Origin of the sequence: Pantoea sp. UBA4549 (assembly GCF_002387285.1) — a bacterium.
Lineage (GTDB): Bacteria > Pseudomonadota > Gammaproteobacteria > Enterobacterales > Enterobacteriaceae > Pantoea > Pantoea borealis.
Genome location: NZ_DGLH01000009.1, coordinates 113,986 through 171,656 on the forward strand (window position 1 = coordinate 113,986; position 57,671 = coordinate 171,656).

Consider the following 57,671-nt stretch of genomic DNA (forward strand, 5'->3'; position numbering starts at 1 on the left):
GGACGCATTCATGCGTCCCTGACGTATTTATGCGCCTGCGCTGGTTTCCGGGCGCCATGAATGGCGCCCCTACAGGGATAACAATGCAATCTGTAGGGGACGCATTCATGCGTCCCTGGCGTATTTATGCGCCGATGGTGATGTTCGGGCGCCATTAATGGCGCCCCTACGGAATAACAATGCAATCTGTAGGGGACGCATTCATGCGTCCCTGGCGTATTTATGCGCCGATGGTGATGTTCGGGCGCCATTAATGGCGCCCCTATGGGATAACAATGCAATCTGTAGGGGACGCATTAATGCGTCCCTGGGGTATTTATGCATCCCTGACAAACCCGCAATAAAAAAGGGCCCGCGGGGGGCCCTTTACTGTCATAACCTGACGTTTAACCGATGGTCATCAGGCTGGCGTTGCCGCCTGCCGCCGCGGTGTTGACGCTCAGCGATCGTTCAATCAGCAACCGCTCCAGCAGCAGATTGGTTTCCCCGCGGGCGAAGCCCTGGACGGAAACAATGGCGCCTTCGCGCGCAGCGATATCGGCACACAGCGTACGCAGCTGATCGGCATCACCGTGATAGATCACCGCATCGAACTCACCGGACAGGGCATCTTTTGCCAGCCGGATGCGCTGCTGTACGGCCGACGGCAGCGATTTCAGCAGGCCACGATGCAGCTCATCATCCTGCCACAGCGCCTGACTGCCCACGCTGGTAACCGCAGCCAGCTGGATCAGTGCATCCTGCTCATTATCGGCCAGACAGAGCACGCGTTCACGTGGCAGCAGGCTGAAGGTGTTGCGTTCGCCCGTCGGACCCGGCAGCAGACGCACCGTACCTGCCTGCGACAGCTCATCGTAACGCTGGCACAGCGCCTGCAGCGCTGGCTTATCCTGCGCCCAGCTTTGCAGCGCCTGGTGCGCGCCCATCAGCGTTGTGCGCACGCTGCTGTCGACCGGCTGCTCAGCATCCTGACGATCGAAGGTCAGGCGCAGCGCGCCATCCGGACGATTTGCCAGCAGGCGATAGAGATAGAGCGGACCACCCGCTTTCGGCCCGGTACCGGAGAGACCTTCGCCGCCAAACGGCTGCACGCCTACCACGGCGCCGACCATATTACGGTTCACATAGAGGTTGCCAACGTGCGCGTTCGCGGTGACCTGCGCGATGGTTTCATCAATACGCGTGTGTACGCCCAGCGTCAGACCGTAGCCGGTGGCGTTGATTTGCTCAATCAGCTGCGGCAGGCTGCTGCGTGAGAAGCGCACCACGTGAAGCACCGGTCCGAAGATCTCTTTATCGAGATCGCTGACCTGATCCAGCTCAATCAGCGTGGGCTTGATAAAGGTGCCGCTCTCCCACTCTTTACGATCCTGCGCATTTTCCTGCACCGCCTGATAAACGGTAAAGCCTTTGTTGCGCATCGCCTGGATATGGCGCTCGATACCTTCTTTCGCTTCCTGGTCAATAACCGGACCGATATCGGTTGAGAGACGCTCCGGGTTGCCCATGCGGCACTCCGCCATCGCACCGCGCAGCATTTTGATGGTGTGATCGGCGGCGTCTTCCTGGATACAGAGCAGACGCAGCGCCGAGCAGCGCTGACCCGCGCTGTCAAACGCCGAGGCAACGATATCCACCACTACCTGTTCGGTGAGGGCAGATGAGTCAACGATCATGGCATTCATGCCGCCGGTTTCGGCGATCAGCGGTGTCGGGCGCCCCTGCGGATCGAGACGACCAGCAAGATTACGCTGCAGCAGGGTTGCCACGGCGGTGGAACCGGTGAACATCACGCCGCGCACGCGCTCATCGCCGGTAAGCTGTGCGCCCACGGTTTCACCCTGGCCAGGCAGCAGCTGCAGCACGCCGGCGGGCACGCCTGCATCCAGCAGGATCTGCACCGCCTGCGCCGCGATAAGTGGCGTCTGCTCGGCCGGTTTTGCCAGCACGCTGTTGCCGGCGGCGAGCGCGGCGGCAATCTGACCGGTAAAGATCGCCAGCGGGAAGTTCCACGGGCTGATACAGACTACCGGACCCAGCGGACGATGCGTTTCGTTGTCAAAATCATCGCGTACCATGCCGGCGTAGTAGTAGAAGAAGTCGACCGCTTCGCGCACTTCGGCGATGGCATTGTTGTAAGTTTTGCCCGCTTCGCGCACCAGCAGACCAATCAGCTGCTGCATCTGCGCTTCCATCGCCTGACCGGCGCGCTCGAGGATCGCTGCGCGCTCGGCTGGCGGGGTGGCAAACCAGATTGGTCCGGCGCTGACCGCCGCATCCAGCGCGGCAGAGACTTCCGTTTCAGTGGCTTCACGTACGCTGCCGACCACATCAGCCGGCGCCGCCGGGTTCAGTACCGGCTGACTGACACCTGTTTCCGGTGTGCCCTCAATCATCGGCTGTGCCACCCATGGCTGGCTGGCGCTGTTCAGCAGGGCACTGGAGAGTGAGGCGAGGCGATGTTCATTCGCAAGATCGAGACCCGCTGAGTTAGGACGCTTGTCGCCATAGAGATCGCGCGGCAGCGGGATCTTAGGATGTGGCAGACCCACGGCGCCTTCGGCCGCACCCATTTTTTCCACTGCCACTACCGGATCGGCAACCAGCTCATCTATCGGCAGGCTCTTATCGGCAATCCGGTTGACAAAGGAGGTGTTGGCACCGTTTTCCAGCAGACGACGTACCAGGTAAGCCAGCAGCGTTTCGTGCGTGCCTACCGGCGCGTAAATACGGCAGGGACGGCTAAGTTTGCCATCGGCCACTTTACCCACAACCTGTTCATAGAGTGGCTCGCCCATGCCGTGCAGGCACTGAAACTCATACTGACCCGGATAATAGTTATTGCCCGCCAGATGATAGATAGCGGCCAGCGTGTGGGCGTTGTGCGTGGCAAACTGTGGGTAGATCTGGCTTGGCACCGCCAGCAGCTTGCGTGCGCAGGCAAGATAGGAGATATCGGTATATACCTTACGCGTATAAACCGGATAGCCTTCAAGCCCTTCCATCTGCGCGCGCTTGATTTCGCTGTCCCAGTAAGCCCCTTTCACCAGACGGATCATCAGGCGGCGACGGCTGCGCTGTGCCAGATCGACCAGCGAGTCAATCAGCATCGGGCAGCGCTTCTGGTAAGCCTGAATCACGAAGCCGATCCCGTTCCAGCCCTCCAGCTCAGGTTCAAAACAGAGTTTTTCCAGCAGGTCCAGCGACAGCTCAAGACGATCGGCTTCTTCAGCATCGATATTGATCCCGATGTCATAGGAGCGCGCCAGCAGCGTCAGCGATTTCAGGATCGGATAGAGCTCTTCCATGACGCGATCGTACTGAGCGCGGCTGTAGCGCGGATGCAGCGCAGAAAGTTTGATTGAAATACCCGGGCCTTCATAGATGCCGCGTCCGTTGGAAGCTTTGCCAATCGCATGGATCGCCTGCTGGTAGGAGAGCAGATAGGCTTTGGCATCGGCGGCGGTCAGGGCCGCTTCACCGAGCATATCGTAGGAGTAGCGGAAGCCTTTCTCTTCCAGCTTACGGGCGTTCGCCAGCGCTTCAGCAATGGTCTCGCCGGTAACGAACTGCTCGCCCATCAGGCGCATGGCCATATCCACGCCTTTGCGTACCAGCGGCTCACCGCTTTTACCGATAATGCGGTTCAGCGAGCGGGACATGCTCGCTTCGTTGTGCGTCGAAACCAGGCGTCCGGTAAACAGCAGGCCCCAGGTCGCGGCGTTAACAAACATGGATGAGCTGCGGCCCAGATGCGACTGCCAGTTACCGTTACTGATTTTGTCGCGGATCAGCGCATCGCGGGTAGGTTTATCCGGAATACGCAGCAGCGCTTCTGCCAGACACATCAGCGCCACGCCTTCCTGCGAAGAGAGGGAAAACTCCTGTAAGAGGCTTTGCACCATTCCGGCGCGTCCGGTTGCACCTTTTTGGTGCCGCAGCTTGTCAGCCAGGCTGTAAGCCAGCTGGTGGGTTTTCTCTGCCAGCGCGGCGGGCAGGCGTGCCTGTTCCAGCAGCATCGGCACCGCTTCTGTCTCCGGGCGACGCCACGCGGCAGTGATCGCGGAGCGGGTAACCGACTGTGGAAGAATGTGCTCAGCAAAGTCGAGGAACGGCTGCAGGCTCTCTTCAGGCAGGCTCTCTTCCACCGTAGTGTCGCTGGCCTGCAGCGGGATTTCCGGCAGGGTTTCGCCCGCTTCAAGCTGGGTTAAGTAGTTGAAAATAGCCTGTTTAATCAGCCAGTGAGATGTGCGATCAACTTTCTGTGCTGCCAGCTTAATGCGGTCGCGGGTGGCTTCATCCAGCTTCACCCCCATGGTCGTTGTTCCCATGAATTCCTCGTCTTAAAAAGTAAATCAACATCAGCGTGGGCTGCACTATCACCCAGGTTGCAACTTTGTGCAACCATGTTAAATGTGACTCAGGTAGCACGCTTTCAAACCGCTTATTTGTTAACAACAAAGAAACGGCACGTTTCTTGCTGCAAGAATCTCGCCAGAGTTGCAACCGGGGTCAGAAAACCGCGAAAAACCGCTTTTCTGGTGCAACCAAAAGTTTGAGCGGGCGCAACCTTTGAGCAAAGAAATGAGAAAGAGAGGTGAAACCCAGGTAACAGGTGTGTTAAATCCATTGTGCACATCGCACCTTTGCGGCAGGATACCGCGCCTTAAGAGAAATTCGCTTCTCTGGCGGCGGTAACGCGCAGTGGCTACCCCGTTCCGGTGCTGCCGCGCTGATTCGACTGCCGTGATTCAGACGGGTAAGTGATAAGTCGCGCCAGGGAGACGCCCGGCCAGAACCGTTCAGGCAGGGCGGGCAAACAATTTCTCTTAAGCAATTACATAATAAGTGGAGAGAGTATGAGTATAAGTACACCAATGCTGGTGACCTTTATTATCTATATCCTTGGGATGGTGTTGATAGGGTTTATCGCTTACCGGTCAACAAAAAACTTTGATGATTATATTCTGGGCGGCCGCAGCCTGGGCAGTTTTGTTACGGCGCTCTCAGCCGGTGCCTCCGATATGAGTGGCTGGCTGCTGATGGGCCTGCCTGGTGCCATCTTTCTGTCCGGCATCTCTGAAAGCTGGATCGCTATCGGCCTGACGATTGGCGCCTGGCTGAACTGGAAAATTGTGGCGGGTCGCCTGCGTGTGCAGACCGAGCATCACGATAACGCCCTGACGCTGCCTGACTTCTTTACCAGCCGCTTTGAAGACAAAAGCAAGCTGCTGCGCGTGATCTCCGCGGTGGTTATCCTGATTTTCTTCACCATTTACTGCGCCTCGGGCGTGGTAGCCGGTGCGCGCCTGTTTGAAAGCACCTTTGGTATGGATTACCAGACTGCGCTCTGGGCGGGTGCTGCGGCCACCATTCTCTATACGCTGGTAGGCGGCTTTCTGGCGGTGAGCTGGACCGATACGGTACAGGCAACGCTGATGATCTTCGCACTGATCCTGACGCCGGTGATTGTGATTATCGCCGTAGGCGGTTTTGACGACTCACTGGCAGTGATCCGCGAGAAGAGCGTGGAAAACCTCGATATGCTGAAAGGACTCAATTTTGTCGCGGTCATTTCACTGCTGGGCTGGGGGCTGGGCTACTTCGGGCAGCCGCATATTCTGGCACGCTTTATGGCGGCAGATTCCCATCGTTCCATCCGTACTGCCCGTCGCATCGGGATGGCGTGGATGATCTTCTGCCTGGCGGGCGCGGTGGCCGTGGGCTTCTTTGGTATTGCCTATTTCCAGAATAACCCGGCGCAGGCCGCAGGCGTTACGCAGAACGGAGAGCGTATCTTTATCGAGCTGACGCGTATTCTGTTTAATCCGTGGATCGCCGGTATTCTGCTGTCAGCCATTCTTGCGGCAGTGATGTCTACCCTGAGCTGCCAGCTGCTGGTCTGTTCAAGCGCATTAACGGAAGATCTCTATAAAGGCTTCCTGCGCAAAAATGCCAGTCAGAAAGAACTGGTATGGGTAGGACGCGCCATGGTGCTGCTGATTGCGCTGATCGCCATTGCACTGGCGTCTAACCCCGATAACCGGGTGCTGGGCCTGGTGAGCTATGCATGGGCTGGTTTTGGCGCGGCGTTTGGTCCGGTTGTGCTGTTTGGTGTCTGCTGGAAGCGCATGACGCGCAACGGCGCACTGGCGGGTATGGTGATTGGTGCGGCAACGGTACTGCTGTGGAAACAGTATGGTTATACCGAGCTGTATGAGATCATTCCGGGCTTCATTTTTGCCAGCATCGCCATCGTGGTCTTCAGCCTGGCAGGCAAAGCTCCTTCTGCCGCCGCACAGCAGCGTTTCGCCGCTGCGGAAGCGGAATACCAGGCAGATTAAGGTATTCGCGCGGTGCGTTCCGGCACCGTTATTACAGAGGAGGCACATCGCTGTGCCTCCTCTGCACGTCTGATACGTCAGGCAAAAAGATCTCAGCTGTTTTATCCGGACGCCCATTCCCCTGATTTCTCCCCACGCAGCAAAATAATTTCCCGCAGTGACTTGTTTTTTTCTCGGCGATAATGATAATCGATATCGTTCGCACTTTACGTTTTTTTACGACAGATTTACCCTGCTAAACACTTAAGAGGCAAACGATGTTTGTTCCGTTTCTCATTATGCTTCGTGAAGGTCTGGAAGCGGCGCTGATTGTCAGCCTGATCGCCAGCTACCTGAAGCGCACCGGGCGTACCCGATGGTTTCCGGCCATGTGGGGCGGGGTGATAGCCGCTATTGTTCTCTGCGCGGGGCTGGGTATGGCCATCAATGCCACCACCGGTGAGTTTCCGCAGAGGCAGCAGGAGCTGTTTGAAGGTGTGGTTGCGCTGATTGCGGTAGCGATGCTGACCACCATGGTGTTCTGGATGCGCAAAGTCGCACGCAGCATGCGCCTGACGCTGGAAAAATCCGTTGATCAGGCGCTGGAAAAGCGGGGCGGCAGCGGCCTGCCGCTGGTGATGATGGTGTTTCTCGCCGTGGCGCGCGAAGGACTGGAATCGGTGTTTTTTCTGCTGGCAGCCTTTACGCAGGATGTTGGCTACGCTCCGCCTGCGGGCGCGCTGCTCGGCCTGCTGACCGCAGCGCTGCTCGGTATGCTGATCTATTACGGCGGCGTCCGCCTTAATCTGGCGCACTTTTTCCGCTGGAGCAGCCTGTTTATTCTGTTTGTTGCCGCCGGACTTGCGGCCGGCGCAATCCGCGCTTTTCATGAAGCCGGATTATGGAACCACTTTCAGGCAACGGCGTTTGATATAAGCAACGTGCTCTCCACGCATTCCCTGGCCGGTACGCTGCTTGAAGGCCTGCTTGGCTATCAGGAGGCCCCCAGCGTCAGTGAAGTCGCAGCCTGGCTGATCTACCTGGTGCCGGCGCTGCTGCTGTTCTTTTTCCCGACGCCTCCTGCTCCGGCTGCTGCACGCAGCCTGCGCTGATTACCGATTGTCATAACCTGACTCTTTAACACGGATACCCTCATGAATACGCCTTTACGCACTACCGCTTCCTTCATCGCGCTGCTGCTTTCCGGTACTGCCGCCGCAGCGATCCCGCAGTTCACCGTCACCGTTACGGACAAACAGTGTGAGCCGATGACGCTGAACGTGCCGGCGGGTAAAAGTCAGTTCATTATTAAGAATCACAGCCAGAAAGCGCTGGAGTGGGAGATCCTGAAAGGGGTCATGGTGGTGGAAGAGCGGGAAAATATCGCGCCGGGCTTCACGCAAAAGCTGACGGCAAATCTGGAAGCGGGTGAGTATGAGATGACCTGCGGCCTGCTGAGCAATCCCAAAGGCAAACTAACGGTGACCGGATCGGGGCAGTCATCAGCCTCAGAGCAGAAAGAGCTGCTGCAGCTGGCTCAGCCTATCGCCGACTACAAAGCTTACGTTCTCAATGAAGTTAACGCGCTGGTCAGCAGTACCAAAGCGTTTACGGCAGCCATCAACGCAGGCGACGGGGACAAAGCCAGAGCGCTCTACGCACCGACCCGCGCCCACTACGAGCGTATTGAGCCTGTTGCCGAACTCTTCTCCGATCTGGATGGCACGATTGATGCCCGTGAAGATGATTTTGAGCAGAAAGCGGCGGATCCTGGATTCACCGGTTTCCACCGGCTGGAGAAACTGCTGTTTGCCGACCGCACAACGACCGGTGCCGCTCCTTTTGCCAGCCAGCTTAATGAGGATGTAAAAGCGCTGCAGGCGCGCATCAGCGCGCTGGCATTTTCGCCGGTTAAAGTTGTGGGGGGCGCAGCCGGTCTGATTGAAGAGGTCGCTTCGAGCAAAATCTCCGGAGAAGAAGATCGTTACAGCCGCACTGACCTCTCAGACTTCCGGGCAAACGTCGACGGCGCGCAGAAAATTGTCTCATTACTGCGCCCGCTGTTGCAGCAGCGTAATCCGCAGCTTCTGACGAAAATCGATACGAACTTCAGTAAAGTTGACGTCATACTGGATAAATACCGTACGGCGGACGGTTTTGCGTCGTATGAGAAGCTGACGGTAGCCGATCGCAATGCGTTAAAAGCGCCGATTACCGTGCTGGCGGAAGATCTCTCCTTGCTGCGCGGCACGCTGGGCCTTGATTAACCATGACTAAACAGCATGACGCCATGCAGCCGGCGCGCCGTCGGTTACTGCAGGGGCTGGGTGTGTTGGGCGGTGCGGCTGCACTCGGGGGCAGCTGTCCGTTTCACGCTGGCGCAGCGGAACATTTTTCTCCGGGAACGGTTGCACCTGATGCGCGTCAGCAGGTGCAACCGTTTTACGGTGAGCATCAGGCGGGCATCCTGACGCCGCAGCAGGCCGCCATGATGCTGGTGGCATTTGACGTACTGGCCGGCAGTAAAGCGGAGCTGACGCGTTTACTGCGTCTGCTGACAGCAAGGTTTGCGTTTCTGACGCAGGGCGGGCTTGCGCCTGCAGTAACGAATCCGCAACTGCCGCCGGCTGATTCCGGCATTCTGGGTGCCACCATTGCGCCGGATAACCTGACGCTGACGCTATCCGTGGGCAGTTCACTGTTTGACGAACGCTTTGGACTGGGCGCGCATAAGCCGGCACAGCTGCAGACGATGACGCGCTTTCCTAATGATTCGCTCGACGCCAGCCAGTGTCACGGGGATCTACTGATTCAGATCTGCGCCAACAGTCAGGACACCGTGATCCACGCGCTGCGCGACATCATCAAACACACGCCCGACTTGCTGGCGGTACGCTGGCGGCGCGAAGGGTTTATTCCCGATCGTGCAGCACGCAGTAACGGGCAGGAAACCCCGATTAACCTGCTGGGTTTCAAAGATGGCACGGCAAATCCGGATACGCAGAATGACGCGCTGATGAACCGCATGCTGTGGGTGACGGCCGATCAGCAGGAGCCTGCCTGGACATATGGTGGCAGCTATCAGGCGGTGCGGATTATTCGTTTCCGCGTTGAGCAATGGGATCGCACCCCGCTGGGTGAGCAGCAGACTATTTTTGGTCGTGAAAAGCTCAGTGGCGCGCCGCTCGGCAGACAGCATGAGCATGATGAGCCGGATTACGCCAGCGATCCGGATGGTGAGGTCATTGCGCTTGATGCCCATATCCGGCTTGCCAACCCGCGCACGCCGGAGACGGCTGACAGCCTGATGCTGCGGCGCGGCTACAGCTACTCCGCAGGGATCACAGGCGCAGGGCAGCTGGATATGGGATTGCTGTTTATCTGCTATCAGCACGATCTCAGCAAAGGTTTTATCACGGTGCAGCAGCGGCTTAACGGTGAGGCGCTGGAAGAGTATGTGCGACCTGTCGGCGGGGGGTACTTTTTTGCGCTGCCGGGCGTGCCGGATAGCGCTCACTATCTCGGGCAGTCGTTAATCGAAGCCTGAACCTGATTGCCGTTACCGGGCATCATGCTTTATAGCTCTCCGCCTCATGAAAGGATCCGTAAAGGATCCTTTTTGTTTTTATTTATTGCATTGATATTGTTGTTCTTTTATGTGCTTTGCGTATCAGCCGATCGCCACTAAAAATCTTAATTTGCATCGAAAAGTAAAAATAGTGTTGCAAATTTTCGGCGCTATGTTTCACTTTAATCATAAGCGTTGTCAGTTATGTGGCATCTGCCACTGGAGTTCGCGCATGAGGTGTTCCATTCCGGAACCAGCAGGTGTAACACAGCAAGCGCAGTTCTCTGCGGGGGAGACCCTCCTGTCAGCGTTTTACTTTCCATCCATCCACTATCTTCTTCAATCAGTCCGTGTTTATCCGGTGCGCTGCGGCGTTTCGGCGCTGTTGTACACCCCCGTTTGTCTATCAGTACGGCTACAAGGAAGCCAATGTAACCTCTAAAGCGTTCAAGTCATCGCCGCGGGTGATCCGTCGCGATTCATGAAACCAACTGTAAGGTGCCACTATGGGAAGACAGAAAGCAGTGATCAAAGCGCGTCGTGAAGCTCGTCGTGTGCTTCGTAATGACTCCCGGAGTCATCGTCAGCGCGAAGAAGAATCGGTCACTTCGCTGGTGCAGATGGGCGGGTTAGATGCTATTGGCATGGCGCGCGATGTGCGCGACCGGGCACCCATTGCAGCCCGAAATGAAGCTCAGGCGCACTATCTTAACGCCATAGAAACGAAACAGCTGATATTTGCAACCGGTGAAGCGGGTTGCGGTAAAACCTGGATTAGCGCTGCAAAAGCAGCTGAGGCCCTGATCAATAAGGATATCGAAAGGATTATCGTGACGCGCCCGGTACTGCAGGCGGATGAAGATCTCGGTTTCCTGCCCGGAGACATTTCCGAGAAATTTGCCCCCTATTTTCGTCCGGTTTATGACGTTCTGGTTAAACGTCTCGGCGCTTCCTTTATGCAGTACTGCCTGCGGCCTGAGATCGCCAAGGTAGAGATTGCGCCCTTCGCCTATATGCGTGGACGTACTTTTGAGAATGCAGTGGTTATCCTCGACGAGGCACAAAACGTCACCGCTGCGCAGATGAAGATGTTTCTGACCCGCCTGGGAGAAAATGTCACGGTTATCGTTAACGGTGATATTACCCAGTGCGATCTGCCCGCCAGCGTTCAGTCCGGTCTTGCCGATGCGCTGGCGCGCTTTGAAGAAGATGAGATGGTTGGCGTGGTGCGTTTTGCGAAAGAGGACTGTGTTCGCTCAGCCCTCTGCCAGCGCACACTGCACGCCTACGGCTGACAGAGTAGCATTCAGTCGACAAACCCGGCTCTGGCCGGGTTTTTTTCTGACTGACACTGGCCGTACAGCGTCTGCCGGTATTTCAGAGTGATGATAGTTGCAGCAGTTCGCTAACGCGGTAAGATTGATGTTTTTTCAGGGAGCACAACCAGTGAAAAACGTCGTCCTGAGTATGCTGGCTAAAATATCGCACATTGATGCGGACATGAAACAGCTGACCGCCCGTGTGGAAGCTCAGTCGCTGCTGATCAGCGCGCTGGTACTGGCCGTCAGCAGGCAGGGTGGAGTAACAGAAATGATTGACGCCGCAAACAAAGCGATCAATACGGTTATCGACTCCGCTGAAAGTGATGACGTGCTGAGGTCTGACGCTGCTATTCTGCTGAGCGAACTGCAGAATCTGCTGACTATCTCGCAGGCAGTGGATAAGGCCGACGGTGAGATTAATCATGAAGGGCTGAGCGAACTGACCGGCGTAGCCGTCGCGGAACCCGCTTTACCCGCCAAAAAGTAAGGTGGTCAGACGGTAAATAAAAAAGCCTGAACACGCGTTCAGGCTTTTTTATTTGCTGTGCCCGGTATTAGCTTACCTCTGGCGGGGAGTTTCCTTTGCGACTCAGTCATTAGCAATATGCTCCTGTTCTTTATTATCTCTTTGAATAATAAATATTTTTCCACCCCTGCCTGTTTGAGCTGAAGATTAGCTGAGAAGGTAAATTAATAAAAAGGCCCGATAAACCGACATTCTGATCGCCTGAGTGGTACGGTGGTCTGGAATCAAAAGTGGAGGTTTATGACAAATGATAATAACGACAGAGTGGAATTTATAGCTAATGCCATTTTGAAAGCAGTACGCGAACTCATTGACACCGGGAACGAAATTACTATTGAAGCATTGCTGGCCAGGCTTGAGGTTTACCGGCAGGCAACCCATGATGACTTTATGAAAGAGATATACCGTGATGCCATTGTGATTATCCGGAAGGGCAGGATTTGATCCGCCACATCTGGCTTATGCTGTTTTTACTGCGGATCTGAAGGGCGTTATCCTGTAAAAAACGCAGGCTTAATTTGCTTTATTAAGCATGCATCACAAGGTTATGGCGTGCGGCGCTTTACGGATTAGCTAAGCGCCGCTTCCGGCTATTCGCCGGTGATCCGCTGCTTCATTTCGCGCTGATGCTTGTGGTAATCCTCTCCACACTCTGAAGAGCAGAATGCAGTATCAGCAACAATCGCTTCATCTCTGCACCAGATACACTTGCCTGTTGTGCTCACCAGGCGCGGCTGGCGGGCAAATAATGCGCTCTCAAGATGAGCCGCTTCTCGTTCCTGTGCCAGATCTACATCATCCATAATTTTTTCCTTAATAAATCAAAACGTTTTTTTGGGCGATAACGCCCTGACTGCTTTGGTAATGATACAAAGAGTGTCATCGTAAAAAGGGAGTTTTCAACAGGGCTGATGGAAAGGGGTCGCTGGCACCCCATCCGCATTATCCCTGCTGAATGTTGCTGCCGGATCAGTTTAGCAGACCTGAAGAAGAACTGCGGCCTGAGTCTGCTGAGGGTGGTCAGGTCTGTGCAGAGGTCCGTCCGGATATTTCCAAAAAGATCTCTGTAAGACTGAAGAAAGGTCGAGTATTACAGGCTCTGGTGACCAGTGTTCCCCGTCGAACCCGGTCGGGGGTTCTCATACCCCTCTCACGATGCAATATGCAAAAAAAAAGCCTGAACGTAAGTTCAGGCTCTTCTTCAAATTTGTGGCGGTGAGAGGGGGATTCGAACCCCCGATACGTTGCCGTATACACACTTTCCAGGCGTGCTCCTTCAGCCACTCGGACACCTCACCACATATTTTTTCGCTAACCGCGCTGGGTCAACGGGGCGCTACTATAGGGAGTTAGCTGAAAAGGGTCAAGTGCTATTTTCTCCTTTTTTTCTATCTGCTTAAGCTCTGCACAGATTGTCTTAACCCTGTTCACTTTGCTGTGATTGTCACTGAAACGTTGCGTGTCTGACACAAAAATGTCATCCCGCTGACGCAGACTTGGCAGCGAAAATAAACGGGTTGTCTCACTGATAAGGATGCTGAAGAATGAAACACTTACCTCTGCTGACGGTTTCACTGCTGGCTACGTTTACCGCCACCGCTGCGGTGGCAGACGTTACAACATACAATAGAGCAGCCACCGGCGATCTGACGCAGCACGGTGGCGCACGTCGGCTGAGCAGCGATCAGACTGAGGCGCTGAAGGCCTCGCTAAGTAATAAGACGGCAAAAAATGTCATTTTACTGATCGGCGATGGTATGGGTGACTCCGAGATCACCGCTGCGCGTAATCTGGCGATGGGCGCGGGCGGCTTTTTTGCCGGTATTGATGCGCTACCGCTTACCGGACAGTACACGCACTATTCGCTGGATAAAAAAACGCACAAACCGGGCTACGTCACTGACTCTGCCGCTTCCGCCACCGCATGGGCGACAGGCACCAAGTCGTACAACGGAGCTATTGGTGTCGACGTCAATGGTCAGGATCAAACCACGCTGCTTGAGCTGGCCAAAGCGGCCGGCAAAGCCACCGGGAATGTCTCTACCGCCGAACTGCAGGATGCAACGCCGGCGGCACTGATGGCACATGTCACCTCGCGCAAATGCTACGGTCCTGAGAAAACCAGTGAACTCTGCCCGACTAACGCATTAGAGCAGGGTGGCAAAGGCTCGATTACCGAGCAGATGCTGCTGACCCGTCCGGATGTGTTATTGGGCGGCGGTGCAAAAAGCTTTAATGAGGTCGCGAAAGCTGGCGACTATAAAGGTAAAACGCTGTATGAACAGGCGCAGGCGCGCGGCTATCAGCTGGCAGAAAATCTCGACGCGCTGAACGCGGTACAGCAGGCGACTCAGCAGCAGCCGCTGCTGGGGCTGTTTGCGCCGGGCAATATGCCGGTGCGCTGGCAGGGCCCCAAAGCCAGTTATCATGGCAATATTGATAAACCGGTCGTGACCTGTGAGGTTAATCAGGATCGGCCGGCATCGGTGCCGACGCTGGCGCAGATGACGACAAAAGCGATCGACCTGCTCAGTAAAAATGAGAAAGGGTTCTTCCTGCAGGTCGAGGGCGCTTCAATCGATAAACAGGATCACGCGGCTAACCCGTGCGGCCAGATTGGCGAAACGGTCGATCTCGACGAAGCGGTACAGGTGGCGCTGGCTTATGCCCGCGAACATGGCGATACGCTGGTGGTGGTCACCGCCGACCACGCGCACAGCAGTCAGATTGTTGAGAATGGCACCAAAGCGCCGGGCCTGACCCAGGCGCTGAACACGAAAGATGGTGCGGTAATGACCATCAGCTACGGCAACTCGGAAGAGGATTCGCAGGAACATACCGGTGCGCAGCTGCGCATTGCTGCTTACGGACCGCACGCGGCAAACGTGGTGGGGCTGACCGACCAGACCGATCTGTTCTTCACGCTAAAAAATGCGATGGCGCTTAAATAAGCGGATAGCAGACAGAAAAAAATCCACGCTGCGGCGTGGATTTTTGTTATGACCGGGCGATGGATTACGCCAGCACTTTGCTGAGAAACGCCTGAGTACGCGGATTTTGCGGCCGGGTGAACAGCACATCCGGCGTGTCCAGCTCCTGAATGATCCCCTGATCCATAAACATCACCCGATCCGCCACTTCGCGCGCAAAGCCCATTTCATGCGTGACAATCACCATGGTCATGCCTTCCTGCGCCAGCATTTTCATGACGCTCAGCACCTCACCGACCAGTTCGGGATCAAGCGCGGAGGTAGGCTCATCAAACAGCATGATGTCGGGCTCCATCGCCAGCGCCCGGGCAATGGCGACGCGCTGCTGCTGGCCGCCGGAGAGGCTGTTTGGCCAGGCATTGATCTTATCAGTCAGGCCCACTTTTTCCAGCAGCGCTTTAGCCTGCTCAGTGGCCTGCTGGCGCGACAGTTTGCGCACCTCCATCGGTGCCATAATCAGGTTTTCCAGCACGGTCATATGCGGAAAGAGATTAAAGCGCTGAAACACCATACCCACATGTTCACGCAGCGTATTGATGCGGGTTTTGGGATCCTGCACCTCAAACCCGTTCACCACCACGCGACCGCCATCGATGCTTTCGAGTCCGTTCAGGCAGCGCAGGAACGTGCTCTTGCCAGAGCCGGACGGACCGATCACGCACAGCACCTCCTGCGCCGGAATGTCACAGCTGATGCCGTTCAGCACCTGGTTTTCACCAAAGTTTTTCTGCAAGTTTTCAACGTGGATCACTTTTGCCAAACCTCTTTTCCATGTAACGAACCAGCAGCGACAGCAGGAAGGTAAATACCCAGTACACCAGTGAAATCACCAGATAGGGTTCCCAGTAAGTCGCGTAAGCGCCTGAAACCGTACGGGCAGCATATGCCAGATCGGCAAGACCAATCGCTGACGCCAGCGACGAATCTTTTACGATAGCAATCGCATTATTGCCGAGCGGCGGGAGCATACGGCGAAACGCCTGCGGCAAAATCACTCTGCGCATGGTGCGGCCATAGGGCATGCCAAGCGAACGCGAGGCTTCCATCTGACCGCGATCGATCGACTGGATCCCGGCGCGGAAGATTTCCGATACGTAAGCGCCCGCATTCAGGGTGATTGCCACTACGCAGGAAAGGAAAGCGCCATAGTTAGCGCGCAGCTCGCGGGCAAATTCTGCCGGCATAATACCGTTTGCCACCAGTATGCCATCGCGTGGATTGATAAACAGCGGGATCAGCGCGAAGTGCACCACCATAATCTGCACGAACAGCGGCGTACCGCGGAAAGCGCTGATGTAGATGCGTACCGGCCACTGAATGCCGTAATGCAGTAGATATTTCCACGGGCCATGCGGCGCCGACGCCAGACGCCCTAAGCCGAGCGTCAGGCCCCACAGGGTGCCTGTGATTACACAAATGAGGGTACATTTGAGGGTCATCATCGCGCCGTCGATAAACAGCGGCATATATTCCTGGATGATTTCCCAGCGGAAGCCTGTCATAAAAACGTCCTTATTGTGCCGCGCGAGCGCGCGGCGACGGGAGATTACTGAGCGGGAAGAGCAGGAACGTTGCTGTCGAACCAGGTCGCGTAAATTTTCGCATAGGTGCCGTCGGCAATGATTTTCTGTAGGCCGGCATTGATCTTGCTGCGTAATTCATCGTTGCCTTTCGCTACCGCGATACCAAAATACTGGCGCTCAAACTTATTGTCAGAAACCAGTTTAAACTGCTTTTCCGGATGCGTTTTAATGTAGTATTTCACCACGCCAACATCGCCTACGGCCGCGCCGATGCCATCTTCATACAGCTCCTGCAGCATCAGCGGCGTATTATCAAAACGCTTAATTGCCGTGCTGTTTTTGCCCAGCACATCAGACACCACGATGTCGCCGGTGCTGGAGTTCACCACGCCGACATTCAGATTTTTCAGCGACGCCAGAGAGGCTACGTTAGCGTTTTCCGGCACCACAATAGCCTGTTCAGCCGGGAAGTAGGGCGCGGAGAAATCGACCATCTGCTTGCGCTTGTCGGTAATGGTAATGCCGGAGATGATGATGTCGCGGTCGCCCGAATTCAGGGTGGCAAAGATGCCTTCCCACGGGGTATTAACCAGTTTGATATCAAAATTTTCCGCTTTGGCGACGGCTTTGATGATATCGATATCAAATCCTTCCAACTGCTTCTGCGCGTTTTCAAATTCGAACGGACGGTAAGTGCCGCCAGAGCCGACAACATAGGTGACGGCCTGCGCCGCCGTGGCTGACAGCGCCAGCACTAAGCCCAGCAGGGCTGAACGGATAAACATTGTGATTCTCCTGGAGAAGGGACAAGGTGTGCAATTTATGCAAAATTAATGCATAAAAATACACACCGGTGCATGCTCTGGCAAGCGGAATAGTCAGCGCTGAGGACAATATTCACCAAAGCGTGAATTGAGTCGCCCGCCTGTTGTGGCGCAGCGGGTAAGGGAGGAGGGCGGCACAATATGCCGCAGGTTACGCGTTGCGCAGCGGCGCGCAGATAATGCGCATGGCAAAAGCGCTGACGAGAGGAAACAGTGCCAGCAGCAGCCACGGCAGCCGGGCCGCCTCTGACGGCACGCGCGCCTGTTCAAGTATGCCTCCCAGCAGGATATTACCCATTAACACCGCCACGCCACCCGCAGTGGCCAGGGCACCATAGTGCGCGCCCAGCGATGACGGATCTGCAAACCGTGGCACCAGATCTTTCGCGGCCGGCACCAGCAGCATCTGCCCGAGCGTCAGCAGCGTGACAAAAGCCGCTGCGGGCAGCAGGCGCATCCAGCCCGCGCCAGGTGCGGCATCAGCATACAGCGCCACGCTGAGGAATGCCCCGGCAATCAGCGCAAAGCCCCACGGGACGATCCGCGCTGCGCCGGTGCGGCGGGCGAAACGCGCCAGCGGCAGCTGCAGCGTGATGATCAGCAGTGAAGCAAGCATAAACAGCGGTGCGAGATCGCTCTCCTGGCCGCCGGCACGCTGGATCTCCACAGGCAGCGCCAGGTAGAGCTGGTTATAGCTCAGCAGCCAGCTGCTGTAAGCAATGATAAACGCCACAAAACGCGGCTGGTGAAAGGTGCGCCACCACGGCATGACCTGCAGCGTAGTGCGGCGTGCGGGCGCGGCGGGCAGGGTGAAAAACAGCACGATCATCGCCAGCATAAAGACCGCTGCGCCTGCAAAGGCGATCTGGCGAAAGCCGTAACCGGTCAGCAGCGCACCCGCCGCCGGACCGATAACGGCACCCAGCTCGCCGCAGACGGCAAACAGGGCAAACCACTCAGCGCGGCTGCGTTTTCCTTCTGCTTCACTCTGCGTACCCGCTTTCGCCAGCAGCGCTTCAATGGAGGGCGAGAAGAGCGCGCCGCCGATGCCGGTCAGGCAGGCGCCGGTGATAACCGGGGCTACTGATTCGCCGCACGCCAGCAGCAGATAGCCGCTGATACGTACCATGCAGCCCGCCAGCACCACTCTCCGGGCGCCAAAGCGATCGGAGAGTGCGCCGCCGAGCAGAAACATACCCTGCTGACAGAAAGTACGCAGCCCCAGAATCAGCCCGACCAGCGTGCCAGAGAGCGCCAGATCGTCGCGCAAAAAAATGGCCAGGAAAGGCACCACGGCGTAAAAGCCAAGGTTAAAAACAAACTGACAGCCCGGCAGCAGGGGCAGCCAGAGCCGCTTAACGGGGCGGGGCGCAGGCATGCAGGTTTCCGTCAGGCTATGTAATGAATGTGTTTACCGCTGTGGTAAGGCGAATTTTCGATTTTTGCCCGCACGCGGAATACATCCCACAGCAGATCCTCATTCAGAATTTCCTGCGGCGTGCCGGTGGCGACAATTTCACCCTGCTGCATCACAATCAGATTATCGCAGAACATGGAGGCGTGATTGAGATCGTGTATCGCCACAATGCTGGTTACCGGCAGTTCGCTGATAAGCTTCATTAGCTGCATCTGATGATGAATATCGAGGTGATTAGTCGGTTCATCCAGCAGGATTTCGGTTGGCACCTGCGCCAGCGCCCGCGCAATATGCACCCGCTGCCGCTCGCCTCCTGACAAACTCTGCCAGCCCTGATCGCTTTTCTCCACCATATCCACCCGCTGCAGCGCTGCCAGAACCGTGGCGTCATCCTGTGCGTTCCAGCTGGAGAAAGGGGAGTGATGCGGAATACGTCCCAGCTTCACCACGTCACGTACCCGCATGTTGGCATCCGTCATCCCGTGCTGTTCCACAAAGGCCACCCGGCGTGCCAGCGCTTTTTTTGCGATAAAGCGGATATCGTTGCCATCCAGCATTACCTGACCGGCATGCGGGCGTCGCAGTCCCGCCAGCACGCGCAGCAGCGACGATTTACCGGATCCGTTTGGCCCCAGCAGGCCCACGGTTTGTCCGCGCGCTACGTTCAGTGAGACATCATTGACGATAACTTTCCTGCCCACTTTCCACGTAATATGTTCAGCGCAGATACTCATGATTTGTTCCCTGAGCGGTAGATAATGATAGCGAAGAAAGGTACGCCAACCAGCGCGGTGACTACGCCCACCGGCAGGCTTTGTGGCGCAATCAGCAGGCGCGAAGCGATATCCGCCAGTACCATCAGAATCGCTCCGGCCAGCGCGCAGGCGAGCAGCAGAGTGCGATGCAGCGGCCCGAAGAAAAAGCGCATCACGTGCGGCACGACCAGGCCGACAAAGCCAATTGAGCCTGCCATGCTGACAATGGTTGCGGTGATCAGTGCCGTAGTCGTGAACAGGATCAGGCGTACCCGCGGTACGGCAATACCCAGCGACGCGGCGGCATCATCACCAAAGGTAAACGCATCCAGCGCGCGTGAATACCACAGGCAGATTGCCAGCCCCAGCACCACCACAATCAGCACCAGCTGAAATTCCGGCCAGCGTACGCCGCTAAAACTTCCCAGCAACCAGAACATCACGTCGCGTGCCTGCTGAGCGCTGGCTGACGTGCTGATGGTATAGGCGGTTACCGCATTAAACAGCTGGGAGGCTGCGACGCCCGCGAGGATGGTCCGTTCGTTGCCGCTGCGCGCGCCCTTCGTGAGAAAGGCGACAAATGCAAAGGCGGCGAAGGCTCCGGCAAACGCACCTGCAGAGAGCGAGACGGCGCCCGTCCCCAGACCCAGAATAACAATAGCGACCGCGCCGGTAGAGGCACCTGCCGATACGCCCAGCACGTAAGGCTCTGCCAGCGCATTTTTCAGCAGACTCTGCAGAACGGCGCCGCAGATGGCGAGACCCGCGCCGCAGCAGGCGGCAACCAGCGCCCGGCTGAGCCGGAAGTCCCAGATCACGCTCTCATAAATGCGATTGAGCGGTTCTGCCGTCAGGCCCAGACGATTACTGAACGCGAAAAAAACGCTCCTGAGCGGCACAGGCAGTTCGCCCACGCTGATGCCCAGCGCTATCACCATGATCAGAAGCAACAGCGCCGCGACTGCACTTGTGCTGAGCACCAGCGTCTGCCGCACGGTGGTAACAGCGGTGGTCATTAATTCAGTCCCATCTTACGCAGCTGCTCTGCCACCTGTTCAGCGCCATAGATGGTGCGGATAGTCGGATTCATCGCCTGGCCATCCATAACCACGATATGCCCTTTTTTCACCGCATCCAGCTGACTCACGGCCGGATCGCTCTTCAGGAATTTAATCTTCTCTGCAGCGCTGTCCAGCGTCCAGCGGTTGCGATCGAGACTGGAGACAACAATCACATCCGGATTGGCGGCAATAATGCTTTCCCAGCCCACGGTAGGCCACTCGGTCTCGGTAGTAATGGCGTTATGGCCACCCAGCACGCTGGCAATAAAACCGGACGCGCTGTTCTTCCCGCCAACGTAGGCGTCTGCCGCCGGCGAGGAGCTGGAGAACCAGAACACAAAGGAAAGGTCGCGGGCATTTTTACTGAAGGCGCTGCGCAGCGCGGCTTCACGCTGTTTGAAGTCAGCGATCAGCGCCTGACCGCGATCTTCCACGTTGAAGATGCGGGAGAAATCGTCGATCTCTTTGTACAGATAAGTCATGTCCCATAATTTCTGGCGACTGCCATACATATCGCCCGCGCCTTTTTTGGTGGCGCACATGCCAGGGGACATATAGCTGTTCAGCCCCAGCGTGGCAAAATCCTCACGTTTCGCGACCTTGCTTTCCGGGCCGAGCAGCAGCGGTGCCTGCGCCGGGATAAAGTCCGGGTTTTGGGCCAGAATCGACTCCAGCGTCGGGATCTCAACGGTCAGCGTTTTGATGCCGGCATTCTGCTTAGCCAGCTGCGGCAGTACTTTAGTCGGCCAGAAAGCGCTGGCCACAATCTTATCCTGCAGCCCGAGCAGCAGCAGGATCTCTGTGGTGTTCTGTCCCAGCGCAACCACGCGTTCCGGCGCTTTAGTAAACGTCTCTTTGTAGCCACAGTTTTCGATGGTCAGCGGGTAGGGAGCAGCAACGGCGTGACTGGCGGCAGTAAACAGCAAAGCAAATGCACAAATGACTTTTTTCATCTAACCCTTTCTCTTATAAAAAGCGCTGATCCGTGAAATTCCTGACCGCGATAATAATGATAATGAATTACATTATCAACGGTTGGCAAGCGCTGGTGGATGCCCCGGGTCATGGCAAAAGGGAAAATTGCCGCGTAATAGCTGTTTTCAGCGCGCGCAGGCCAGAAAGGGGTTTAACGCAGAAATGAAGGCGGGATGAAACATACGCCGCCAAAAAAAATCCACGCCGGAGCGTGGATAGTAAAGCACTTGCTTATCTGCGCGAGAGTAACGGGCATCCCGCGGAACAGCCGCCGTTATCAGACGTTGAACAGGAAGTTCATTACATCGCCATCTTTGACGATGTACTCTTTGCCTTCTGAACGCATTTTGCCCGCCTCTTTGGCACCCTGTTCACCTTTATAGGTGATGAAGTCATCAAAGGCGATGGTCTGTGCGCGGATAAACCCTTTCTCAAAATCAGTGTGGATCTTACCGGCAGCCTGCGGTGCAGTGGCGCCCACCGGGATCGTCCATGCACGTACTTCTTTAACGCCCGCGGTAAAGTAAGTCTGCAGGTTAAGCAGCGCGTAACCCGCGCGGATCACGCGGTTCAGACCTGGCTCTTCCAGACCCAGCTCAGCCATAAACTCATCGCGCTCTTCATCATCCAGCTCGGCGATGTCAGATTCAACGGCTGCACATACCGGCACCACTACCGAGCCTTCTGCTTCAGCAATAGCGCGTACCTGGTCAAGGTATGGGTTATTTTCGAAGCCATCTTCATTAACGTTGGCGATGTACATGGTAGGCTTCAGCGTCAGGAAGCTCAGGTAGCGGATAGCGGCTTTCTCATCAGCATCCAGCTTCAGGGCACGCAGCATTCCGGCGTTTTCCAGATGCGGCAGGCACTTCTCCAGCGCAGCCAGTTCCGCTTTTGCGTCTTTATCGCCGCCCTTGGCTTTTTTCTGGCAGCGCTGAATGGCGCGCTCACAGGTATCCAGGTCAGAGAGTGCCAGCTCAGTATTGATAATATCGATATCTTCTGCCGGATTAACTTTGCCTGAGACGTGAATAATATTTTCATTCTCAAAGCAGCGGACCACGTGACCAATCGCTTCTGTTTCACGGATGTTGGTCAGGAACTGGTTACCGAGGCCTTCGCCTTTCGACGCGCCTTTTACCAGACCGGCAATATCCACAAACTCCATGGTGGTAGGCACCACGCGCTGAGGTTTAACAATTTCGCTCAGCTGATCAAGGCGCAGATCGGGCATCGGTACTACGCCAGTGTTTGGCTCGATAGTGCAGAACGGAAAGTTCGCTGCTTCGATACCCGCTTTGGTCAGCGCGTTAAACAGGGTGGATTTGCCAACGTTTGGCAGGCCCACGATACCGCATTTAAATCCCATGATCTGATTACCTTTCTCACTGAGGGTGGCGCACCGCCGGGCGGCACGCCTGATTCAAAAAATTTCGCGCATTATACACAGAATTGCCCGGCGCGGCGCGGGAATTGCCTTAGCCCGCTTTGAAGGCGTGCAGACGATTCATCGCTTTAATCTTATCTTCTTTCAGCCACAGTTCTGTGCAGCGCACCGCTTCATCGACGGCGTCATCAATCAGCTTCTGCTCGCTGGCGGGGGGTTTTCCCAGTACAAATCCGGTCACTTTGTTGCGATCGCCAGGATGGCCGATGCCTACGCGCAAACGGTGAAAGTTATTGTTGTTACCCAGCCTGCTGATAATGTCTTTTAAACCGTTATGCCCGCCATGCCCGCCGCCCTGTTTAAATTTAGCGACGCCCGGCGGCAAATCCATCTCATCGTGTGCGACCAGAATCTCTTCAGGCGTAATACGGTAAAACGTGGCCATCGCCGCCACCGCTTTACCACTGAGATTCATATAGGTCGTTGGCACCAGCAGCCGCACATCATTCCCGGCCAGAGCCAGGCGCGCCGTATAGCCAAAAAACTTAGGCTCCTCTTTTAGCGCCTGATTATGGCGGCTGGCCAGCAGATCCAGATACCACGCGCCGGCGTTGTGGCGCGTTGCCGCGTATTCGGCACCGGGATTTGCCAGTCCCACAATCAGTTTAATGCTGCTCACAATAGTTATCCTGTTCTCCTGCGGAAAGGAGGGTAGTTTACTGCCTGCTGGCAGGGATGACAAAGATTGTCAGGCAGAAGTAGTGTCACTGCGTGATTAGTCAATTTCTATGTAAAACAAGATACTGCAGGTAAATTTTTGTCATTTGCAGGTTGTGTTGTGTGATCCTGGACGCAAAATGCTCCGCTATCATTGCCTAAACTTATGACAGGTTAACGTTATGTGCGGTTTTATTTTGCTCATAAGGATGGAGGTACATCATGAAACGTCATCAATGCCGCGTTATAGGTAACGGATTAATGTGTCTGGGGCTGCTGACCATGGTTGCCGGCATCGCCTCATCCGTTATCAACCAGCTGCCTTCGGTAAATATGCCGCCCCTGCTGGCCAGTGGTGCCATGTTTGGTATTTTTATCGGGGCACTATTGTGGCTGGCGGGTGCGCGCGTCAGCGGTCGGGAAAAAATTGAAGATCGTTATTACTGGCATCGTCACCACGGTGATGTCCGCTGCCGCCGTAACCATACGCCCCATTAACTGACCATTTCAGCAACCGCCTTTGGCGCTGGAAAAGCGTATTCTGTGCGGTTGCGGCCACGGGCTTTTGCGCAATAAAGGGCTTCATCAGCCAGCGCCAGCAGCGCCGGAAACTGGCTGGCGGCCGGGCTGGCTGTGGCATAGCCAATACTGACGGTATAACCGATCCCGGCAGGCTGCGAGCGCTGCGTCGCCTGACGTATAGCTTCGCACACCTGCCGAACCTGCTCACTGTCGCCGGTTACCAGCGCGGCAAACTCTTCTCCGCCGAGCCGGGCAAAATAGCTCTCTGCCGGCATATGCGCCTCAGCTATCTGGCAAAAATCGATTAACACCCGGTCACCCTGCAGGTGGCCATAGCGATCGTTAATGTTTTTAAAATGATCGAGGTCAAACAGCACCGCGCTAAAGCCGTCGGCTGGAGAGAGCCGAGCCCGCCGCCGCCGCACGTTATCCGCCTGTTCAAACAGCGCACGCCGGTTCCATGCGCCGGTCAGCGGATCGCGCAATGACGCCAGCTTATGCGCCACCTGCGATCGTTCATTAACCATCGCCAGCAGGGTAAATGTCAGCCCTATCACAAACAGAATCGATTCAAGGATAACGTAAATCGAGAAGCCCGATCCGCCAATGGCGCCCGGCTGGCGGCTGACAACAGCGTCATCAAGGAAAATGCGGGCGAGATGAAAACCGAGATGGATCCACAGCAGCGTCTGCGCAGGCCAGAAAGTGACTTTCAGCGTGCTGCGCGCGCGCCAGAGCAGCATGATAAACGCTGCGGTATAGAGTATGCACAGCAGGCAGAGCACCAGCACCCGCTGTGGCTGACCGTGATAAAAACCGGGCAGCAGGCAAAGCAGCGCCCAGAGCAGTGCGCCGCCGGGCCACAGCAGGCCAACGGGTCGCTGACAGAAGGTACGAAATGCGCACAGCAGCGTACCGTAAGCCAGCATAACCATGACATTGCCCAACGCAACCGGAAGAAAGTGCAGGCCGGCACTGCGCAGGCTGCTGAGAAATACCGCACACAGCGTCAGTATCAGCGTCAGCGTGGTAAAGCCCAGCACCCGGTCATACTGGGCACCGACCCAGGCAAATATCATAATGATGCTCAGAAACCCCAGCACATAAAGCTCGCACACAAACAGCGTATAAATATCGAGCGTCATGGCAGTGGGCGTTCCCGGAAAAAAGTGGAGCTGAAAATAGCACTATTTCCGAAGCGGCTGAAGTAGCGGACAGCGCGAAAACGAAAAAGAGCAGAAGGCAGGGAGAATAGCGTACAGAGTAAAAATTTATCGGGCGAACAGCGTGAAAAAAAGCAGCTTCAGAAAGGAAGGCGGGCGCGGATAAGCATAAAAAACCGGGCGCAGGGCCCGGTTAAGTGTGAACAATTAATGTTCAAACATAGCAGAGATTGATTCTTCGTTGCTGATACGGCGAATAGCTTCAGCCAGCATGCCGGAAAGTGTCAGAGTGCGCACATTTGGCAGCGCTTTCATCTCTTCCGAAAGCGGGATGGTGTCACAAACAATCACCTCGTCAATCACAGATTTGCGCAGGTTTTCAACTGCGTTACCCGAGAAGATAGGGTGGGTGGCATAGGCGAATACGCGCTTGGCACCACGCTCTTTCAGGGCTTCAGCCGCTTTGCACAGCGTACCGCCGGTGTCGATCATATCGTCGACCAGCACGCAGTCACGTCCTGCGACATCACCAATAATATGCATAACCTGAGACACATTCGCGCGCGGGCGACGTTTGTCGATGATAGCCATATCCGTGTCATTAAGCAGTTTGGCAATTGCGCGGGCGCGCACCACACCACCAATATCCGGCGAAACCACGATGGGGTTTTCCAGGCCAAGCTGCAGCATATCTTCCAGCAGAATCGGGCTGCCGAAGACGTTGTCTACCGGCACATCAAAGAAGCCCTGAATCTGCTCGGCATGCAGATCAACGGTCAGCACGCGATCCACACCGACGCTGGAGAGGAAGTCAGCAACCACTTTAGCGGTGATCGGTACACGCGCTGAGCGCACGCGGCGATCCTGACGGGCATAACCAAAATAGGGAATAACAGCGGTAATTCGACCAGCAGAAGCCCGACGCAGCGCGTCGACCATCACAACCAGCTCCATCAGATTATCGTTGGTGGGGGCACAGGTGGACTGGATGATGAAAATATCGCCACCGCGTACATTTTCGTTAATCTGTACACTTACTTCGCCGTCGCTGAAACGACCGACAGCGGCGTCTCCGAGGCTGGTGTAAAGGCGGTTGGCAATACGTTGTGCTAGTTCCGGGGTGGCGTTACCAGCAAATAGCTTCATATCAGGCACGAGAAGAACCTCAGGCTTGGACGTCCAGAGAATGAACCGCTCAAACATAACCGGCGAATATGTTTGAGCCTGTTCATACGGTGTGTTAATGCGCAACGTGCCGTATCTGGAACGGGTAATACGGTCACGTAAACGCTTAAAGCCCGGAAAGGGTTTGCTGCAACGGCGAGAGGTTAAGCCCGCGCGCCACAAATCCGCGAATCCATTTCGGGGCAAGCTCCAGCACCTGACGAGCGTCGGACTCGGTGTTAAATTCAGCAAACACGCAAGCGCCGGTCCCGGTCAGGCGCGACGGCGCGTATTCTAGCAGCCAGGAAAGCAGCGCATCAACCTCACGAAAACGTTTTCTTGCCACAGCTTCACAATCATTATGAAAAGGCAGGCTCAACAGTTCATCTAATGTGCGTATCGGTGAATTGCGCGTCAGATCGGGATCGCGGAAGATATCGGGCGTGGCGATACTCACACCCGGATGCGCGACCAGATACCACTTTTCTGGCGGCGAAGCGGGCTGCAGCTGCTCCCCGACGCCTTCGGCAAACGCGGCGTGGCCGCGCACAAATACCGGGACATCGGCGCCCAGCGTGACGCCCAGCGCAGCCAGTTCATCTGTGCTCAGCCTGCACTGCCACAGATGGTTCAGCGCCACCAGCACCGTGGCGGCATCAGAGGAGCCGCCGCCCAGCCCGCCGCCCATCGGCAGCTGTTTTTCCAGCGCAATCTGTGCGCCCGCGCGGTCGTCAAGTGTGCCTTTCGCCATCACCGCCTGCTTTAACGCCAGGGCCGCGCGCGCAATCAGATTATCCGCATCGGCCACGCCTGGCAGCGGCGTCAGCAGGCTGATACGCCCGCTGCGATCCGGGGTAATCTCCAGCGTATCGCCCGCATCGAGAAACTGAAACAGCGTTTGCAGATTATGGTAGCCGTCAGCGCGCCGGCCGGTGATGTAGAGAAACAGATTAAGTTTTGCCGGAGCGGGCCAGGTGGTCATCATTGCAGGGTCCAGCTATCCATACGCAGTTTGATACGCTGGTCGCCCTCGGTCAGCTCCAGATTAGCGGGCAGAGAGGGTGTGACTTTTGTGTCGTAGTCGCCGATAGCCACGTGCCACTGCTGGCCGTTACGGCTGTAGCTCAGGCTTTTCAGCTGGTAGTTATTATTGAGCTGATAATCTGTGGCGTCGCCCGGCAGGCCCATCATCCACTGCCGCAGGTTGGCCAGCGGAATATCCATGCCGGTAAGCTGCGAAATCATTTTCTCAGCATCATTACTGGTATAACGCTTGCCCTTGTTATCAACAATCTGCACCACGGAGCCCTGGGCATCCAGCTGCAGTTCGGTGCTGCCCAGCGGGTTGGTCAGCAGCAGGCGATAGCGGTCGGGCGCGGTCTGCTGCCAGTTGAAGCGGGCATAGACTTTCTGTTTATCGGACAGGTAAGCAAAAGCGCCGCGCGTCTGATAATGGCTGATTCCGGCGACCTGCTGCTGGTGCTGTTGCCACTGTGGCGCGGTAGTTGCGGGACCCGCTCCCTGCTGCGGTTTGTTAATGCTGCAAGCCGCCAGCAGAACGCTGGCAAGGGGTAAAAGGCGCAACAGTTTGCGCGTAGGCAATGGCATCACGTGGTCATCTCCTCAGACACGTTTTTAATTCGTAACCGATAACGCTAACTGCCCGCCTGATAACCGTCAATGCCGGCCAGCGGAAAATTGCGCACGATCAGTTTAATCTTATCACTGTCATAGTCTTTGTATGGCTTTTCATGATCTGCCGCATCTTGTAGAATGCGCTTCACAAAACCAGACAATCAATGGGACTTCCCAGCCACAATCACATGACGCTCCTGGCACTCGGAATCAATCACAAAACTGCTCCTGTCGCTCTGCGTGAACGCGTGTCGTTTACGCCGGATACGCTTGACCAGGCTCTGAACAGCCTGCTGTCGCAGCCAATGGTACAGAGCGGCGTGGTACTTTCTACCTGTAACCGCACCGAACTCTACCTCAGTGTAGAGCAGCAGGCGGATTTGCAGGAGAAGCTGGTACGCTGGCTATGTGATTACCACAATTTGCCGGAAGCGGATGTGCGCAACAGTCTCTACTGGCACCAGGATAACGCGGCAGTCAGCCATCTGATGCGCGTAGCCAGCGGGCTCGATTCGCTGGTACTGGGCGAACCGCAAATTCTCGGTCAGGTGAAAAAGGCGCATGCCGACTCCTCCCGCGATCGTGCGCTGACCAGTGAGCTGGAGCGGATGTTCCAGAAAACGTTCTCCGTGGCCAAGCGCGTGCGGACCGAAACTGAAATCGGCGCCAGCGCGGTCTCTGTTGCCTTCGCCGCCTGTTCGCTGGCGCGGCAGATATTCGAGTCGCTCAGCACCGTCAATGTGTTGCTGGTAGGGGCAGGTGAAACCATTGAGCTGGTAGCACGCCATCTGCGCGAGCACAGCGTAAAAAAACTGATGATCGCGAACCGCACCCGTGAACGTGCTCAGCTGCTGGCTGACGAAGTGGGTGCCGAAGTTATCAGCCTGGCTGAAATTGAAACCCGCCTTTCCGACGCCGATATCATTATCTCTTCTACCGCCAGCCAGCTGCCGATTATTGGTAAAGGCATGGTGGAGCGTGCGCTGAAAGCGCGACGTAATCAGCCGATGCTGCTGGTGGATATCGCTGTACCGCGCGACGTTGAACCTGAAGTGGGCAAGCTGCCTAACGCCTACCTTTACAGCGTGGACGATCTGCAGGCGATCATTGAGCAGAATATGGCGCAGCGTAAAGCAGCCGCCCTGCAGGCAGAAAGCATTGTTGTGCAGGAGAGCGGGGAGTTTATGGCGTGGCTGCGTGCACAAAGCGCTGGCGAGTCCATCCGTGAATACCGCATGCAGGCAGAGCAGGTACGCGCTGAACTGCAGGAGCGCGCGCTGGCTGCGCTGCGACAGGGAGCCGATGCAGAAAAAGTGCTGCAGGAGCTGGCACATAAACTCACCAACCGTCTGATCCATGCACCAACCAAATCACTTCAGCAGGCTGCCCGCGATGGCGATGGCGAACGCCTGCAGATCTTACGCGACAGCCTCGGTTTAGAGTAATCTCCGCTGTCACGACCTATCACCGGGATACCTACAATTAGATGAAAAGCTCGATTATTGCCAAGCTGGAAGCGTTACAGGAACGCCATGAAGAAGTGGAAGCGTTACTGGGCGATGCCGGCGTGATTGGCAATCAGGAACGTTTCCGCGCGCTGTCACGCGAATATGCCCAGCTGAGCGATGTCACCCGCTGCTTCCGCGACTGGCAGCAGGTGCAGGAGGATGTGGATACCGCTGAAATGCTGCTTGAGGACCCGGAAATGCGCGAAATGGCGCAGGATGAACTCAGGCTGGCGCGCGACAAACGTGAGGTACTGGAGCAGCAGCTGCAGGTCTTGCTGCTGCCCAAAGATCCGGATGATGAACGCCCCTGCTTTATCGAGGTGCGTGCCGGAACCGGCGGCGACGAGGCGGCGATTTTTGCCGGCGATCTCTTCCGGATGTACAGCCGTTACGCTGAAGGACGACGCTGGCAGGTGGAGATCATGAGCGCCAATGAAGGCGAGCACGGCGGCTATAAAGAGGTGATCGCGCGGGTGACGGGCGAGGGCGCATATGGGCGGATGAAGTTTGAGTCGGGCGGGCATCGCGTTCAGCGCGTGCCGGAAACCGAATCACAGGGACGCATCCATACCTCGGCCTGTACCGTGGCCGTTATGCCGGAGCTGCCGGAAGCGGAACTGCCGGATATTAATCCGTCCGATCTGAAAATCGATACCTTCCGCTCCTCAGGTGCAGGTGGTCAGCACGTCAACACCACCGACTCCGCTATCCGTATCACTCACCTGCCAACCGGCATCGTGGTTGAGTGTCAGGATGAGCGTTCACAGCATAAAAACAAAGCCAAAGCGCTGGCGGTACTGGGCGCGCGTATTCACGCGGCTGAGATGGCAAAACGGCATGCTGCCGAGGCTTCAACCCGCCGCAACCTGCTGGGCAGCGGCGATCGCTCCGATCGTATCCGCACCTATAACTTCCCGCAGGGGCGCGTGACCGATCACCGCATCAACCTTACGCTTTACCGGCTGGATGAGACAATGGAAGGCAAGCTGGATACGCTAATCGAGCCGATCGTGCAGGAGTATCAGGCCGATCAGCTCGCCGCGCTGGCCGGACAGGATTGATGGAAATTCGCCGCTGGCGTCAGCTGGCTGTGATAGCGCTGAGCGGAGGCGAAAGTCCGAAGCGGGACGCTGAGATCCTGCTCAGCTTCGTTACCGGTAAAACACGCAGCTGGCTGCTGGCCTTTGACGAGCATCTGCTGAGCGACGATCAGCTCGCGCAGCTTGAGTTGCTGCTGGCACGCCGTCAGCGGGGTGAACCGATAGCTCACCTGACGGGGGAGCGTGAATTCTGGTCACTGCCGCTGCGTGTCAGTGACGCCACGCTGATCCCGCGTCCGGATACTGAACTGCTGGTTGAGCAGGCGCTGCTGCGTCTGCCTGCACAGCCCTGTGAGGTGCTTGACCTAGGAACCGGTACGGGTGCCATTGCGCTGGCCCTTGCCAGTGAACGTCCTGACGCGCAGATCACCGGCTGCGATCGCATTCCCGCTGCCGTTGCGCTGGCGCAGGAGAATGCGGCGCGGCTTGGCCTCACCAACGTCCGCTTTCAGCTCAGCCACTGGTTTAATGACCTGCCTGCTACCCGCTACCACCTGATCGCCAGTAATCCACCGTATATTGATATGGATGACACCCATCTGCTGCAGGGTGACGTGCGCTTTGAGCCGCGCAGTGCGCTGGTAGCCGATGAAGCCGGGCTGGCCGATATTCGTTTTATTATCCGCAGCGCCCCGGCGTGGCTGCAGCCGCAGGGCTGGCTGCTGCTGGAGCATGGCTGGCAGCAGGGTGCCGACGTGCGAGCCCTGATGTGTGAACAGGGCTATCAGCAGGTAACCACCCTCACTGACTATGGCGGTAATCCGCGCGTTACGCTTGGACAATATGCATAAAGAGGCACAGGATGGCCGGCTGGTATCCGCAGATTAAGCAGTTTCATATTTTTATGGTGATTATCAGCGTCAGCCTGTTTCTGCTGCGCTTTTACTGGCTGACTACCGCTTCTGGCCTGCTGCAGCAGCGCTGGGTGCGGATCGTACCGCATCTGTGCGACACGTTTTTACTGTTGAGCGGCGCGCTGCTGGTGATAATTACTCACTTTTATCCCTTCACACCGCAAGGAAGCTGGCTGACGGAGAAGCTGTTAGCGGTTATTATCTACGTCGCCTTGGGTTTTGTGGCACTGAGTCGTCGTCCGCGCAAGCTGAGCACGCGCTGGTTCGCCTGCCTGCTTGCGCTGGTTGCTCTGCTGTTTGCAGGCAAACTGGCGATGACCAAACTGCCGATTTTGGGGATAGTATGACCTCATCAGTAGAATTTGATTTTAATGAAACACCGTTAAGTGAAGCAGTGATAGGTGCAACCTGCGCCATCCGCGACGATTTTTCCGCCCCTTCGGTTCAGCAGCAGCTGTCAAAACTGGTGGAAGAGGCGCGCGACTATATCAGTAGCGCAGCGGATGCCGATCTGCGGCTGGAAAAGCTGCTGGAGCTGTTCTATCGCGAATGGGGCTTTGGCGGCGCCAGCGGCGTCTATAACCTGTCAGATGCGCTCTGGATCGATAAAGTCCTGAAAAGCCGTCAGGGCACCGCGGTGTCGCTGGGGGTAATCCTGCTGCACATTGCCGAACAGCTGGAACTGCCGCTGATGCCGGTTATTTTTCCGACTCAGCTTATTCTGCGCGCAGACTGGCTGGATGGTGAAATGTGGCTGATTAACCCCTTCAATGGTGAAACGCTGGATACCCATACGCTTGAGGTCTGGCTGAAGGGAAATATCAGTCCTACGGCAAAACTCTATACCGACGATCTCGATGAAGCCAAGACGCTCAGCGTGATGCGGAAAATGCTCGATACGCTGAAAGCGGCGCTGATGGAAGAGAAGCAGATGGAGCTGGCGCTGAACGTCAGTAAAGTATTGCTGGAGATCGATCCTGACGACCCGTATGAAATTCGCGATCGCGGCTTAATCTACGCTCAGCTGGAGTGCGAGCATATTGCGCTCACGGACTTAACCTATTTTGTTGAGCAGTGCCCGGAAGATCCGGTGAGTGAAATGATCAAAGTACAGATCCATGCAATCGAACAGAAACAGGTCACGCTACACTAAGCGTTGCCGGTATAAGGAAAGATCATGACAGAGAAAGTAGTTAAAATTGGCGATATCGATGTAGCAAACGATCTGCCGTTTGTGCTGTTTGGCGGGATGAACGTACTGGAATCACGCGAACTGGCGATGCGCATCTGTGAGCACTATGTGACGGTGACCGACAAACTCGGTATTCCTTATGTCTTCAAAGCCTCTTTTGACAAGGCGAACCGCTCCTCGATTAAATCGTATCGCGGTCCGGGTCTGGATGAGGGCATGAAGATTTTTCAGGAGCTGAAGCAGGCGTTCGGCGTGAAGATCATCACCGACGTGCATGAATCCTGGCAGGCGCAGCCGGTTGCCGATGTGGTTGATGTTATTCAGCTGCCGGCATTTCTGGCACGCCAGACCGATCTGGTCGAAGCAATGGCAAAAACCGGCGCCGTGATCAACGTTAAAAAACCGCAGTTTGTCAGTCCGGGCCAGATGGGTAACATCGTGGATAAATTTGCGGAAGGCGGTAATGATAAGGTTATCCTCTGCGATCGCGGCAGCAACTTCGGTTATGACAACCTGGTTGTGGATATGCTGGGCTTTAACGTAATGAAGAAAGTCACGAATAACAGCCCGGTCATTTTCGACGTGACGCATGCGCTGCAGACGCGCGATCCGTTTGGTGCCGCATCAGGGGGGCGTCGTGCTCAGGTAGCGGAGCTGGCTCGTGCCGGTATGGCCGTTGGTATTGCCGGTCTCTTTATCGAGGCGCACCCGGAGCCAAACAGCGCGAAATGCGACGGTCCTTCCGCGCTGCCGCTGGATAAGCTGGAGCCGTTCCTGGCTCAGATGAAAGCGATTGACGATCTGGTTAAGAGCTTCCCGGCACTGGATACCAGCAGCTGACAGCCTGTGGTAAACGAAAAAGGCACCCTGACGGGTGCCTTTTTTTTTCACTGTGCATCAGATTAGAGCATGATCGTCAGCAAATAACCGGCGAACAGCGCCAGGTGCGCTGCACCGTTGAGCACATTCGTACGCCCGGTCGAGAACGAAATGTGACACAGGATCAGGACGGCGATCAGCATCACCATGTGCGGGGGCTCCAGGCCAAAAATCAGCGTCTGTCCTGTCAGCGTGGCAATGATACTGACGGCTGGCACGGTAAGAGAAATCGTCGCCAGCACGGAACCAAAAAACAGGTTCATGGCGCGCTGCACCTGGTTGGTCAGCACCGCTCTGATGGCGCCCAGCCCTTCCGGAGACAGGATCAGTAGCGCGACGAGGAAGCCGGTAAACTGCTCCGGTGCGTTAAGCTCTTTCAGCAGCAGTTCAAGCGGGTTAGCATTCATTTTGGTCACGCTGATAACCGCAATCAGATGAACAATCAGCCAGAGCGTGTGCCACAGCGAGCTGTGCGCGGAGGGTTTGCCGTGGTGCGGATCGTCCCCCTCATCTTCGTGCTCATAGACAAACAGGCTTTGATGCGTTTTGGTCTGAATCAGCAGGAAAACGCCATACATGGCGGCTGAGATAGCAGCGATAATCAGTGCCTGCGCGGTAGTAAAGTTGCCGCCTGGCAGGGCATTCGGGAACACCAGAACCAGAATCGCGAGCGGAAAGATGGCAATCATATACTGCTTAACGCCAGCCAGATTGACATACTGAGTAGCGAATTTTCTGCCACCGAGCAGCAGCGCGCAGCCCACGAGTCCGGATGTGACAATCATGATGATGGAATAGAGCGTATCGCGCATCAGCGCCGGTGCGGCATCGCCCGTTGCCATCAGCGCAGAGATAAGGCTTACCTCAAGAATTACTACGGAAAGACTCAGGATCAGCGAGCCGTAGGGTTCGCCCAGCCGGTGCGCCAGCACGTCCGCATGGCGCACAACGCTAAAGGCGCTGCTCAGAATAGCCACCAGTGCCAGCAGGTTGATGCCGATAACCGGCAGCAGCGCTGTCTGATTGCCAAAAAAGCTCAGCACCGTCAGTGCAGTAACGGGAAGAATCAGCGAAAACTCACTGTGTCGGGTTTTTTCATGTCCAGCCATTCACCATCCCCATTAGCAAAATGTTTAAAAACCGGCGTCATTGCCTGTTAACTATACGCATTAATCACACTGGCGCAGTGTAGCTTTTCATCACTCGCTGAACAGATTTTTTACGCGACTTTACTTTTTGCGCTAAGTTAATCTGATTGAGTTAAATAAACAGTTATTTCAGTATTTATAATTAAATTCATATAGATATAAATCCACTATAAGCAAATATCGCGCAGTAAAAGCCGCTTTGAAGCTATGATATGAGGCCGTTATTGGCTTTAAGCAGACTGTTTTAACGATCGCTGGCAAAAGATAGCGTTTGCATTTCAGCGCATCTGTTCCAGACTTTACGATATACCTGACACCGGAGGAGATATGCCTTACTCATCAACCAGCGAACTGCCAGACAGCGTGCGTCACGTGCTGCCGGCTCATGCACAAACCATCTATCAGAACGCCTTTAACAATGCCTGGGATCAATATAAGGATAAAGAAGATCGCCGGGGCGATGCATCAAGGGAAGAGGTCGCGCACAAAGTTGCCTGGGCTGCAGTGAAGCATGATTATGCGAAAGGCGATGACGACAAGTGGCATCCGAAAAAGTAGTGGCTGATGCGGGCCAGAGCGGCCCGCACCACGCCTGTTTTAATCCTCTCATTATTTCTTCCCGCCAGCCGATAATCTGAAACAGTTCTTTATGTGAAAAGCGTCAGGACAATCTTGAAACCGCAGTAATGAATGCATTACTGTTTCTGACTGAGCCGACGCGCGTCGTTTTCAGGATACCGGTTCAGGATCCAGGCGTGCAGGGTGCCAGTGCAGTAGAGGAGATCGCAGTGTTAACCCGGGAATTCTTACTTAAAGCCGATTGCAAAACATCGTTTGGTGATATTGATGAGGCGCTGCTGTGGAGCTGCGAAAAGCGGGCCGCTTCGCTTTCTGCCACGCTTGCCTGCCGGCCTGACCAGAGTCCGGTATGGATCTTTGGCTATGGCTCGCTGATGTGGAACCCGGTTTTTGACGCGGAGGAGGTGGCTTCAGGACGCCTGGAGGGGTGGCATCGCGCGTTCTGTCTGCGGCTCACCGCCGGACGCGGCACCGAGGCGGCACCAGGACGCATGCTGGCGTTAAAAGAGGGCGGCAGCACCAGCGGCCTGGCTTTTCGTCTGCCAGAGGCGCGCCTGCATGAAGAACTGGAGCTGCTCTGGAAGCGCGAGATGATCACCGGCTGCTATCTGCCCACCTGGTGCGAGCTGCAGCTGGAAGACGGCCGCTGCGTTACGGCGCTGGTCTTTATCATGGATCCGCGTCATCCGCTGTATGAGGATGATTCCTGCCGCAGTACCATTGCACCGCTGATTGCGCAGGCGAGCGGGCCGCTCGGAACCAATGCGCAGTACCTTTTCTCGCTTGAGCAGGAGCTGGTCAGACGCGGCATGCAGGAAGCCGCACTGACGCGGCTTGCCGCTGAGGTAAGGGCGCTGCAGCAGCGTGCAGCGCCTCAGGCTTAATTGCCAGGGTTGATGAGCCAGGTACCAGGCTGCTTAATCGTCAGCGTCTGGCTGCGCACCTGGTCGCCGCGCCGCACCTCAAGATGATAGCTGCCGGCAGCGAGATTGAGTGACGCAAAACCGCTGCTGGCGGCTTTGATATCCTGCACTTCACCATTCAGCACGACGCTTTCGCCTGCCTGCAGCTGCAGATAGAGTGTGGCAATAGCGGGTGCGCTGGTTGCCGCCGGGGCCTGCGTCGCCGGCGCAGCCGCTTCCGGCGCTGCCGCGACAGGTGGCGTCTCACCGTGGCGCACCGTCTGCCACACAACCAGACCCACCGCCAGCAGCGCCACAGCAGCCAGCGCCACTATGCCCGGCGACGCGCGTCGGCCTGCTGCACCGCCAGTGAGCGGTTCAGCAGCGGCGGCAGCGGGGTTAATTGCCACCAGCGGGGGTTCCGGTTCTGCGGCGGTGTCCGGCAGCCCGGCGGGCAGGGCAACCACCGGCAGCGGCGTGCTGAGCGCTTCGGCATCGCTCACCGGCAGATCGATAAGCTGCGCGAAGGCGTCGATGGTCTGCGGACGGTCCTGAGGCTTCATCGCCAGCGCACAGTCGATGGCGTGCAGCAGCGGCAGGGAATAGCCTTCAGGCCGGGTTACCGCAAGCGGCTGGTAATTATCTTCGATGCAGCGCACCACGCTGACCGGCGGCGCATGTCCGGTAATCAGCGTATGCAATACCGCGCCCAGCGCATAGATATCGGTCCAGGGACCCTGTTCGACCTCACCCTCTTCACTATATTGCTCAATCGGCGCAAAGCCTGGCTTAAGCATGATTTCGGTTTCATCTGACAGATTGCCGATCTCTTTGCGCGCTGAACCAAAATCGAGCAGCACCGGCAGCTGGTTATCCTGAATCTGAATATTATCCAGCGAGATATCGCGATGCAGATAGCCGGCAGTATGGATTGTATTGATTGCGCCAAACAGCGGCGGAAGCAGGCGACGGATCCAGACTTCATCCACGGTGTCAGACTGACTTGCCTGCCACGCTTTCAGCGTCATACCGCTATAGAACAGCGTTCCCATATAGGCGGTGCCATTCTCTTCCCAGAAGCGCAGCACGTGCAGCAGCCCCGGATGATTAAAGCGTGCCAGCAGGCGTGCTTCCTGAATAAAGCTGTTACGACCGGCGTTGAACAACTTCTGAAAGCGCTCACCGCGCAGCTCCAGCGACATGTCTGCTGCGCGTACGGCCAGCGACTGCGGCATATACTCCTTGATGGCGATAAACCGTTCCAGCTGGTGATCCCAGGCGCGGTAGACGATGCCAAAACCGCCACCGCCTACGACGTCCCTGATTTCAAACTCGTTAAACCGGTAGCCCGCAGGCAGGGCATTAGGGATATGATTTTCGTTTGCCGACATAGTGAGTTCTCTGAACACATCCTGTAGTGCCTGTTGCCGCAGGGCAGCAGGCAGCGATCGCTGATTAATTAATGTTACGCCAGGCACCGATAGCCGGATCGGCGAGATCCGCATGCAGGGTGTCAATCAGTAACACTGTCACTTTTTGCTGTGGCATAAACTGCGGCGACCAGATGCCGCGTAAACGATCGACCTGCGCTTTTACCGTGCTGCTTTCACTGCCAGCTTTTTTATCCATCTGAATCAGCAGGGCACCGCTAAAACGCCAGACATGTTCCCGCGTATCAAACGGCAACACCAGCCAGCTCCCGGCAGCATCCGGCCGGGTTACAATCATCCGCTGTTTATTGACCGCGACTATCTCCAGCGGTCTGGCGCCGGCCGCGAGACCGGCAACCGGGTATCCCTGATAAAAGACCACCGGCAGCGTCGCAGGCCCGCCTTTACTCAGCAGCGTCATGCTGGCTGCGCCTTCCAGCCAGCCTTCCGTGGAGCAGCGCCGTTCCGGCGCATCAGGGATAAACAGCGAAGCGCCTTTATCATCCCACCAGGTGCGGAAATGACAGCCACCGGGCAGCGCAAAGTGCTGCAGCGGCGTGTTGTCCGCCGGTCGGGAGAGATCCAGCGGTGCCGCAGTCGTGCTGCTGGCGCTGGCAGTGGCGTCATTCAGGATAATCGGACGCCAGTTCTGCAGTTTTGCTGCGCTGCCGTTAGCCAGCACGCTGCCTTCTTTGGTGGTCATCTGCCACGGCAGCTCATCAAGAGTGCCGCACTGGTTTGCCAGCAGCGTGCCTACCCGGGGCAGAAAGCTGGTAAGAATACGCGTGTCGCTGCTTTTACCGGACACAATACGCAACGGCAGCGTCTCTTTGCACCAGTCGTCGGGCGCTTTACTGGCAACATTGTCGATCCAGACTTCCAGCGCCAGACTGGGCGAATAGACCACACGATAATCTTCTGCCTGTGCATTCTGGGCCAGCAGCAGGGCGGCAACGCCCGACAACCACACTTTCATAGGGATCCTTGCAAATCAATAGTGAGGCGGCACAAAGCGCGCCGCATCAGCCTGGGAATAGAGCAGCGTGGCATCCTGCGGTTCGCCAATCCAGATCGCCAGCGCGCTGAGGTTGTCCCGCTTCTCGCTGCGATTTACCGCCTGTTCCATCAGCGTCAGCCACTCTTCACAGGCGTTAACCATACGTAACGCCTGTTCCATCTCCTGCGTGGTCAGGTTGAGCCAGAAGCCATCCGTGCAGACCAGAAACGCATCCCCGTCCTGGAGGTCAATCGCGGCACTGAACGTGACCGGACGTACCGGCTCAGTGCCGAGCGCATTATAGAGTAAATTACTGTTAATGCCGGAATTTTCATAGCCTGCTTCCTGCAGATGCCGGGCCAGACTGTGGTCCCGGGTTACCTCACACAGCGTGCCATGACGGAAGTGGTAAACCCGGCTGTCGCCTGCATGCGCCCACCATGCACGCTGTTTTTTACGGTCAATAAACAGGGCTGCGAGCGTGGTGCTCATGCGGGAAAATTTCGGATTCTTCCCTTGCTCCGCTGCCAGCGTTTGCTGGCAGAGGGTGATAGCTGCCTGCGTGGTGTCAGGCGTAAAGCTGTGGCTGTTTTGCAACGCGCTCAGCAGGGTATCGCGCACCAGCTGCGCTGCGTAGTCGCCGCCGGGTAGTCCCGCTACGCCATCACATACCAGAAAACAGGCGTGCTCATCGTCGAGCTGCGCACCGGTACGATCCTGGTTTTCATCACGCCGGCCCTGCTGACAGCGGCTGGCAAACATCATTTTCATGTCTCGTCCGTCCGCGTCTGTGAATCTTTGTACTGATTAACTTCCATGTCATACGCATTGAGAAAGGCTTCGCCAAAGAGCGTGTGGAAATCATCTTCAATCTCGCCAGCAGTGCGCTGATAGTGCCGCGTAAAAGCGTCCCACAGGGCAGCCTTGCGCCCGCTGCTGAAGGCGATTTTAGGCAGCGCGCCATCCTCGCGTGCGCGATCTTCCAGCCGCTGCGGGTTAAAAGATTGCAGCATGGCAGCAATGATCGCCCGGATACCGGCGATCATGCCCAGCTGATGCGCCTGTAAATCCACCAGTGCATCGCGCACCGCGGCTTCAGGCGGCATAAAGCCCGGCATCTGGCTTTGATACATCTGCATCAGCACGGTTTTACCGGAGGGCAGGATCTTAAACGGATTATTGGCTTCATTCAGAATCATAGTCATGTCAGCTTTCACGCCGCGTTTGAGTATCGAACGCGAGGAGAGCAGGGCAACGGTTCCCTGAGAAAACAGGCTGAGCATGCGGCCGGTAACGCGCATCTGCTCTTCACTGATAGCGGTCTGATGACCATTGTTCAGTCCCATTCCCTCCAGCAGAGCGGCGATGAGCTTCTCTTCTCCGGCTTCCGCAGGCAGGCCGGTTTGCGGTGCGCGCTCATAAGCAGGATCGATGGCCAGCCGCGGATCGGGCCGCCGCTCCTGACGTGCAGTGAGAGGGGGTTCCGGCATCAGTTCAGCACTCAGAACGGCCTCCTGCTGCATACCAAGCGGATCGGTGGCATCCTCGCTAAAAAACGACAGCGGATCGTTCTGCACCGCAGGCTGCTGCGCGGGGTCGGTAATGTCCAGCGTGTATTGACCAATCTGCAGCCGATCGCCATGCTGCAGCAGCGCCTGCGCGCCACGTTGCACGACCTGACCATTCAGCATAATCGCCGTGACGCTGCCCTGTGCGGTCAGACGGCATTCACCCTCGGCAGAAAGATGAATAAGCGCCTGCAGGCGTGAGATGGTGCGCGTTTCATCAGGCAGTATCAGATCGTTATCCTGACTGCGGCCAATGGTGCCGCCAGGCGGCATAAAGGTGACGCTTCTGGCTGGCACATCCGTATCGCACTGCACAAAGGTAAATTGCATGAGTCATCCCGTTAATAAGGCAAACGCGCCGGCTTATTCAAACATGGGTGGATAGAGGCCATTACGCCCCGGCTGCGCACCCGCCGCCGGGTTAAATAACAGTGAAAAAAGCTCTGCGGTCAGCGGGCCGCTGTGTTTATGAGTGGCGTGAGCAAAGCCGTCACTGCGATTGCTCCACCAGTAGCTGATATGTTGCTGTGGTTCAAACCGTTCTGCCACTTCCCGCCAGCTCAGGGTGCAGGGAAGATCGGCAAAACCGATGACATCCATAATATCGCTGCGCTGATTGTCCGGCACCAGTAAGGGTGAAAGCTGCTGCATGTGGGCTTCCAGGCTCTCCGGCAGAGTACGATCGCGCACCGCTGACCAGAGCAGCCCGCCCAGCTCACGAAACCAGTCGCCGGAGATCGTCAGCTGCGCCGGGTGCCACTCGTTCAGCGTAAAGGTGCGCAGGGCCAGCAGCGGCCAGGCGCGTCCCACACGATCGCACGAGGGCAGCAGGCAGCCCATCTGCACCTGCTGGCGCAGCGGCGACAGCGGCAGAACAAAGTTCCACACCGGCGCGCGTAAAAAGAGCTGCGTGCTGGCGTGCTCCTGCTGATGCCAGTGAATTAATCCCTGCTGAAACCAGTGGCTCCAGGGAGAAACAGTGGCCTCACTCAGACGCTGCCGCAAAAAGTCACCGGTAGCGGGTAGTTTGCCATACCAGCCCGGTGCGCTGTGGTTCGCCATGATTACCTCACCGTTACTCACTATAGCGGGTCAGCTGCCCGGCAGAGGCCTCTGGCGCGGTCGCCAGCACGCTGCTCTCCTGACCCGCACGTTTCAGGTTTTCTGCAAGCTTGCGCATCATCAGCGCGTTATCACGTGCATAGGGTGAAGATTGTATCTGCTGATCGAGCAACTGACTGAGATGCCAGTCGAGCTGCTGCAGATCGCGCACGCTGACGTCCGCCGGCAGCGTGCGCTGCAGATTTTCGATCAGCCAGCTGCGCAGAAACGTGCCGTCATAATTACGCGGCTGATAAAGCATCTGATAGGCGCGTAGCGCGTTGCGGCTATATGCGTTGTCGGTGCCAGGATCGTCGCGCAGCAAATGCGTGATTTGCTGTGCCACCCGCGGCAGCAGCAGAGACTTAAGCGCATTTTGATAAAGCACCCATGCCGCATCGCTCACCTGCGTGCCGCGATAGAGTCCAGCGCGCATAGTAAGCGGCGGATTATCCAGCGAAAAGCGATCGGACAGCGGCAGCTTCACCAGGTTATTTAAGAAGGGTAGCAGATCAAAAATATTCTCGACGGGCTGATGGATGACCTGCTGACTTTGCTGCGTCAGAGGCGCAATACGGCTGGCCACCTGCTCAAGATAGCGCTGATTTTGCACATAGCTGGTAAGCCATAAGCCGCATAACAGAACCAGCGCGCCCGCCAGGGCACCATAGCCTATCCGGTGCAGCAGACGGTTGCGGTATTCCCAGTGGCGGTTGCTGCCGGCAAGACCGCTTTCGCGAAACACCAGTTCGCTCAGCAAATCGCGGATAAAATAGCTCTGGCCTTTATTGCCCGGAATAGGGTTACTGCGGTTGACGCTGTCCCAGGCTGCCAGAGTGTGGTCGCCGCTTTGCGGCAGCTGCAGCTTGCGATTAAGGGCGCCCATGATGCGGTCAAACGGCAGGCCTTCCTGGGTTCCGCTGGTAAAAAACAGCCCGCGCGCAGACCAGGCAATATCATCCTCATGACGGGAAAAGATAACGTCGAGATACTCATTAAGGAGCGGGCGAAGTGAACCAAACTCCTGCGGAAAAAGAAAGCTATCAGCCCGCTGCGTCAGATCGCGCTCGGCCGCCATGCGCTCTGCCAGCTGCTGCTTAAGCTGCTGCTCAAGCCGCCGGAAGCGCGCCGTAAAGCTGCTCTGCCATTCATCTTTGTGAGGTTTACCTGGCTCCCAGGGAAAGGTGAATCCCCAGATGGCATCCCGCTGCGGCTTACTGAGTCCTGCATGAAAGCTCAGAAACCCCTTCAGCAGATCCGTTTTAGTTACCATGATATAGACCGGAAAATGGATACCGGTTTGCTGATGCAGTTCAGCCATACGACAGCGCAGCGCCGTGGCCTGCGCATGCCGCGCCTCTGCGGTATCGGTCAGCAGGTCGGCCACGCTGATGGTCAGGATCACGCCGTTAATCGGCTGACGCGTGCGATAGCGCTTCAGCAGATTGATAAAGCTTTGCCACTCGGCGCTGTCGCGCGCGCGCTGGCTCTCCTGCAGCGCATAGCGCCCGGCGGTATCGATCAGCACTGCGCTGTCGGTAAACCACCAGTCGCAGTGGCGGGTTCCGCCTACGCCACGCACTGCGCTATTGCCATGCGTATCCGTCAGCGGAAAAGAGAGTCCGGCGTTTAACAGCGCGGTGGTTTTGCCTGCGCCCGGTGCGCCGACAATCAGATACCACGGAAGCTCATAAAGGTAGTGGCTCTGAAAGCGTGCCAGCCAGCTTTTTTGATGATGACGACCAAACTGCGCTCGTTTCAGACGCAGCGCGGCTTCGCTGAAGCGCTGTGTCAGCACCTGTTCGGTGGAGTGGCGATCGGAGAGCTCTTCCTGACTCATGCTCTGCAGACGATTCAGCAGCTTGCTGTTGAACCAGCCACGCCATATTGCCGGAATAAGCTGAAACAGCGTCCAGCAGAAACAGAGCAAGGCGACGGCGAGCTGTCGTGAGAAGATCGGTTCCAGCGGGCGGGTCTCACCCCAGACCCACAGCGGGCCGAGCATCCACACCAGACAGCTGAGGGCGGTAACACCGATCAGGCTCCAAAGCAGGCGATGAGTCAGCAGGTGACGAACAGATGTGCGCATCAGCGTTTGCCCTCCGGGGTTGCCGCCGCTTCCGGTGCGGCAAAAAGTGTGATCTCCACCCGGCGATTGCGGGCGCGGTTTTCATTGCTGTCGTTAGGCAGCAGCGGGTTACTGTCACCGCGACCTTCTGCTTTAACACTTTGCCCCGGTGCCAGCTGCGTCGCCAGCAGCTGCGTAATAGCACGCGCGCGGGCCAGCGAAAATTCATAGGTAGAGGCAAAACGGCCATCCACGGCACGGTTGTCGGTATAGACCGAGACCAGAACAGTTCCCTTAACGCTTTTCATTGCGCTGGCGACGTGCGCCAGCAGCGCACGGCCAACCGGGTTGACGACGGTGCCATCCGGAACAAAAAGTTTATCGGCGGGGATGATGACTTTACTGCCAAAAGCGCCATCGCTGACTTCCAGCTGGCCGGCAGCAATCACATCATTCAGACGCTGGCGCAGGTCGAGCAGCGCCTGCGGTGAAGCGGGACGTCGTCCGGGCATAATCTGCGGCAGAGGGGTCTGATAGATATCGCGCAGCAGCGGTTCAGCCGCATTGCCCAGCCGCCAGTTGAGCATGCTGTAGACCATGCAGGCAATGAGCGCCGCTACGGTGGCACAGGCCCAGAGCGGGACCATCGGACGCGTCAGGCTGTTAACTAACGGATGCACCTCTACCAGCGGCGTTGCGGCGATATTTTCCGCTGCACGCGCGTCGTGGATCAGCTGCGCCAGACGTTTGCGAATACCTTCACACTGCGTACGGCCGCTTTCGCTGCCGCGGTAACGACCTTCATATCCCAGCAGCAGACAGTAGTGGATCACTTCCAGCAGCCAGAGATGCTGCTGCGGACTTTGCGAAACGCGGGAGAGAAGCTGAAAGAATTTTTCACCTCCCCAGCTTTCATTATGGAAACTCACCAGCATGCCGTTGCCTGACCAGACGCCGCGCGTTCCCCACGGCGTCTGGGCTGCCGCTTCATCCAGCACACTGCAAAGACAGTAGCGCGCACCGATGATCATCTCAAACGGCAGACCAGCCTGCTTGCAGCGCTGTTCAAACAGCCGGATCTCATCAATCAGCAGCTGGCGTAATCCGGCCGGATCGTCATGCGTTGCAGCCTGCCGGATGCGGACAACAGCATTCAGCACCGGGGCGGCGGCATTCAGCAAAAGGTTATCGTTGCCCGCGCTGATATCGTCGCGGGCAAAGGGATCCTGCATCATTAATTCTCGTTTTTCCTGGCAATGACGGCGCTATTTTGCCATAAACTGCGGCACCACTGTCGCCAATATGCGCCAGATTGCTGACTCAATCCAGGATCCAGGTCGCGGTATCAGTGGTGCGGCACGCTTTGCTGGCACCGCCTACTGCCACGCACACCTGTTTAGCACGACGCGGACGCGGGCGATCGCTGCGCAATGTGGCGTCATAGCGGCTGCTCTCAACGGCCGCTTTAGGGGGGATATAGCCTATCAGCTGGCCTTCTGGCTCTTCAGCAATCGCCAGCCAGTTATGTTCTACCCGGCCAAGCACTTCAAAGCGCTGGGCGTTATCAAGGTAGCGCACGACTTTGCCACCGTAATCAGGGGTGGTCATAACGGAAGCGGCATAGAGTGCCCGCCAGGATGCGTTGACAGGGGTGAACTCTGCAGGCGCGGCAACCGCATAACGATGCGTCAGGGTAACGCCGTTAACCGTACTGGTTACCAGCGTATCCTCTGTCAATGCTGGCGGCGGGGTTTTGCACCCGGCCAGCGTCAGGGTCGCCAGCAGCGTAAGCATAAGCGTTTTTTTCACCATCATCCTTATCATTCCATCAGATTAATTGCAGAGTAACAGTGGGCGTACCCGGCGAGTATGAACACAGTGTGTTGCGAAAAAACCACGAAAAACAGCCAGATCTCTTCAGGACAACGTGTGTCTCAGTCTACCTAAGACTTTTGAGAATTCAAACTATTGCATCGCGGTAAATTGCGTGTTAGCGGCGTAATATCTTGCCTGAAGCTGAAAAGCGTGTCGACAGATGCCAGCGACAGTTAAGCGACTTTTACGCTTCATCCGGCATCGGGAAGGGCGGGCAGCGAAGAATCTTTTCAGGTAAACGCGTGTTGATGATAAAAGATTAGATAATTTTATGTTTTATGGCGAGGCTGTCGCTGCGATGTATTAACAGAAAATTCTCATTTTAAGATTTTCCGCGGCTATCCGGCGCGTCAAAATCCCGACAGCATCACATCTTTTGTCCGTGATTTCTGCTGGGAAAACAGGCAGGGCACGGCAACGATTTTACTTATGACGCAATAAGCAGGTTATTTCGTCGTTTAATCCGCGCTTTAGTCCTGAGCAAGTTTGTCATTCTCTATGCAGAATTTCTGCCAGCTGAGGTGTGCTGTGTCTGAAGAGAGTAGCAGCGAGGACAAAACAGAATCGCCCACCCCCCACCGACTTGAAAAAGCACGGGAAGAGGGGCAGATCCCGCGATCGCGCGAACTGACATCGGTACTGATGTTGCTGACCGGGCTGATGATCCTCTGGCTTGGCGGTTCCCATATGGCCACGCAGCTCGCCCGCATGGTGGCGACCGGCTTTCGCTTTGATCACGGTATGGTGAATGATGACAAAATCATCGTGGCGCATATCGGCAATCTGATCATGCAGGCGGTGGTTGCACTGCTGCCGCTGATGGGCGGGCTGGTTATTGTTGCCATGGCGGCACCCATGGCGCTGGGCGGCATCCATATCAGCGGTAAGTCGATCAAACTCGATTTCAAAAAGCTCAATCCGCTGCCGGGTATAAAACGTCTGTTTTCCGGCCAGAGCGCGGCTGAACTGGTCAAGGCGATCCTCAAAGCAGTGCTGGTAGGCGTCGTCGCGGGCTGGTATCTCTGGAGCCACTGGCAGGAGATGCTGCGGCTGATTAGCGAATCACCTGTTAACGCGCTACACCATGGCCTGAGTATGGTCGCCACCAGCTGCGGGCTGGTAATGCTGGGCCTGTTTCCGATGGTGGGTTTTGATGTGTTCTGGCAGCTCTACAGCTATTTCAAAAAGCTGCGCATGACGCGTCAGGAGATCCGCGATGAGCACAAACAGAATGAGGGCGATCCGCACGTGAAGGGGCGGATCCGCCAGGCGATGCGCGCGGCGGCCCGCCGGCGCATGATGGCCGACGTACCAAAAGCGGATGTGATTGTGACGAACCCGACGCACTACTCCGTGGCGCTGCAGTATCAGGAAGGCAAAATGAACGCGCCGAAAGTGGTGGCGAAAGGCGCAGGCGACATCGCGCTGCGCATCCGTGAAGTTGCAAAAGAGCACCGCGTGCCGATCCTCGAAGCGCCGCCGCTGGCGCGAGCGCTCTACCGGCATACTGAAATTGGCCAGTTTATTCCCGGTGCGCTTTACGCCGCCGTAGCGGAAGTGCTGGCCTGGGTCTGGCAGCTGCGGCGCTGGAAACGCGAAGGCGGCCTGATCCCGACCAAACCTAAGCATCTGCCGGTCCCGGCAGAGATGGACTTTGCAGGAGAGAACAGAGACGATGGCTAATCTGGCCGAAAAGCTGCGTTTACCGGGCAGCTTTAAAGAGACGCAATGGCAGGTGCTGGCAGGACCGGTGCTGATAATGTTGATCCTGTCGATGATGGTGCTGCCGCTGCCCGCCTTCATTCTCGATCTGCTGTTTACCTTTAACATCGCGCTATCGATCATGGTGCTGCTGGTGGCGATGTTCACCCAGCGGACGCTGGAGTTTGCGGCGTTCCCTACCATACTGCTGTTCTCAACGCTGTTACGCCTCGCGCTGAACGTCGCCTCCACCCGTATCATTCTGCTGGAAGGGCATACCGGGGCTGATGCAGCGGGCCGCGTTGTAGAAGCCTTTGGCCACTTCCTGGTCGGGGGTAACTTCGCCATCGGTATCGTGGTGTTTATCATTCTGGTTATCATTAACTTCATGGTTATCACCAAAGGGGCCGGGCGTATTGCTGAAGTCGGTGCCCGCTTTGTACTGGATGGGATGCCCGGCAAGCAGATGGCGATCGATGCCGATCTGAACGCCGGTCTGATTGGCGAAGATGAAGCAAAACGCCGCCGTTCTGAAGTGACCCAGGAGGCCGATTTCTACGGCTCAATGGATGGTGCCAGTAAGTTTGTGCGCGGGGATGCCGTCGCCGGTATTCTGATCATGGTGATCAACGTGATCGGCGGCCTGCTGGTGGGCGTTGTGCAGCACGGTATGGACGTGGGGCATGCCGGGGAGACCTATACGCTGCTGACCATCGGTGATGGCCTGGTGGCGCAGATCCCGGCGCTGGTGATCTCCACCGCAGCAGGTGTCATCGTCACCCGCGTCGCCACTGACCAGGATGTCGGTGAGCAGATGGTCGGGCAGCTGTTTAACAATCCGCGCGTGCTGATGCTCAGCGCCGGGGTGATCGGCCTGCTTGGTCTGGTACCCGGCATGCCGAACTTTGTCTTTCTGCTGTTTACCGGCGCGCTGCTCGGACTTGCCTGGTGGCTGCGCGGTCGTGAAATGCAGCCGAAAAAACAGCCTGAATCGGCCAGCCTGATGAAAACCCAGGAGACGCCTGCCACGGTAGAAGCCTCCTGGACTGACGTTCAGCTGGAAGATTCTCTGGGCATGGAAGTGGGCTATCGCCTGATCCCGATGGTTGATCATACTCAGAATGGCGAACTGCTGGGACGTATTCGCAGTATTCGTAAAAAAGTGGCGCAGGAAGTGGGTTTTCTGCCGCCGGTTGTACACATCCGCGACAACATGGAGCTGCCACCCGCGCGTTATCGCATCCTGATGAAAGGGGTGGAGATTGGCAGCGGTGACGCTTATCCGGGCCGCTGGATGGCAATTAACCCCGGTACCGCAGCCGGCAGCCTGCCGGGCGAGCCTACGGTGGATCCGGCGTTTGGCCTGGCAGCGATCTGGATCGACAGCGCCCTGAAAGAGCAGGCGCAGATTCAGGGCTATACCGTGGTCGAGGCCAGCACCGTTGTGGCAACGCACCTTAACCATCTGATTGGGCAGTACGCCAGCGAACTGTTTGGCCGGCAGGAGGCGCAGCAGCTGCTGGATCGCGTTACTCAGGAGATGCCGAAGCTGACGGAAGATCTGGTGCCGGGGGTGATCAGTCTGACCACGCTGCATAAAGTGCTGCAGAACCTGTTAATCGAACGTGTATCAATCAGGGATATGCGCACCATCATTGAAACGCTGGCGGAGCACGCGCCGGTGCAGAGCGACCCGCAGGAGCTGACCAGCGTAGTACGCGTGGCGCTGGGACGGGCAATCACCCAGCAGTGGTTCCCGGGTAACGGTGAGGTCCAGGTTATCGGTCTGGATGCCATGCTAGAGCGTCTGCTGCTGCAGGCGCTGCAGGGCGGCGGTGGCCTGGAGCCCGGGCTGGCGGATCGTCTGCTGATGCAGGCACAGGCGGCATTGCAGCAGCAGGAGATGAGCGGTGCGCCACCGGTGCTGCTGGTGAACCATCCGCTGCGTGCGCTGCTGGCGCGCTTCCTGCGGCGTAATCTGCCGCAGCTGGTCGTGCTCTCCAATCTGGAGCTGAGTGACAATCGCCAGATCCGCATGACCGCCACAATTGGAGGCAAATAATGCGTCGCTGCTACCAGATAGTGTTGCCGCTGCTGCTGCTGCTGCTCGCACCGCTGGCAGGCATCGCCGCTACCGGTGCCTGGAGCGCCAGCGTCAGCGGTCCCGGGCTCGGCGCACGTGGCAGCTGGCTGTTATCGCCTGCGCTGCAGGCGCCCTCTGCGGCACCAGGCAACATCGCTGTGGTCAGCTGGCGTTATCAGCTCAGCCGGCCGGCACCCTCCGGGCTGGTGGTACGCCTCTGCGCCAGCCAGCGCTGCGTGGAGCTGGACGGTGCCAGCGGCTCGACGCGCGGTCTGGCGCTGATCCCGGCAGAAGAGCCGCTCTATCTGGCGTTTGGTTTTCAGGGGCAGGGATCACTGCCACCGGGCCTGCGGGTACTCAGCAGTGAAGTGACCGTAAACTATCGGTAATAATAAAAAACCCGCACAAGGCGGGTTTTTTTATCGGCGGTATGACTTACATCCGTTCAACGGTTTTAATGCCCAGCGTATCCAGACCCTGTTTCAGGGTTTTCGCGGTAAGTGCCGCCAGCTGCAGGCGGCTGTTACGCACGGACGCCTCTTCGGCAGCCAGAATCGGGCAGTGCTCATAGAAGCCTGAGAAGAGGCCGGCCAGGTCATACAGATAAGCACACATCACATGCGGTGTACCATCACGCGCGACCTGCGTGATCACCTCTTCAAACTGAAGCAGTCGCGTGGCCAGCAGTGCTTCGCGCTCATCTGTCAGAGTAATATCACCGCTCAGGGTCTCTGCATCCAGACCCGCTTTACGGAACACCGACAGGACGCGGGTGTAAGCATACTGCATATAAGGCGCGGTATTGCCCTCAAAGGCCAGCATGTTATCCCAGTCAAAGATGTAATCTGTGGTACGGCTCTTAGAGAGATCAGCATATTTGACCGCACCGATACCCACGATTTCTGCCAGATCGGTCAGTTCCTGCGGCGACATCTCCGGGTTCTTAGCGCTGACCAGCGTATGGGCACGTTCAACGGCTTCATCCAGCAGATCGGCCAGCTTGATGGTGCCGCCGCTGCGCGTTTTGAACGGACGACCATCTTTGCCCAGCATCATGCCAAATGCGTGGTGCTCAAGCGGCACCGAGGCCGGCACGTAGCCCGCTTTACGCACGATAGTCCACGCCTGCTGCAGATGCTGATGCTGACGTGAGTCGATATAGTAGAGCACGCGATCGGCGTTCAGCGTTTCATAACGATATTTTGCGCAGGCGATATCGGTCGTGGTGTAGAGGTAGCCGCCATCCTTTTTCTGGATGATCACGCCCATCGGCTCGCCTTCTTTGTTCTTATACTCATCAAGGAAAACGACAGTAGCGCCTTCGCTGGTGACCGCCAGCCCCTTTTCACGCAGATCAGCCACAATTCCCGGCAGCATATCGTTATAGAGGCTTTCACCCATGACATCGTTACGCGTCAGGGTGACATTCAGGCGGTCATACACCAGCTGATTCTGACTCATGGTGATATCAACCAGCTTTTTCCACATGGCGCGGCAATACTCATCGCCGCCCTGCAGCTTGACGACATAGCTGCGCGCGCGTGCTGCGAACGCCTCGTCTTCATCATAGGTACGCTTCGCTTCGCGGTAAAATGCTTCCAGATCGGCAAGAGCAATATCAGCGTGGTCTTCATTTTGCTGCTTTTCCAGATAGGCGATAAGCATACCAAACTGCGTTCCCCAGTCGCCTACGTGGTTAGCCCGGATCACATTATGACCAAGGAACTCCAGCGTACGTACCGCTGCATCGCCGATGATGGTAGAGCGCACGTGGCCGACATGCATCTCTTTCGCCACGTTGGGTGCAGAATAGTCAATCACAATGGTTTGCGGTTCAGGCTTGCTGACGCCAAGATCGGGCTGCTGCAACGCCTGCGCTGCCTGCTGTGCCAGCCACTGACGATCGAGGAAAATGTTGATAAAGCCAGGCCCGGCGATCTCGGTATGACTGGCAATGCCGGTCAGATCCAGATGCTTCACCACCTGTTCAGCCAGCTGACGCGGTGCCTGACCCAGCCGTTTTGCCGCGCCCATGATGCCATTCGCCTGATAATCACCAAACTGGACTTTAGCTGACTGACGAACCAGCGGTTCACAATCGTCGGGCGCTCCTGCTGCACGCATCGCCTGACTGACTTTATCGGAAAGAAGAGCCTGAATATTCACCGCGTTACCTTCATATGCTGAAAAGGCCCGTCAGCAGAGGACGAGCCGATACCATCATCCCGCGCTCGTGTCGGGACGGAAAAAAAGAGAAGGGAAGTATACGTGAAATGTTAGGATGCGTCAGCAACAGCAGTCGGCCCGGACCGGGCAGCTGACAGCAAAACCGCGCGCCGATTAACGGCGGCGCGGGTGACGACGAGGATTTTTAACGCTTTTGTCTTCACGCACCTTCCAGTGGCGGGAAATTGCAAATCCCGTTAAGGCAATGAGAACCGCGACAACAATGAGCATAGACATAGAGCCGTTCCTTGTTAGGTAGAAACTCAAATTTATAAGAAAGGGGGGTTATCTGCAATTCATTGGCGGCCAAATAAGAGTTATCTCATTGTGTAAAGATTCGTCAATTTAATCATGAGGTTAGCTTGTTTTTATAAAGTTATACCTGGCCCTGATTAAGCGAATAATCTGAATACAGGCCTGTTTTTATCCGGTTTTGACGGTTTTTATTGACTAAATCGGATGAATCCGAAGGTTTTGTCAGGACGAAAAATCTGACATATTGATTTTAATAATTAATTTTACTGAACAGACGTTGAGGTTTCAGGTAATGAAGCTGGATTTTCCCCCAGAGCTGGACGATTTAACAGAAGATTTCTGTCGTTTTGAGCAGGCACTGCAGGTTTTTGCTACGCGAATCGGACTTTCACCGCAGGCGCATGAGATTGATCATCTGGCCGTGCGCTGTCATCAGTTTGCCACCGCCGAGCGCTGGAAGCGCGGATTGCTGCAGGTGGGTGAACTGTTTTCAGAAGCGATGATCAACGGTCGTCCGATTTGCCTGTTTAAACTCCGGCAGCCCATTACGCTGGCAGGGCAGCAGGTCGATGTCATTGAACTGCCCTGGCCGGGCGCGAAGCTTTACCGGCACGAGGGCTGGGAACACATTGAAATTGTCCTGCGCGGTGAGCCGGAAACGCTGGGCATGCGTGCTATGGCGCTGCTCTCTGATGCTGCTCTGACGCAGCCCGGCATCTCTTTTAAAACCAGCGCTCCGCAAGGTGAAAACGAACGACTGCCTAATCCTGTGCTGGCGGTCACCGATGGTGAAACCACGATCAAATTTCACCCCTGGCGACTTGAGGAAATTGTCGCCAGCGAGCGCGATTAACGCCGGGCTTCCACTGCCTGCTCCAGACGCGCTGCCGCTTCCTGCAGGGTGGCGCGCGTACAGCCGAAATTAAAGCGGACAAAACGGTCATCGCCAAAATCGTGTCCGGGTGAGAAGCCCAGCCCGTACTGCTCAAAGTAGCGCGCCGGGTTGCCGACCTGCAGACCGCTGGCATCAATCCAGCCGAGATAGGTTGCGTCCGGCACGACCATATCCAGGCCTGGCAGCGCATCAATGCGGCTCGCCAGCCAGTCGCGGTTTGCGCGCAGATAGGCAATTTGCGCCTGCAGCCACGCCTCACCCTCGCGCCACGCCGCCTCGGCGGCAACCAGCGCCAGAATATCCACGCCCGGCACGATCCCCTCACGCACCTGCTTAAAGCGCCGGCGTAACGTATCATCGGGAATAATGGCCATAGAGGCGCCCAGCCCGGCGATATTGAAACTTTTAGAGGGCGAGATAAGCGTTATGCTGCGCTGTGCAGCATCCTCACTCAGCGCGGCAAACGGCGTATGCTGCACGCCCGGCGTCAGCACCAGATCGGCATGGATCTCATCTGAACAGACGATAAGATCGTGGCGCTGTGCAAACGCAAGCTGCCGGGATAGCTCATCGCGCCGGTACACCGTGCCGCCAGGGTTTTGTGGATTGCACAGCATCAGCAGTCGCTCGTTGCCCGTCATCTCCGCCCGATCTGTGTCCATGACCCAGCGATTTTCTGTCCGCTGCAGCGGCAGACTGAGCTGCGCCCGCTCGGCCAGTCGGGAAGCACCACGAAACGGCGGATAGATGGGCGCAGGCGCCACGGTACGTTCACCGGCTGCGGTAAAAGCACGCACGGCAATGTTAAGCCCGCTTACCACCCCCGGCAGTATCACGATCCATTCCGGCCTGATGGTCCAGTTATAACGCTCTGCCATCCGCTGTACGATAATTTCTGTCAGACCGGCTGGCGTGACACCGTAACCGAATACGCCGTGTGCGACCCGCTTTTGAATGGCCTCAATAATACAGGACGGCGAGCGAAAATCGGTATCTGCAACCCAGAGCGGCAGGACATCACGGTCACGATATTTGTGCCATTTGAGACTATCACTGTGACCGCGGTCTATCCGTTGATCAAAATCGAATACCATAGTGCGCTTTCCACGTAAACTGACGGAGTAACAGACTAACCGAAGCTATCCCCTCTGAGCCAGCAGTCGTGATAAGGAGAAACCGATGACGAAACTGGAAATTTGTTGCTACGGCATTGATTGCGCAGTGACCGCCCAGCGTGCCGGTGCCGATCGCGTAGAGCTCTGCAGTGCACCCCGGGAGGGCGGCCTGACACCGTCAGCAGGCATGCTGCAGGCCGCACGGCGCGAGCTGTCTATTCCGGTGCATCCCATCATCCGGCCGCGCGGTGGTGATTTCTGCTACTCCCGTCAGGAGTTTGAGATAATGAAATCCGATATCGCGAGAGTGCGCGAATGGGGTTTCCCGGGCGTCGTCGTGGGTGTTCTCGATGAAGACGCGCATATTGATATAGTGCGTATGCAGCAGATTATGCAGCTGTGCGATGGCCTGGCCGTGACGTTTCACCGGGCGTTTGATTTGTGCCATAGCCCCAGGCGGGCACTGGAGATACTGACCGATCTGGGTGTTGCGCGCATCCTGACTTCAGGCCAGCAGCAGAGTGCTGAAACAGGAATTGCATTACTCAGGGAACTTAATGAATTAAGCACGGGTCCAATCATTATGGCCGGTGCTGGCGTGCGCCTGAGCAATCTTCAGAAGTTTCTGGATTGCGGTTTGCAGGAGGTACATAGCTCTGCCAGTCGCGCTGTTGCTTCGCCTATGCGCTACCGTAAAGCGGGCGTATCTATGTGTGCCGAAGCAGAAACTGATGAATTCAGCCGCTCCTGCGTGGATGGCGACGTTATTGAAGCCATGAAAAGCATGATGCAGATGAACGTTAACCGGGTCGCCTGATCCGCTATCGATTTTGCCGCACAGCACGCCACCAACCCTGACGTGATGTTTGCAAGTACCACGCCCCAGTCATTTGCTGGGGTTTTTTTTACGCTGTTAAAAACAGGCAGGCGAAGCGACGACCGGTAAAACAGCATATTTTCAGGCTGCATCAGCCTTTTTGCTGTTTGCTGCAACCCGCATGAATTTTTTCGCCAGCCGTCAGCGTAGCGCTCCGGCGAAAAAGGTGCTTTGCTTAACAGATGGCTCCATGCGGATAACCCTATGAAATGCCAACTTTGTGCAACGCTGTTGCTGACCAGTCTTGCTGCCTGCCCGACGCAGGCGGCCACTGCTCCCTGTCCGCCATTAAGCCATAACATCAGCAGCAGCAATCTCTGGATCCTGCTGGGCGGTGCGGCAAAAGGGGCGGTAAGGCAGGTCATTGCCGGAGAGTTTGGTAAGGATGTTGATTCCCAGAAACGTGTGCTGGGCCAGTTTGACCGCTGCGGTGACCTGATGGTAGCCGACATCAGCTACGATAAGCGCGAAGGAAATATTGTGCTGAGCATGGAGCAGCATATTGCCCGCGTACAGCGCGGCTGGGTGGCGGAGTACGCCTGGCGGGTTACCGCGATTAAAGCGGGGCGGGAGGAAGTGGTCGATCAGCGGCAGGGTACGCTGAGCTGGCGCAAAGGACCGCAGGGAAATATTATCAGCGCCACTGATAAATTCGTAAACAGAGGCAGCGCAGGTTCTGCGACGATTGCCTACCACTACGATCCGCGACTGCGGGTGCAGAAAAGTGTTACGCGTGGCAGCGACAAAGAGAGTAATGGTGAAAACCGCTGGCGCTGGAATGCGCAGGATCGCGTGGTGGAAACCCAAAGCGCACGCAGCCGCGAGATCTGGCGTTACGATAAGCAGTGGCGTGAGCTGGGATTAAGCGGCCTGGCGACCACGCCGGTCAGTACACTGCACTCCACTGACACCTGCCAGCTATGGGATGAAACCGGCAACTGCACGCTGAGTTTTCTGCACGAAAAAGAGGTGTTTGCCAGAGGGACCATTGAGCGTCATCTTACTTCCGCTTATAAGTACCAGTACTGGGACCGGTCAGCAGACGAGCGGTAGCAGGATAAGGTCTGACGCGCCGCGACGTTGTCGCGGCGCGGATTTTCAGGGCTTGCGGGCAATCAGCACGGCACGCAGCGGCGCGGGGTAACCCTCAACCGTTTTGCTGCTGTCGTCCGGATCGAGAAACTCTGCCAACGACTCGCTGGTCATCCAGCTGGTGCGGCGCTGCTCTTCCACTGAAGTGACCGCGTAGTCGGCGATGCGCACATCAACAAAACCGCACTTCTCCAGCCAGCTTTTCAGCGCTGCCGCAGACGGAATAAAGTAGACGTTTCGCATCTGCGCATAGCGCTCACCCGGCACCAGGACAGCATGTTCATCGCCTTCAATAACCAGCGTCTCCAGCACCAGTTCACCCTCACTGACCAGCTGGTTTTTCAGCTGCAGCAGATGATCGAGCGGTGAGCGGCGGTGATAGAGCACACCCATAGAAAATACGGTATCAAACGCCTGCAGCGCAGGCAGCTGTTCAATACCGAGCGGCAGCAGATGCGCGCGGCGATCGTCACCCAGCAGCTTGCGCACCGCTTCAAACTGACACAGAAACAGCTGCATCGGATCGATACCCACTACCATCTGTGCGCCAGCGCCCAGCATACGCCACATGTGATAGCCGCTGCCGCAGCCAACGTCCAGAATCGTGCGCCCGGCAAGAGGAGAGATATGCGGTAATACCCGATCCCATTTCCAGTCAGAGCGCCATTCGGTATCGATCTCTGTGCCGTAAAGCGCATAGGGACCTTTACGCCACGGCATCAGATTGCGCAGCAGCTTTTCGATACCGGCGCGCTGACGATCGGTCAGATCGTCACGCTGCGCGCTGACGCTGTGCAGCAGATCCAGCGTTTGTGGCGTCAGCAGCGGCAGATACTCCACCGCTTTTTCCCAGTTGCGGAAATGTCCGTGCAGATTGTCACGCTGCCAGGCCGCGATTTGCGCCGGCAGCACTTCCAGCCAGCTCGCCAGCGGACCGGTAGCGATTTGCTGATAAAAACGGCCAAAATCGATCATTTCAGCGCCACCAGTGAACCAAAGTTGAAGCACTGGAACCAGAGTTCTGCATGGGCAAAACCAGCCGCCCTGAGCCGGGCTTTGTGCGTTTCCACACTGTCGGTCAGCATGACATTCTCCAGCATACTGCGCTTCTGGCTGATCTCCAGTTCGCTGTAACCGTTGGCACGCTTGAAATCGTGATGCATGTTAAACAGCAGTTCGCCTACGTCCTCATCTTCAAAGCTGAACTTCTCTGACAGAACCAACGCACCGCCAGGATTGAGGCCACGGGCAATTTTCTCCAGCAGGGCGATGCGCGCGTCAGGGGCCAGAAACTGCAGCGTAAAGTTGAGCACTACCAGCGAAGCGTTCTCAATTTCAATATTGCGGATATCGGCCTCCAGCACCTCTACCGGCGTATCGGCGCGAAATGCATCGATATGGCGGCGGCAGCGCTCAACCATCGCCGGCGAATTATCCACGGCAATAATCTGGCAGCCGGGAACGCGGATATTGCGGCGCACTGAAAGAGTGGCAGCCCCCAGTGAACATCCCAAATCATATACCCGGCTGTCGGGCTGTACGAAGCGTTCTGCCAGCATGCCAATCATCGAAATGATATTGGAGTAGCCGGGCACCGAGCGCTGAATCATATCGGGGAAGACTTCAGCCACGCGCTCGTCAAAGGTCCAGTCACCCAGCTTATCGATAGGTGCGGAAAATAGCGTATCGCGGTCAGACATAATGGAAAATCCGAAGAGAAAAACGGAAAGGGCGCTATTCTGGCAGAAAGTCGCGTCTGCTGCACCCGTTTCCCTGCTCAGAACAGTGTGGTTTGCTGCGGCCATACCGGCAGATCGCGCAGGCCGGGCTCCAGCGCCTGCAGCTGTGGCCAGAGCGCCTGCACCAGCGGAAACACCTCGCCCATATCCGGCGTATGGATAAACAGCAGCGGATCGCTCTCTGTCTGCCACGCGGCCAGCTTGCTGCGCCAGGGGGGAAAGAGTGCTTCACTCTCTGCCACATCATCACTGCCGATAAAGCGCACCATCGGCTGATTGCCGGTGCGCACCGCGTGTGGCGGCACCCGTGGTTTTTTCGCCCGAGCGTCAATAGCAGCAGCAGATTGTGAGGCAGAGGCGTGCACCGGCCGGCTGTCGAGCACCACCCGGTTAACGCCGCGCGCATGCAGGCCGCGATTCAGCAGGCGTTCCGCCTCGCCGCGGGCAAAAAATGCCTGATGACGTACTTCAACGCCATAGCTGAAGCTGCGCGGCAGGCTGTCCAGAAAGTGCCACAGGTCATTAAGCTGTGCCGGGGAAAAACTGGCGGGCAGCTGCAGCCAGTACTGTCCCAGACGTGTGCTGAGCGGGTCCAGCAGACGAAAAAAATCGCTG

The 57,671-nt window shown here is 56.7% G+C and carries 53 protein-coding genes and 1 tRNA gene (1 of these 54 running past the window's edge); 23 read left to right on the forward strand and 31 right to left on the reverse strand.

Annotated elements, in window-relative coordinates:
* Positions 1-386 precede the first annotated feature (386 nt).
* Positions 387-4,331, reverse strand: a complete 3,945-nt coding sequence (gene putA / locus B3041_RS07245) for a trifunctional transcriptional regulator/proline dehydrogenase/L-glutamate gamma-semialdehyde dehydrogenase (protein ID WP_292970931.1) — start codon at positions 4,329-4,331, stop codon at positions 387-389.
* Between the two features lie 528 nt (positions 4,332-4,859).
* Between putA and putP the strand changes: the two genes are divergently transcribed.
* The 7 genes from putP to B3041_RS07280 all read left to right on the forward strand — a co-directional run bounded on the left by putP (position 4,860) and on the right by B3041_RS07280 (position 12,183).
* Positions 4,860-6,344, forward strand: coding sequence for a sodium/proline symporter PutP (gene putP / locus B3041_RS07250; RefSeq protein ID WP_065649056.1), 1,485 nt, complete (start codon positions 4,860-4,862; stop codon positions 6,342-6,344).
* A 257-nt stretch (positions 6,345-6,601) separates the two neighbouring features.
* On the forward strand, positions 6,602-7,435 hold the full coding sequence (gene efeU, locus B3041_RS07255) for an iron uptake transporter permease EfeU (protein WP_065649057.1): 834 nt from the start codon (positions 6,602-6,604) through the stop codon (positions 7,433-7,435).
* Between the two features lie 42 nt (positions 7,436-7,477).
* Complete coding sequence (efeO, locus tag B3041_RS07260) at positions 7,478-8,590, forward strand: iron uptake system protein EfeO (RefSeq protein WP_065649058.1); 1,113 nt, start codon at positions 7,478-7,480, stop codon at positions 8,588-8,590.
* Between the two features lie 2 nt (positions 8,591-8,592).
* Positions 8,593-9,870 (forward strand): iron uptake transporter deferrochelatase/peroxidase subunit, encoded by a 1,278-nt coding sequence (gene efeB, locus B3041_RS07265; RefSeq protein ID WP_292970937.1) that lies wholly within the window; start codon positions 8,593-8,595, stop codon positions 9,868-9,870.
* Between the two features lie 527 nt (positions 9,871-10,397).
* Positions 10,398-11,186: a phosphate starvation-inducible protein PhoH gene (gene phoH / locus B3041_RS07270; RefSeq protein ID WP_065649060.1), complete on the forward strand. Its 789-nt coding sequence runs from the start codon at positions 10,398-10,400 to the stop codon at positions 11,184-11,186.
* 151 nt (positions 11,187-11,337) lie between these two features.
* The gene (gene iraP, locus B3041_RS07275; protein WP_065650453.1) at positions 11,338-11,700 is read left to right on the forward strand and encodes an anti-adapter protein IraP; all 363 of its coding nucleotides are present in this window, start codon (positions 11,338-11,340) and stop codon (positions 11,698-11,700) included.
* Between the two features lie 279 nt (positions 11,701-11,979).
* Positions 11,980-12,183 carry a hypothetical protein gene (locus B3041_RS07280; RefSeq protein ID WP_065649061.1) on the forward strand — a complete coding sequence of 68 codons (204 nt, stop codon included), beginning with the start codon at positions 11,980-11,982 and terminating at the stop codon, positions 12,181-12,183.
* Between the two features lie 146 nt (positions 12,184-12,329).
* On the opposite strand, the gene B3041_RS07285 is transcribed toward B3041_RS07280, so the two are convergent.
* Positions 12,330-12,542 carry a DUF2116 family Zn-ribbon domain-containing protein gene (locus tag B3041_RS07285; protein ID WP_065649062.1) on the reverse strand — a complete coding sequence of 71 codons (213 nt, stop codon included), beginning with the start codon at positions 12,540-12,542 and terminating at the stop codon, positions 12,330-12,332.
* A gap of 407 nt (positions 12,543-12,949) precedes the next feature.
* Positions 12,950-13,037 (reverse strand) — tRNA-Ser (locus B3041_RS07290).
* A 246-nt stretch (positions 13,038-13,283) separates the two neighbouring features.
* On the opposite strand from B3041_RS07290, the gene phoA reads away from it, so the two are divergent.
* Positions 13,284-14,690 carry an alkaline phosphatase gene (phoA, locus tag B3041_RS07295; protein WP_292970944.1) on the forward strand — a complete coding sequence of 469 codons (1,407 nt, stop codon included), beginning with the start codon at positions 13,284-13,286 and terminating at the stop codon, positions 14,688-14,690.
* A 64-nt stretch (positions 14,691-14,754) separates the two neighbouring features.
* Here phoA and B3041_RS07300 read toward each other — a convergent pair whose 3' ends face one another.
* From B3041_RS07300 to pth, 9 genes are all read right to left on the reverse strand, one after another.
* Positions 14,755-15,480 (reverse strand): amino acid ABC transporter ATP-binding protein, encoded by a 726-nt coding sequence (locus tag B3041_RS07300; protein ID WP_065650454.1) that lies wholly within the window; start codon positions 15,478-15,480, stop codon positions 14,755-14,757.
* On the reverse strand, positions 15,467-16,231 hold the full coding sequence (locus B3041_RS07305; RefSeq protein ID WP_065649064.1) for an amino acid ABC transporter permease: 765 nt from the start codon (positions 16,229-16,231) through the stop codon (positions 15,467-15,469). Before B3041_RS07305 ends, B3041_RS07300 begins: the two co-directional genes overlap by 14 nt.
* A gap of 44 nt (positions 16,232-16,275) precedes the next feature.
* Positions 16,276-17,037 (reverse strand): basic amino acid ABC transporter substrate-binding protein, encoded by a 762-nt coding sequence (locus B3041_RS07310; RefSeq protein ID WP_065649065.1) that lies wholly within the window; start codon positions 17,035-17,037, stop codon positions 16,276-16,278.
* Between the two features lie 190 nt (positions 17,038-17,227).
* Complete coding sequence (locus B3041_RS07315; protein WP_292970947.1) at positions 17,228-18,454, reverse strand: MDR family MFS transporter; 1,227 nt, start codon at positions 18,452-18,454, stop codon at positions 17,228-17,230.
* Positions 18,455-18,465: 11 nt separating this feature from the next.
* Entirely contained in the window at positions 18,466-19,227 is a 762-nt protein-coding gene (locus B3041_RS07320) for an ABC transporter ATP-binding protein (RefSeq protein WP_065649067.1), read from the reverse strand.
* Positions 19,224-20,264 carry a FecCD family ABC transporter permease gene (locus B3041_RS07325; protein ID WP_292970952.1) on the reverse strand — a complete coding sequence of 347 codons (1,041 nt, stop codon included), beginning with the start codon at positions 20,262-20,264 and terminating at the stop codon, positions 19,224-19,226. The genes B3041_RS07320 and B3041_RS07325 overlap by 4 nt, the downstream gene beginning before the upstream one ends.
* Positions 20,264-21,262: an ABC transporter substrate-binding protein gene (locus B3041_RS07330; protein ID WP_292970955.1), complete on the reverse strand. Its 999-nt coding sequence runs from the start codon at positions 21,260-21,262 to the stop codon at positions 20,264-20,266. Before B3041_RS07330 ends, B3041_RS07325 begins: the two co-directional genes overlap by 1 nt.
* A gap of 299 nt (positions 21,263-21,561) precedes the next feature.
* Positions 21,562-22,653, reverse strand: coding sequence for a redox-regulated ATPase YchF (gene ychF / locus B3041_RS07335; RefSeq protein WP_039384969.1), 1,092 nt, complete (start codon positions 22,651-22,653; stop codon positions 21,562-21,564).
* Positions 22,654-22,762: 109 nt separating this feature from the next.
* Entirely contained in the window at positions 22,763-23,350 is a 588-nt protein-coding gene (pth, locus tag B3041_RS07340; RefSeq protein WP_065649070.1) for an aminoacyl-tRNA hydrolase, read from the reverse strand.
* 260 nt (positions 23,351-23,610) lie between these two features.
* Between pth and ychH the strand changes: the two genes are divergently transcribed.
* A complete protein-coding gene (gene ychH / locus B3041_RS07345) occupies positions 23,611-23,886 on the forward strand; it encodes a stress-induced protein YchH (protein WP_065649071.1) in 276 nt (91 codons plus the stop codon).
* Here the strand turns inward: ychH and B3041_RS07350 are convergent.
* The 4 genes from B3041_RS07350 to lolB form a co-directional block, all read right to left on the reverse strand.
* Complete coding sequence (locus B3041_RS07350) at positions 23,883-25,055, reverse strand: GGDEF domain-containing protein (protein ID WP_292970966.1); 1,173 nt, start codon at positions 25,053-25,055, stop codon at positions 23,883-23,885. The two genes, ychH and B3041_RS07350, sit on opposite strands and share 4 nt — an antisense overlap.
* A gap of 225 nt (positions 25,056-25,280) precedes the next feature.
* Positions 25,281-26,228, reverse strand: a complete 948-nt coding sequence (gene prs, locus B3041_RS07355; protein ID WP_104085358.1) for a ribose-phosphate diphosphokinase — start codon at positions 26,226-26,228, stop codon at positions 25,281-25,283.
* A 136-nt stretch (positions 26,229-26,364) separates the two neighbouring features.
* Entirely contained in the window at positions 26,365-27,222 is an 858-nt protein-coding gene (gene ispE, locus B3041_RS07360) for a 4-(cytidine 5'-diphospho)-2-C-methyl-D-erythritol kinase (protein WP_292970978.1), read from the reverse strand.
* Positions 27,219-27,845 carry a lipoprotein insertase outer membrane protein LolB gene (gene lolB, locus B3041_RS07365; RefSeq protein WP_065649074.1) on the reverse strand — a complete coding sequence of 209 codons (627 nt, stop codon included), beginning with the start codon at positions 27,843-27,845 and terminating at the stop codon, positions 27,219-27,221. The genes ispE and lolB overlap by 4 nt, the downstream gene beginning before the upstream one ends.
* Positions 27,846-28,060: 215 nt before the next feature.
* On the opposite strand from lolB, the gene hemA reads away from it, so the two are divergent.
* The 6 genes from hemA to kdsA are packed head-to-tail and all read left to right on the forward strand — an operon-like array spanning position 28,061 to position 33,366.
* Entirely contained in the window at positions 28,061-29,317 is a 1,257-nt protein-coding gene (gene hemA, locus B3041_RS07370) for a glutamyl-tRNA reductase (protein WP_065649075.1), read from the forward strand.
* Between the two features lie 41 nt (positions 29,318-29,358).
* Positions 29,359-30,441 carry a peptide chain release factor 1 gene (gene prfA / locus B3041_RS07375; protein ID WP_065649076.1) on the forward strand — a complete coding sequence of 361 codons (1,083 nt, stop codon included), beginning with the start codon at positions 29,359-29,361 and terminating at the stop codon, positions 30,439-30,441.
* Positions 30,441-31,271, forward strand: coding sequence for a peptide chain release factor N(5)-glutamine methyltransferase (prmC, locus tag B3041_RS07380; RefSeq protein ID WP_292970983.1), 831 nt, complete (start codon positions 30,441-30,443; stop codon positions 31,269-31,271). The genes prfA and prmC overlap by 1 nt, the downstream gene beginning before the upstream one ends.
* Positions 31,272-31,282: 11 nt before the next feature.
* Positions 31,283-31,681 carry a SirB2 family protein gene (locus tag B3041_RS07385; RefSeq protein WP_065649078.1) on the forward strand — a complete coding sequence of 133 codons (399 nt, stop codon included), beginning with the start codon at positions 31,283-31,285 and terminating at the stop codon, positions 31,679-31,681.
* A complete protein-coding gene (gene sirB1, locus B3041_RS07390) occupies positions 31,678-32,487 on the forward strand; it encodes an invasion regulator SirB1 (protein ID WP_065649079.1) in 810 nt (269 codons plus the stop codon). Before B3041_RS07385 ends, sirB1 begins: the two co-directional genes overlap by 4 nt.
* Before the next feature lie 24 nt (positions 32,488-32,511).
* Positions 32,512-33,366: a 3-deoxy-8-phosphooctulonate synthase gene (gene kdsA / locus B3041_RS07395; protein WP_065649080.1), complete on the forward strand. Its 855-nt coding sequence runs from the start codon at positions 32,512-32,514 to the stop codon at positions 33,364-33,366.
* Between the two features lie 62 nt (positions 33,367-33,428).
* On the opposite strand, the gene chaA is transcribed toward kdsA, so the two are convergent.
* Positions 33,429-34,514 (reverse strand): sodium-potassium/proton antiporter ChaA, encoded by a 1,086-nt coding sequence (chaA, locus tag B3041_RS07400; RefSeq protein WP_065649081.1) that lies wholly within the window; start codon positions 34,512-34,514, stop codon positions 33,429-33,431.
* Positions 34,515-34,880: 366 nt separating this feature from the next.
* On the opposite strand from chaA, the gene chaB reads away from it, so the two are divergent.
* Together chaB and B3041_RS07410 are read left to right on the forward strand one after the other, a co-directional pair.
* Positions 34,881-35,111 (forward strand): putative cation transport regulator ChaB, encoded by a 231-nt coding sequence (gene chaB / locus B3041_RS07405; protein WP_065649082.1) that lies wholly within the window; start codon positions 34,881-34,883, stop codon positions 35,109-35,111.
* A 230-nt stretch (positions 35,112-35,341) separates the two neighbouring features.
* A complete protein-coding gene (locus tag B3041_RS07410; RefSeq protein ID WP_167350684.1) occupies positions 35,342-36,016 on the forward strand; it encodes a gamma-glutamylcyclotransferase in 675 nt (224 codons plus the stop codon).
* Here the strand turns inward: B3041_RS07410 and B3041_RS07415 are convergent.
* From B3041_RS07415 to B3041_RS07450, 8 genes are all read right to left on the reverse strand, one after another.
* A complete protein-coding gene (locus B3041_RS07415; protein ID WP_065649083.1) occupies positions 36,013-37,425 on the reverse strand; it encodes a serine/threonine protein kinase in 1,413 nt (470 codons plus the stop codon). The genes B3041_RS07410 and B3041_RS07415 overlap by 4 nt on opposite strands.
* Positions 37,426-37,489: 64 nt before the next feature.
* Positions 37,490-38,440 (reverse strand): hypothetical protein, encoded by a 951-nt coding sequence (locus B3041_RS07420; protein ID WP_292970990.1) that lies wholly within the window; start codon positions 38,438-38,440, stop codon positions 37,490-37,492.
* Between the two features lie 15 nt (positions 38,441-38,455).
* The gene (locus B3041_RS07425; RefSeq protein ID WP_065649085.1) at positions 38,456-39,232 is read right to left on the reverse strand and encodes a PP2C family protein-serine/threonine phosphatase; all 777 of its coding nucleotides are present in this window, start codon (positions 39,230-39,232) and stop codon (positions 38,456-38,458) included.
* Positions 39,229-40,359, reverse strand: a complete 1,131-nt coding sequence (gene tagH / locus B3041_RS07430; RefSeq protein ID WP_292970995.1) for a type VI secretion system-associated FHA domain protein TagH — start codon at positions 40,357-40,359, stop codon at positions 39,229-39,231. The genes B3041_RS07425 and tagH overlap by 4 nt, the downstream gene beginning before the upstream one ends.
* Positions 40,360-40,392: 33 nt before the next feature.
* Positions 40,393-41,091 (reverse strand): type VI secretion system-associated protein TagF, encoded by a 699-nt coding sequence (gene tagF, locus B3041_RS07435; RefSeq protein WP_065649087.1) that lies wholly within the window; start codon positions 41,089-41,091, stop codon positions 40,393-40,395.
* A gap of 13 nt (positions 41,092-41,104) precedes the next feature.
* Complete coding sequence (tssM, locus tag B3041_RS07440; protein WP_292970999.1) at positions 41,105-43,219, reverse strand: type VI secretion system membrane subunit TssM; 2,115 nt, start codon at positions 43,217-43,219, stop codon at positions 41,105-41,107.
* Positions 43,219-44,433, reverse strand: coding sequence for a type IVB secretion system protein IcmH/DotU (icmH, locus tag B3041_RS07445; RefSeq protein WP_065649089.1), 1,215 nt, complete (start codon positions 44,431-44,433; stop codon positions 43,219-43,221). Before icmH ends, tssM begins: the two co-directional genes overlap by 1 nt.
* Positions 44,434-44,518: 85 nt before the next feature.
* Positions 44,519-45,010, reverse strand: coding sequence for an SH3 domain-containing protein (locus B3041_RS07450; protein ID WP_206099908.1), 492 nt, complete (start codon positions 45,008-45,010; stop codon positions 44,519-44,521).
* A gap of 561 nt (positions 45,011-45,571) precedes the next feature.
* On the opposite strand from B3041_RS07450, the gene flhB reads away from it, so the two are divergent.
* Genes flhB through flhE form a run of 3 tightly spaced genes read left to right on the forward strand, consistent with a single transcriptional unit; the run spans position 45,572 to position 49,246 of the window.
* Complete coding sequence (gene flhB / locus B3041_RS07455) at positions 45,572-46,756, forward strand: flagellar biosynthesis protein FlhB (RefSeq protein WP_292972392.1); 1,185 nt, start codon at positions 45,572-45,574, stop codon at positions 46,754-46,756.
* On the forward strand, positions 46,749-48,836 hold the full coding sequence (gene flhA / locus B3041_RS07460) for a flagellar biosynthesis protein FlhA (RefSeq protein WP_065649091.1): 2,088 nt from the start codon (positions 46,749-46,751) through the stop codon (positions 48,834-48,836). Before flhB ends, flhA begins: the two co-directional genes overlap by 8 nt.
* Entirely contained in the window at positions 48,836-49,246 is a 411-nt protein-coding gene (flhE, locus tag B3041_RS07465) for a flagellar protein FlhE (RefSeq protein WP_292971005.1), read from the forward strand. Before flhA ends, flhE begins: the two co-directional genes overlap by 1 nt.
* A gap of 46 nt (positions 49,247-49,292) precedes the next feature.
* Here flhE and argS read toward each other — a convergent pair whose 3' ends face one another.
* Both argS and B3041_RS07475 read right to left on the reverse strand, forming a co-directional pair.
* On the reverse strand, positions 49,293-51,023 hold the full coding sequence (gene argS / locus B3041_RS07470; RefSeq protein WP_292971008.1) for an arginine--tRNA ligase: 1,731 nt from the start codon (positions 51,021-51,023) through the stop codon (positions 49,293-49,295).
* Positions 51,024-51,197: 174 nt separating this feature from the next.
* A complete protein-coding gene (locus B3041_RS07475; protein ID WP_255402039.1) occupies positions 51,198-51,320 on the reverse strand; it encodes a hypothetical protein in 123 nt (40 codons plus the stop codon).
* 310 nt (positions 51,321-51,630) lie between these two features.
* Here B3041_RS07475 and B3041_RS07480 point away from each other — a divergent pair, with 310 nt between their 5' ends.
* Positions 51,631-52,191 carry a VOC family protein gene (locus B3041_RS07480; RefSeq protein WP_292971018.1) on the forward strand — a complete coding sequence of 187 codons (561 nt, stop codon included), beginning with the start codon at positions 51,631-51,633 and terminating at the stop codon, positions 52,189-52,191.
* Here the strand turns inward: B3041_RS07480 and B3041_RS07485 are convergent.
* Positions 52,188-53,327: a MalY/PatB family protein gene (locus B3041_RS07485; protein ID WP_292971021.1), complete on the reverse strand. Its 1,140-nt coding sequence runs from the start codon at positions 53,325-53,327 to the stop codon at positions 52,188-52,190. The two genes, B3041_RS07480 and B3041_RS07485, sit on opposite strands and share 4 nt — an antisense overlap.
* Before the next feature lie 85 nt (positions 53,328-53,412).
* On the opposite strand from B3041_RS07485, the gene cutC reads away from it, so the two are divergent.
* Both cutC and B3041_RS07495 read left to right on the forward strand, forming a co-directional pair.
* Positions 53,413-54,165, forward strand: coding sequence for a copper homeostasis protein CutC (gene cutC, locus B3041_RS07490; RefSeq protein WP_292971024.1), 753 nt, complete (start codon positions 53,413-53,415; stop codon positions 54,163-54,165).
* A 264-nt stretch (positions 54,166-54,429) separates the two neighbouring features.
* A complete protein-coding gene (locus B3041_RS07495) occupies positions 54,430-55,278 on the forward strand; it encodes a hypothetical protein (protein WP_292971027.1) in 849 nt (282 codons plus the stop codon).
* A gap of 45 nt (positions 55,279-55,323) precedes the next feature.
* On the opposite strand, the gene cmoB is transcribed toward B3041_RS07495, so the two are convergent.
* The 3 genes from cmoB to B3041_RS07510 all read right to left on the reverse strand — a co-directional run.
* Positions 55,324-56,292 carry a tRNA 5-methoxyuridine(34)/uridine 5-oxyacetic acid(34) synthase CmoB gene (cmoB, locus tag B3041_RS07500; RefSeq protein ID WP_292971030.1) on the reverse strand — a complete coding sequence of 323 codons (969 nt, stop codon included), beginning with the start codon at positions 56,290-56,292 and terminating at the stop codon, positions 55,324-55,326.
* Entirely contained in the window at positions 56,289-57,017 is a 729-nt protein-coding gene (gene cmoA, locus B3041_RS07505; protein ID WP_065650457.1) for a carboxy-S-adenosyl-L-methionine synthase CmoA, read from the reverse strand. Before cmoA ends, cmoB begins: the two co-directional genes overlap by 4 nt.
* A gap of 77 nt (positions 57,018-57,094) precedes the next feature.
* A protein-coding gene (locus B3041_RS07510) for a DUF72 domain-containing protein (RefSeq protein WP_292971035.1) crosses the window boundary here: on the reverse strand, positions 57,095-57,671 show its 3' portion. The gene runs 245 nt beyond the window's last position; the window shows 577 of its 822 coding nt (coding positions 246-822); the start codon falls outside the window, past its right edge; its stop codon occupies positions 57,095-57,097.

Bases quoted from the DNA above. Each gene is read 5' to 3' on its own strand.
- putA (WP_292970931.1), bottom strand. From the start codon at position 4,331: ATGGGAACAACGACCATGGGGGTGAAGCTGGATGAAGCCACCCGCGAC.
- putP (WP_065649056.1), top strand. From the start codon at position 4,860: ATGAGTATAAGTACACCAATGCTGGTGACCTTTATTATCTATATCCTT.
- efeU (WP_065649057.1), top strand. From the start codon at position 6,602: ATGTTTGTTCCGTTTCTCATTATGCTTCGTGAAGGTCTGGAAGCGGCG.
- efeO (WP_065649058.1), top strand. From the start codon at position 7,478: ATGAATACGCCTTTACGCACTACCGCTTCCTTCATCGCGCTGCTGCTT.
- efeB (WP_292970937.1), top strand. From the start codon at position 8,593: ATGACTAAACAGCATGACGCCATGCAGCCGGCGCGCCGTCGGTTACTG.
- phoH (WP_065649060.1), top strand. From the start codon at position 10,398: ATGGGAAGACAGAAAGCAGTGATCAAAGCGCGTCGTGAAGCTCGTCGT.
- B3041_RS07280 (WP_065649061.1), top strand. From the start codon at position 11,980: ATGACAAATGATAATAACGACAGAGTGGAATTTATAGCTAATGCCATT.
- B3041_RS07285 (WP_065649062.1), bottom strand. From the start codon at position 12,542: ATGGATGATGTAGATCTGGCACAGGAACGAGAAGCGGCTCATCTTGAG.
- phoA (WP_292970944.1), top strand. From the start codon at position 13,284: ATGAAACACTTACCTCTGCTGACGGTTTCACTGCTGGCTACGTTTACC.
- B3041_RS07305 (WP_065649064.1), bottom strand. From the start codon at position 16,231: ATGACAGGCTTCCGCTGGGAAATCATCCAGGAATATATGCCGCTGTTT.
- B3041_RS07310 (WP_065649065.1), bottom strand. From the start codon at position 17,037: ATGTTTATCCGTTCAGCCCTGCTGGGCTTAGTGCTGGCGCTGTCAGCC.
- B3041_RS07315 (WP_292970947.1), bottom strand. From the start codon at position 18,454: ATGCCTGCGCCCCGCCCCGTTAAGCGGCTCTGGCTGCCCCTGCTGCCG.
- B3041_RS07320 (WP_065649067.1), bottom strand. From the start codon at position 19,227: ATGAGTATCTGCGCTGAACATATTACGTGGAAAGTGGGCAGGAAAGTT.
- B3041_RS07325 (WP_292970952.1), bottom strand. From the start codon at position 20,264: ATGACCACCGCTGTTACCACCGTGCGGCAGACGCTGGTGCTCAGCACA.
- B3041_RS07330 (WP_292970955.1), bottom strand. From the start codon at position 21,262: ATGAAAAAAGTCATTTGTGCATTTGCTTTGCTGTTTACTGCCGCCAGT.
- ychF (WP_039384969.1), bottom strand. From the start codon at position 22,653: ATGGGATTTAAATGCGGTATCGTGGGCCTGCCAAACGTTGGCAAATCC.
- ychH (WP_065649071.1), top strand. From the start codon at position 23,611: ATGAAACGTCATCAATGCCGCGTTATAGGTAACGGATTAATGTGTCTG.
- B3041_RS07350 (WP_292970966.1), bottom strand. From the start codon at position 25,055: ATGACGCTCGATATTTATACGCTGTTTGTGTGCGAGCTTTATGTGCTG.
- ispE (WP_292970978.1), bottom strand. From the start codon at position 27,222: ATGATGACCACCTGGCCCGCTCCGGCAAAACTTAATCTGTTTCTCTAC.
- lolB (WP_065649074.1), bottom strand. From the start codon at position 27,845: ATGCCATTGCCTACGCGCAAACTGTTGCGCCTTTTACCCCTTGCCAGC.
- hemA (WP_065649075.1), top strand. From the start codon at position 28,061: ATGACGCTCCTGGCACTCGGAATCAATCACAAAACTGCTCCTGTCGCT.
- prfA (WP_065649076.1), top strand. From the start codon at position 29,359: ATGAAAAGCTCGATTATTGCCAAGCTGGAAGCGTTACAGGAACGCCAT.
- prmC (WP_292970983.1), top strand. From the start codon at position 30,441: ATGGAAATTCGCCGCTGGCGTCAGCTGGCTGTGATAGCGCTGAGCGGA.
- B3041_RS07385 (WP_065649078.1), top strand. From the start codon at position 31,283: ATGGCCGGCTGGTATCCGCAGATTAAGCAGTTTCATATTTTTATGGTG.
- sirB1 (WP_065649079.1), top strand. From the start codon at position 31,678: ATGACCTCATCAGTAGAATTTGATTTTAATGAAACACCGTTAAGTGAA.
- kdsA (WP_065649080.1), top strand. From the start codon at position 32,512: ATGACAGAGAAAGTAGTTAAAATTGGCGATATCGATGTAGCAAACGAT.
- chaA (WP_065649081.1), bottom strand. From the start codon at position 34,514: ATGGCTGGACATGAAAAAACCCGACACAGTGAGTTTTCGCTGATTCTT.
- chaB (WP_065649082.1), top strand. From the start codon at position 34,881: ATGCCTTACTCATCAACCAGCGAACTGCCAGACAGCGTGCGTCACGTG.
- B3041_RS07415 (WP_065649083.1), bottom strand. From the start codon at position 37,425: ATGTCGGCAAACGAAAATCATATCCCTAATGCCCTGCCTGCGGGCTAC.
- B3041_RS07420 (WP_292970990.1), bottom strand. From the start codon at position 38,440: ATGAAAGTGTGGTTGTCGGGCGTTGCCGCCCTGCTGCTGGCCCAGAAT.
- B3041_RS07425 (WP_065649085.1), bottom strand. From the start codon at position 39,232: ATGAAAATGATGTTTGCCAGCCGCTGTCAGCAGGGCCGGCGTGATGAA.
- tagH (WP_292970995.1), bottom strand. From the start codon at position 40,359: ATGCAATTTACCTTTGTGCAGTGCGATACGGATGTGCCAGCCAGAAGC.
- tagF (WP_065649087.1), bottom strand. From the start codon at position 41,091: ATGGCGAACCACAGCGCACCGGGCTGGTATGGCAAACTACCCGCTACC.
- tssM (WP_292970999.1), bottom strand. From the start codon at position 43,219: ATGCGCACATCTGTTCGTCACCTGCTGACTCATCGCCTGCTTTGGAGC.
- icmH (WP_065649089.1), bottom strand. From the start codon at position 44,433: ATGATGCAGGATCCCTTTGCCCGCGACGATATCAGCGCGGGCAACGAT.
- B3041_RS07450 (WP_206099908.1), bottom strand. From the start codon at position 45,010: ATGGTGAAAAAAACGCTTATGCTTACGCTGCTGGCGACCCTGACGCTG.
- flhB (WP_292972392.1), top strand. From the start codon at position 45,572: ATGCAGAATTTCTGCCAGCTGAGGTGTGCTGTGTCTGAAGAGAGTAGC.
- flhA (WP_065649091.1), top strand. From the start codon at position 46,749: ATGGCTAATCTGGCCGAAAAGCTGCGTTTACCGGGCAGCTTTAAAGAG.
- flhE (WP_292971005.1), top strand. From the start codon at position 48,836: ATGCGTCGCTGCTACCAGATAGTGTTGCCGCTGCTGCTGCTGCTGCTC.
- B3041_RS07475 (WP_255402039.1), bottom strand. From the start codon at position 51,320: ATGTCTATGCTCATTGTTGTCGCGGTTCTCATTGCCTTAACGGGATTT.
- B3041_RS07480 (WP_292971018.1), top strand. From the start codon at position 51,631: ATGAAGCTGGATTTTCCCCCAGAGCTGGACGATTTAACAGAAGATTTC.
- B3041_RS07485 (WP_292971021.1), bottom strand. From the start codon at position 53,327: ATGGTATTCGATTTTGATCAACGGATAGACCGCGGTCACAGTGATAGT.
- cutC (WP_292971024.1), top strand. From the start codon at position 53,413: ATGACGAAACTGGAAATTTGTTGCTACGGCATTGATTGCGCAGTGACC.
- B3041_RS07495 (WP_292971027.1), top strand. From the start codon at position 54,430: ATGAAATGCCAACTTTGTGCAACGCTGTTGCTGACCAGTCTTGCTGCC.
- cmoB (WP_292971030.1), bottom strand. From the start codon at position 56,292: ATGATCGATTTTGGCCGTTTTTATCAGCAAATCGCTACCGGTCCGCTG.
- cmoA (WP_065650457.1), bottom strand. From the start codon at position 57,017: ATGTCTGACCGCGATACGCTATTTTCCGCACCTATCGATAAGCTGGGT.